Annotated in this window: 54 protein-coding genes (2 of these 54 only partly in view); 29 read left to right on the top strand and 25 right to left on the bottom strand. The window is 72.4% G+C overall.

Translation table 11 applies throughout. From position 1 onward, the window contains the following. Positions 1-263, top strand: the 3' end of a protein-coding gene (hisG, locus tag ASE15_RS13275) for an ATP phosphoribosyltransferase (RefSeq protein ID WP_056651948.1). The gene continues 592 nt to the left of window position 1, outside the view; only the last 263 of its 855 coding nucleotides appear in the window; its start codon lies off the left edge, out of view; the stop codon is at positions 261-263. Positions 264-449: 186 nt separating this feature from the next. Here the strand turns inward: hisG and ASE15_RS13280 are convergent, their stop codons facing one another. Continuing rightward, positions 450-983, bottom strand: coding sequence for a GNAT family N-acetyltransferase (locus ASE15_RS13280; RefSeq protein ID WP_056763629.1), 534 nt, complete (start codon positions 981-983; stop codon positions 450-452). Between the two features lie 112 nt (positions 984-1,095). Here ASE15_RS13280 and ASE15_RS13285 point away from each other — a divergent pair, with 112 nt between their 5' ends. After that, positions 1,096-1,575, top strand: coding sequence for a PH domain-containing protein (locus tag ASE15_RS13285; RefSeq protein ID WP_056652307.1), 480 nt, complete (start codon positions 1,096-1,098; stop codon positions 1,573-1,575). A 148-nt stretch (positions 1,576-1,723) separates the two neighbouring features. Here ASE15_RS13285 and ASE15_RS13290 read toward each other — a convergent pair whose 3' ends face one another. After that, positions 1,724-3,634 carry a DEAD/DEAH box helicase gene (locus ASE15_RS13290; RefSeq protein ID WP_056763630.1) on the bottom strand — a complete coding sequence of 637 codons (1,911 nt, stop codon included), beginning with the start codon at positions 3,632-3,634 and terminating at the stop codon, positions 1,724-1,726. Between the two features lie 472 nt (positions 3,635-4,106). On the opposite strand from ASE15_RS13290, the gene ASE15_RS13295 reads away from it, so the two are divergent. From ASE15_RS13295 to ASE15_RS20865, 11 genes are all read left to right on the top strand, one after another. Beyond that, a complete protein-coding gene (locus ASE15_RS13295) occupies positions 4,107-4,712 on the top strand; it encodes a CDP-alcohol phosphatidyltransferase family protein (protein ID WP_056651938.1) in 606 nt (201 codons plus the stop codon). Beyond that, positions 4,709-5,641 carry a DUF881 domain-containing protein gene (locus tag ASE15_RS13300; RefSeq protein ID WP_082608956.1) on the top strand — a complete coding sequence of 311 codons (933 nt, stop codon included), beginning with the start codon at positions 4,709-4,711 and terminating at the stop codon, positions 5,639-5,641. Before ASE15_RS13295 ends, ASE15_RS13300 begins: the two co-directional genes overlap by 4 nt. Next, entirely contained in the window at positions 5,638-5,970 is a 333-nt protein-coding gene (locus ASE15_RS13305; RefSeq protein WP_056651935.1) for a small basic family protein, read from the top strand. Before ASE15_RS13300 ends, ASE15_RS13305 begins: the two co-directional genes overlap by 4 nt. 8 nt (positions 5,971-5,978) lie before the next feature. After that, complete coding sequence (locus ASE15_RS13310; RefSeq protein ID WP_056763631.1) at positions 5,979-7,316, top strand: DUF881 domain-containing protein; 1,338 nt, start codon at positions 5,979-5,981, stop codon at positions 7,314-7,316. A 183-nt stretch (positions 7,317-7,499) separates the two neighbouring features. Beyond that, complete coding sequence (locus ASE15_RS13315; RefSeq protein ID WP_056651929.1) at positions 7,500-7,991, top strand: FHA domain-containing protein; 492 nt, start codon at positions 7,500-7,502, stop codon at positions 7,989-7,991. 137 nt (positions 7,992-8,128) lie between these two features. Further along, positions 8,129-8,797, top strand: a complete 669-nt coding sequence (locus ASE15_RS13320) for a MerR family transcriptional regulator (RefSeq protein WP_082608955.1) — start codon at positions 8,129-8,131, stop codon at positions 8,795-8,797. 114 nt (positions 8,798-8,911) lie between these two features. Further along, positions 8,912-9,442, top strand: coding sequence for a bifunctional nuclease family protein (locus ASE15_RS13325; RefSeq protein ID WP_369800601.1), 531 nt, complete (start codon positions 8,912-8,914; stop codon positions 9,440-9,442). A 208-nt stretch (positions 9,443-9,650) separates the two neighbouring features. Beyond that, positions 9,651-10,244 (top strand): MerR family transcriptional regulator, encoded by a 594-nt coding sequence (locus ASE15_RS13330; RefSeq protein ID WP_056651927.1) that lies wholly within the window; start codon positions 9,651-9,653, stop codon positions 10,242-10,244. A gap of 244 nt (positions 10,245-10,488) precedes the next feature. Beyond that, positions 10,489-13,887 carry a pyruvate carboxylase gene (locus tag ASE15_RS13335; protein ID WP_056763850.1) on the top strand — a complete coding sequence of 1,133 codons (3,399 nt, stop codon included), beginning with the start codon at positions 10,489-10,491 and terminating at the stop codon, positions 13,885-13,887. Between the two features lie 206 nt (positions 13,888-14,093). After that, entirely contained in the window at positions 14,094-14,774 is a 681-nt protein-coding gene (locus tag ASE15_RS13340; protein ID WP_056651924.1) for an MBL fold metallo-hydrolase, read from the top strand. After that, positions 14,771-14,923 (top strand): hypothetical protein, encoded by a 153-nt coding sequence (locus ASE15_RS20865; RefSeq protein ID WP_157257649.1) that lies wholly within the window; start codon positions 14,771-14,773, stop codon positions 14,921-14,923. Before ASE15_RS13340 ends, ASE15_RS20865 begins: the two co-directional genes overlap by 4 nt. 304 nt (positions 14,924-15,227) lie before the next feature. On the opposite strand, the gene ASE15_RS13345 is transcribed toward ASE15_RS20865, so the two are convergent. From ASE15_RS13345 to ASE15_RS13365, 5 genes are all read right to left on the bottom strand, one after another. Next, the gene (locus ASE15_RS13345) at positions 15,228-16,436 is read right to left on the bottom strand and encodes a phosphatidylserine/phosphatidylglycerophosphate/cardiolipin synthase family protein (protein ID WP_056763853.1); all 1,209 of its coding nucleotides are present in this window, start codon (positions 16,434-16,436) and stop codon (positions 15,228-15,230) included. A 127-nt stretch (positions 16,437-16,563) separates the two neighbouring features. Continuing rightward, on the bottom strand, positions 16,564-17,712 hold the full coding sequence (locus ASE15_RS13350) for a tyrosine-type recombinase/integrase (RefSeq protein ID WP_082608954.1): 1,149 nt from the start codon (positions 17,710-17,712) through the stop codon (positions 16,564-16,566). 200 nt (positions 17,713-17,912) lie between these two features. Beyond that, on the bottom strand, positions 17,913-18,122 hold the full coding sequence (locus tag ASE15_RS13355) for a hypothetical protein (protein WP_157277216.1): 210 nt from the start codon (positions 18,120-18,122) through the stop codon (positions 17,913-17,915). Positions 18,123-18,529: 407 nt separating this feature from the next. Then, positions 18,530-18,856: a hypothetical protein gene (locus ASE15_RS13360; RefSeq protein ID WP_056763633.1), complete on the bottom strand. Its 327-nt coding sequence runs from the start codon at positions 18,854-18,856 to the stop codon at positions 18,530-18,532. Between the two features lie 159 nt (positions 18,857-19,015). Next, a complete protein-coding gene (locus ASE15_RS13365; RefSeq protein ID WP_369800602.1) occupies positions 19,016-19,465 on the bottom strand; it encodes an iron chaperone in 450 nt (149 codons plus the stop codon). Between the two features lie 480 nt (positions 19,466-19,945). Here ASE15_RS13365 and ASE15_RS13370 point away from each other — a divergent pair, with 480 nt between their 5' ends. Further along, the gene (locus ASE15_RS13370) at positions 19,946-20,899 is read left to right on the top strand and encodes a patatin-like phospholipase family protein (RefSeq protein WP_056763635.1); all 954 of its coding nucleotides are present in this window, start codon (positions 19,946-19,948) and stop codon (positions 20,897-20,899) included. 91 nt (positions 20,900-20,990) lie between these two features. On the opposite strand, the gene ASE15_RS13375 is transcribed toward ASE15_RS13370, so the two are convergent. Then, the gene (locus tag ASE15_RS13375; protein WP_056651912.1) at positions 20,991-21,257 is read right to left on the bottom strand and encodes a DUF1905 domain-containing protein; all 267 of its coding nucleotides are present in this window, start codon (positions 21,255-21,257) and stop codon (positions 20,991-20,993) included. 438 nt (positions 21,258-21,695) lie between these two features. Continuing rightward, entirely contained in the window at positions 21,696-22,781 is a 1,086-nt protein-coding gene (locus ASE15_RS13380) for a tyrosine-type recombinase/integrase (RefSeq protein ID WP_056651909.1), read from the bottom strand. A 469-nt stretch (positions 22,782-23,250) separates the two neighbouring features. Here ASE15_RS13380 and ASE15_RS13385 point away from each other — a divergent pair, with 469 nt between their 5' ends. Continuing rightward, positions 23,251-23,595: an RNA polymerase-binding protein RbpA gene (locus ASE15_RS13385; protein WP_030151331.1), complete on the top strand. Its 345-nt coding sequence runs from the start codon at positions 23,251-23,253 to the stop codon at positions 23,593-23,595. A gap of 307 nt (positions 23,596-23,902) precedes the next feature. Here the strand turns inward: ASE15_RS13385 and lnt are convergent, their stop codons facing one another. The 9 genes from lnt to ASE15_RS13430 all read right to left on the bottom strand — a co-directional run bounded on the left by lnt (position 23,903) and on the right by ASE15_RS13430 (position 35,326). Continuing rightward, on the bottom strand, positions 23,903-25,501 hold the full coding sequence (lnt, locus tag ASE15_RS13390) for an apolipoprotein N-acyltransferase (protein WP_056651906.1): 1,599 nt from the start codon (positions 25,499-25,501) through the stop codon (positions 23,903-23,905). Positions 25,502-25,796: 295 nt separating this feature from the next. After that, positions 25,797-27,461, bottom strand: coding sequence for an amidohydrolase (locus ASE15_RS13395; RefSeq protein ID WP_056651902.1), 1,665 nt, complete (start codon positions 27,459-27,461; stop codon positions 25,797-25,799). A 74-nt stretch (positions 27,462-27,535) separates the two neighbouring features. Further along, entirely contained in the window at positions 27,536-30,565 is a 3,030-nt protein-coding gene (locus ASE15_RS13400) for an RNA helicase (RefSeq protein WP_056763637.1), read from the bottom strand. Positions 30,566-30,672: 107 nt separating this feature from the next. Next, positions 30,673-31,827 carry a diacylglycerol kinase family protein gene (locus ASE15_RS13405; protein WP_056763639.1) on the bottom strand — a complete coding sequence of 385 codons (1,155 nt, stop codon included), beginning with the start codon at positions 31,825-31,827 and terminating at the stop codon, positions 30,673-30,675. Further along, a complete protein-coding gene (gene tatC, locus ASE15_RS13410; RefSeq protein ID WP_056652289.1) occupies positions 31,820-32,566 on the bottom strand; it encodes a twin-arginine translocase subunit TatC in 747 nt (248 codons plus the stop codon). The genes ASE15_RS13405 and tatC overlap by 8 nt, the downstream gene beginning before the upstream one ends. Before the next feature lie 36 nt (positions 32,567-32,602). After that, entirely contained in the window at positions 32,603-32,800 is a 198-nt protein-coding gene (tatA, locus tag ASE15_RS13415; RefSeq protein ID WP_036571710.1) for a Sec-independent protein translocase subunit TatA, read from the bottom strand. 46 nt (positions 32,801-32,846) lie between these two features. Next, on the bottom strand, positions 32,847-33,173 hold the full coding sequence (locus ASE15_RS13420; protein ID WP_056651892.1) for a hypothetical protein: 327 nt from the start codon (positions 33,171-33,173) through the stop codon (positions 32,847-32,849). 10 nt (positions 33,174-33,183) lie between these two features. After that, a complete protein-coding gene (locus tag ASE15_RS13425) occupies positions 33,184-34,203 on the bottom strand; it encodes a YafY family protein (protein ID WP_056651890.1) in 1,020 nt (339 codons plus the stop codon). Continuing rightward, complete coding sequence (locus tag ASE15_RS13430; protein WP_082608953.1) at positions 34,196-35,326, bottom strand: YafY family protein; 1,131 nt, start codon at positions 35,324-35,326, stop codon at positions 34,196-34,198. The genes ASE15_RS13425 and ASE15_RS13430 overlap by 8 nt, the downstream gene beginning before the upstream one ends. 35 nt (positions 35,327-35,361) lie before the next feature. Here ASE15_RS13430 and ASE15_RS13435 point away from each other — a divergent pair, with 35 nt between their 5' ends. The 8 genes from ASE15_RS13435 (at position 35,362) to ASE15_RS13470 (ending at position 42,140) form a co-directional block, all read left to right on the top strand. Further along, complete coding sequence (locus ASE15_RS13435) at positions 35,362-36,534, top strand: DUF3866 family protein (protein ID WP_056651886.1); 1,173 nt, start codon at positions 35,362-35,364, stop codon at positions 36,532-36,534. Then, positions 36,531-37,307: a DUF4129 domain-containing protein gene (locus tag ASE15_RS13440; RefSeq protein ID WP_056763641.1), complete on the top strand. Its 777-nt coding sequence runs from the start codon at positions 36,531-36,533 to the stop codon at positions 37,305-37,307. Before ASE15_RS13435 ends, ASE15_RS13440 begins: the two co-directional genes overlap by 4 nt. Then, positions 37,304-37,906 carry a hypothetical protein gene (locus ASE15_RS13445; RefSeq protein ID WP_056651880.1) on the top strand — a complete coding sequence of 201 codons (603 nt, stop codon included), beginning with the start codon at positions 37,304-37,306 and terminating at the stop codon, positions 37,904-37,906. Before ASE15_RS13440 ends, ASE15_RS13445 begins: the two co-directional genes overlap by 4 nt. Further along, positions 37,903-38,892, top strand: a complete 990-nt coding sequence (locus ASE15_RS13450) for a MoxR family ATPase (RefSeq protein ID WP_056651877.1) — start codon at positions 37,903-37,905, stop codon at positions 38,890-38,892. Before ASE15_RS13445 ends, ASE15_RS13450 begins: the two co-directional genes overlap by 4 nt. Beyond that, the gene (locus ASE15_RS13455; RefSeq protein ID WP_056763643.1) at positions 38,889-40,253 is read left to right on the top strand and encodes a DUF58 domain-containing protein; all 1,365 of its coding nucleotides are present in this window, start codon (positions 38,889-38,891) and stop codon (positions 40,251-40,253) included. The genes ASE15_RS13450 and ASE15_RS13455 overlap by 4 nt, the downstream gene beginning before the upstream one ends. Then, positions 40,250-40,813, top strand: a complete 564-nt coding sequence (locus tag ASE15_RS13460) for a hypothetical protein (RefSeq protein WP_157277217.1) — start codon at positions 40,250-40,252, stop codon at positions 40,811-40,813. The genes ASE15_RS13455 and ASE15_RS13460 overlap by 4 nt, the downstream gene beginning before the upstream one ends. Positions 40,814-40,901: 88 nt before the next feature. Further along, entirely contained in the window at positions 40,902-41,480 is a 579-nt protein-coding gene (locus ASE15_RS13465) for a Dps family protein (protein WP_056651868.1), read from the top strand. A 204-nt stretch (positions 41,481-41,684) separates the two neighbouring features. After that, positions 41,685-42,140, top strand: coding sequence for a VOC family protein (locus tag ASE15_RS13470; protein ID WP_056651866.1), 456 nt, complete (start codon positions 41,685-41,687; stop codon positions 42,138-42,140). A 35-nt stretch (positions 42,141-42,175) separates the two neighbouring features. On the opposite strand, the gene ASE15_RS13475 is transcribed toward ASE15_RS13470, so the two are convergent. Both ASE15_RS13475 and ASE15_RS13480 read right to left on the bottom strand, forming a co-directional pair. Next, positions 42,176-42,871, bottom strand: coding sequence for a tyrosine-type recombinase/integrase (locus ASE15_RS13475; RefSeq protein WP_157277218.1), 696 nt, complete (start codon positions 42,869-42,871; stop codon positions 42,176-42,178). A 74-nt stretch (positions 42,872-42,945) separates the two neighbouring features. Further along, a complete protein-coding gene (locus tag ASE15_RS13480) occupies positions 42,946-44,160 on the bottom strand; it encodes a Fic family protein (RefSeq protein ID WP_056763647.1) in 1,215 nt (404 codons plus the stop codon). Between the two features lie 94 nt (positions 44,161-44,254). Here ASE15_RS13480 and ASE15_RS13485 point away from each other — a divergent pair, with 94 nt between their 5' ends. After that, positions 44,255-44,938 (top strand): YigZ family protein, encoded by a 684-nt coding sequence (locus tag ASE15_RS13485; RefSeq protein WP_056763649.1) that lies wholly within the window; start codon positions 44,255-44,257, stop codon positions 44,936-44,938. A 490-nt stretch (positions 44,939-45,428) separates the two neighbouring features. Here the strand turns inward: ASE15_RS13485 and ASE15_RS13490 are convergent, their stop codons facing one another. After that, on the bottom strand, positions 45,429-46,205 hold the full coding sequence (locus ASE15_RS13490; RefSeq protein WP_056652284.1) for a MerR family transcriptional regulator: 777 nt from the start codon (positions 46,203-46,205) through the stop codon (positions 45,429-45,431). Between the two features lie 143 nt (positions 46,206-46,348). On the opposite strand from ASE15_RS13490, the gene ASE15_RS13495 reads away from it, so the two are divergent. Then, the gene (locus ASE15_RS13495; protein WP_200960547.1) at positions 46,349-47,716 is read left to right on the top strand and encodes a serine hydrolase; all 1,368 of its coding nucleotides are present in this window, start codon (positions 46,349-46,351) and stop codon (positions 47,714-47,716) included. A 169-nt stretch (positions 47,717-47,885) separates the two neighbouring features. On the opposite strand, the gene ASE15_RS13500 is transcribed toward ASE15_RS13495, so the two are convergent. Then, positions 47,886-49,316: a UTP--glucose-1-phosphate uridylyltransferase gene (locus tag ASE15_RS13500; protein ID WP_056763651.1), complete on the bottom strand. Its 1,431-nt coding sequence runs from the start codon at positions 49,314-49,316 to the stop codon at positions 47,886-47,888. An 84-nt stretch (positions 49,317-49,400) separates the two neighbouring features. After that, positions 49,401-50,021, bottom strand: a complete 621-nt coding sequence (locus tag ASE15_RS13505) for an L-threonylcarbamoyladenylate synthase (protein ID WP_056651850.1) — start codon at positions 50,019-50,021, stop codon at positions 49,401-49,403. 64 nt (positions 50,022-50,085) lie between these two features. On the opposite strand from ASE15_RS13505, the gene ASE15_RS13510 reads away from it, so the two are divergent. After that, positions 50,086-50,832 carry an endonuclease/exonuclease/phosphatase family protein gene (locus tag ASE15_RS13510; RefSeq protein WP_056763653.1) on the top strand — a complete coding sequence of 249 codons (747 nt, stop codon included), beginning with the start codon at positions 50,086-50,088 and terminating at the stop codon, positions 50,830-50,832. Positions 50,833-51,006: 174 nt separating this feature from the next. On the opposite strand, the gene ASE15_RS13515 is transcribed toward ASE15_RS13510, so the two are convergent. Beyond that, the gene (locus ASE15_RS13515; RefSeq protein ID WP_056763655.1) at positions 51,007-52,821 is read right to left on the bottom strand and encodes an FAD-dependent oxidoreductase; all 1,815 of its coding nucleotides are present in this window, start codon (positions 52,819-52,821) and stop codon (positions 51,007-51,009) included. Between the two features lie 172 nt (positions 52,822-52,993). Here ASE15_RS13515 and ASE15_RS13520 point away from each other — a divergent pair, with 172 nt between their 5' ends. The 3 genes from ASE15_RS13520 (at position 52,994) to ASE15_RS13530 (ending at position 55,295) form a co-directional block, all read left to right on the top strand. Then, entirely contained in the window at positions 52,994-53,857 is an 864-nt protein-coding gene (locus ASE15_RS13520) for an SDR family oxidoreductase (RefSeq protein WP_056651844.1), read from the top strand. Between the two features lie 106 nt (positions 53,858-53,963). Further along, positions 53,964-54,386, top strand: a complete 423-nt coding sequence (locus tag ASE15_RS13525) for a cyclic nucleotide-binding/CBS domain-containing protein (protein WP_056651841.1) — start codon at positions 53,964-53,966, stop codon at positions 54,384-54,386. 141 nt (positions 54,387-54,527) lie between these two features. Continuing rightward, positions 54,528-55,295 carry a GAF and ANTAR domain-containing protein gene (locus ASE15_RS13530; protein ID WP_082608952.1) on the top strand — a complete coding sequence of 256 codons (768 nt, stop codon included), beginning with the start codon at positions 54,528-54,530 and terminating at the stop codon, positions 55,293-55,295. Positions 55,296-55,361: 66 nt separating this feature from the next. Here the strand turns inward: ASE15_RS13530 and ASE15_RS13535 are convergent, their stop codons facing one another. After that, positions 55,362-55,503, bottom strand: the 3' portion of a protein-coding gene (locus ASE15_RS13535) for a PAS and ANTAR domain-containing protein (protein WP_056651838.1). Its footprint extends 587 nt past the window's final position; only the last 142 of its 729 coding nucleotides appear in the window; the start codon falls outside the window, past its right edge — the gene reads right to left on this strand; the stop codon is at positions 55,362-55,364.

Genomic DNA, 55,503 nt, shown 5'->3' on the forward strand with positions numbered 1-55,503 from the left:
CGCTCACGCGCCGCCTGCTGGGCGTCCTCACGGCCCGTCAGTACGTCCTGATGGACTACGACGTGCCCGCACACCTCGTCGAGGCCGCGGTGGCCCTCACGCCCGGCCTGGAGTCCCCGACGGTCTCCCCGCTGCACGACCGCGACTGGGCGGCCGTGCGCGCCATGGTGCGCCGCGACCAGACGAACAAGCTCATGGACGCCCTCTACGAGGTCGGGGCGCGCGCGATCCTCGTGACCTCGATCCACGCCTGCCGCCTCTGAGGCCACGGGCCACCCTGCCCGGCGACCGTTGCCCGGTGCCTCGACGCGTCGTCCTCGCGCGGGGGTCACCGGGCATCGTCGTTCCCGGATACCCCCGCAGCCCCGGCCGGGCCTGGTGAGCGCCCGGGGCGCCCTGCGCACGAGCCGGTGAGAGCGCACGAGCGCGGGGTCCGCCCCCCGCGGCGCTCAGCGCCCCGGGCGCTCGTCGCTCGCCAGCACCTGGTACATGGCGTGGTCCTGCCAGCGGCCCGCGATCTGCAGGTAGCCCGGGGCCAGGCCGTACCGGGTGAACCCGTTGCGTTCGAGCACACGCTGCGAGGCGGTGTTGTGCACGAGGGTCTCGGCCTGCACACGGTGCAGACCCAGCGGCCCGAACGCGTGGTCGACCATCTCTCCCACGGCCGCGGTCGCCAGGCCCCGCCCGTTGTGCGCCTCGTCGACCCAGTAGCCCAGGGCGCACGAGCGCAGGGCTCCCCGCACGATCCCCGAGGCGATGATCCAGCCGACGACCCGCCCGTCCTCGGTCACCACGACCCGGGCCGCGACGCTCCCGGCACGTTCCTGCGCGAGCGCCGCGGCGACGCTCGCGTGCTGGCCCGCGAGCGTGAACCACTCCTCGGGGCGCTCGGGCTCGAACGGGGCGAGGAACTCCCGGTTGGTGCGCAGGAGGTCGGCCAGGGCCGAGGCGTCGTCGGGGTGCAGGGCACGGGTGGTGGGCACGCCCCATGGTCCCTCACCCGGCGGCCGCGTCCCGCGACGAGGTCACGGGGTGGACCGAGGCACCCGCGCGCCGGGCGTCGACCCGGCCTCGAGCACGGGGGAGGATGGAGGCGTGAGCAGCCACGTCGCACCGGCCGCCGGAGACCTGCCCGGCGACCCCTACGCCCCCTTCCGGCCCCGCTGGGGCACCGCGGTCGCCTACACGGCCGCGGTCGTGATCCTGGCCGGGTGCACGTTCGTCGCCCTGGTCGCCACCGGGCCAGGAACCGACTCGGGGTGGAACAAGGCCGCCACCATCGGCGTCGGGGCGTTCTGCGCGCTGATCCTGTGGCGCCTGGGACAGGTCCGGGCCACCGTGACCCCCGAACAGCTCACGGTCCACAACATCCTCTTCACCCGCCGCCTGGAATGGGCCGAGGTCCTCTCCGTGCGCTTCGGCCCCGGCGACCCCTGGGTGCGCCTGGACCTCTCCGACGGCAAGGCGCTCGCGGTCATGGGCATCCAGCGTGCGGACGGGGCGCGGCGCAGCGAGGAGCAGGCCGCCCGCCTCGCGGCCCTCGTCCAGGCCCTGGGCGAGGCGCCCGAGGACTGACGCGGCGCCGTCGGGCGTCCCGCAGCCCGGCCCCCGCTCCCGTGCGCACCGCCCCGGGTCCCGGGAACGCGTGAGGGCCCCCGGAACCTGACGGTTCCGGGGGCCCTCACGTCGTGCTCAGCGGCCCGAGGTCAGGCCGAGCGAGAGATCAGCGCTCACCCGTGCGGTAACGGGGAGCCTTGCGCTCGCCGCCACGCTCGGGACGCTCGTCGTAGCGACCGGCCGGGCCGTGGCCCGAGTAGCCGCCCGAACGGGGAGCGGAGCCACCGGCACGGGGGGCACGGCCACCCTGGGGCGCGCCCTGGTCGACCTGGATGCGCAGCGACTTGCCGGCGACTCGCGCCCGCGAGATGCGGTCGATCGTGGCCGAGTCGAGCGGCGTCGCGATGTCCACCAGCGAGAAGCTCGGGAAGATGTCGATCTTGCCGAGGTCCTTGCCGTTGAGGCCACCCTCGTTCGTCAGGGCCCCCACGATGCCCGACGGCTGGGCGCCGTGCGTGTGCCCGACGGCCAGGCGGTACCGGGTGCCCACGGCGTCGCGGCGGATGCCACGCTCGCCGCCACGGCCACCCTCACGCGGACCGCGGGAGTCACGGTCACCGTAGGGACGCGACTCGCGCTCACGGCGAGCGTTCTTGGCCTCGGCGCGCTGCGCCTCGAAGAGCTCCTGCTCCTCGCGGGCCTTGGGGCCGTCGTCGCCGACCGACAGGGCGACCAGCACGGCCGCCAGGTCGATGGGGTCCACGTCCGACTCGGCGACGTACGCCGCGACCAGGTCGCGGTACATCGACAGGCGACCGGCAGCCTGACGCTCGGCCACCTGACCCAGGATGCGGCGCGCCTTGTGCGCGGACACGTCCGCGGGGGAGGGCACGTCGACCTCCTCGAGCGTCGCGCGGATCGTCTTCTCGATGAACTTCAGACGGTTGCGCTCGCCCGGGGTCACGAAGCTCAGGGCCTCGCCCGTGCGCCCGGCACGGCCCGTACGACCGATGCGGTGCACGTACGCCTCGGGCTCGCCCGGCAGGTCGAAGTTCACGACCAGGCCGATGCGGTCCACGTCCAGGCCGCGCGCCGCGACGTCCGTCGCGACCAGCACGTCCAGGGCGCCCGAGCGCAGGCGCTCGACGATCTTCTCGCGGTCCTTCTGCGCCACGTCACCCGAGATCGTGGCCGCCGAGATGCCGCGCTCGACGAGAGCCGAACCGACCTCCTCGGCCGCACCACGGGTACGGGTGAAGACGATCGCCGCGTCGGCGTCCGAGGTCGCGAGCACCCGCACCAGGGCACCGGTCTTGTGACGGAACGGCACCACCGAGTACGTCTGACGCACCGACGTGACCGTCGAGGACTGACGCGTGACCGCGATCTCGACCGGGTCGTTCAGGTGCTGGGCGGCCACGCGACGGATCGGGGCCGGCATCGTCGCGGAGAACAGGGCGACCTGACGCTCACGCGGAGCCTGGCCGAAGATCTTCTCGACGTCCTCGGCGAAGCCCATGCGCAGCATCTCGTCGGCCTCGTCCAGGACCAGGTAACGGATGTCGTCCAGCACCAGGCTGCGACGCTCGAGGTGGTCCATCACGCGGCCAGGGGTCCCGACGACGATCTGGGCGCCACGCTGCAGCGCACGCTGCTGAGGCTGGTAGGGGGAGCCGCCGTAGACCGCGACGACCTCGATGCCCGGCACGTGCTTGGCGAACGACTCGATCGCCTCGGCGACCTGCATCGCGAGCTCACGCGTCGGAGCCAGGACCAGGCCCTGGACACGACCCAGGTTCGGGTCGATCGCAGCCAGCATCGGCAGACCGAACGCGGCCGTCTTGCCCGTACCGGTCTGGGCGACGCCCGTGATGTCACGCCCCGAGAGCAGTGCAGGGATCGCCCGCTCCTGGATGGCGGAAGGAATGGTGAAGCCCAGGTCCGTCACGGCCTGGAGGATGTTCGTGGGCAGACCGAGGTCCGCGAACGTGGGGCCCGACTGCTCGGCAGGAGCCGGCGCCTGGGCCGCCTCGACCTGGTCCTGGGCGTACGAGGGCGCAGAGGTGTCAAGAGACATAGAGATGTGTTCAACCGTTTCGCTGAGGGTGGGAGTTACGCGTGGTTGCCAAGTCGGCTCTCCACTGGCCGCACTCCCGAACACACACCGGTGACTCGCCCGCGCTAAGAAGCGGCGGGCCACACTCACACGAACACGCGGGAACAGCGACGAACTCCAGATTGTGCTGCCAGTCTACGCGACGCCCGTCCCCAGCAGGGGCTCGAGCCCGGTGACCTCCACCACAAGCCCCCGGAACGCCAACGGACGCAGACGAAACCAGCACACGCACAACGCCCCGCGCCCGCGCCGAGTTCCACATTGCCGTTGTCACACACACCACGTCCCACACAAAACATGCCAAACCCGGAAGAACACCCCGAGCAACACCGTAAATGCCCCACCACACCGCCCCCACGCCCCTAGGATGACCACCCGTAGGATGAAGACGGACAAGCGATGCGCAAGACGCAGTGAGCAACGGACGGTGGGCGTGGCAGCAGGGCAAGAGGTCAGCTCGCGCATCCTCACCATCCCCAACGCCATCAGCTTCCTCCGGCTCGCCCTCGTCCCCCTCTTCGCCGTCCTCATCGTCCGCGGCGACGACGCCTGGGCGCTCGCGGTCCTGGCCATCTCCGGGGCGTCGGACTGGCTCGACGGCGTCCTCGCACGCCGCCTGAACCAGGTCACCAAGCTCGGGCAGATGCTCGACCCGGCAGCCGACCGCCTCTTCATCTTCGTGACCCTCCTCGGCCTCGCCTGGCGCGACGTCGTGCCGCTGTGGCTCGTGCTCGTCATCGTGGCCAGGGACCTGACGCTGCTGGCTCTGCTGCCGGCGCTCACACGCCGCGGCTACGGCCCGCTGCCCGTGAGCTTCGTCGGCAAGGCTGCGACGTTCGCGCTGCTCTACGCCTTCCCTCTGCTCCTGCTCGCCGAGAGTCCCGGTGCCCTGGGGGCCACGGCCTCGATCATCGGCTGGGCGTTCACCTGGTGGGGAGTCGGTCTCTACTGGCTCGCCGGGTTCCAGTACGTCCGCCAGACCCGGCAGCTCCTCGCTCCCAGCCACCGCCCCGACCCTCAGGACACGGCCGCAGGATGACCCACGCACCTCGCAACGACGCGCCCGCTCCCCGCCGCCCCCCGCGGGTCGACGCCTCGATGACCTTGCTGACCGAGGTCATGGACCGCCCGCTCGACCCCGGCTACGCCGAGGCCGCCGCGCGCCGCGCGACCGGGCAGGAGCAGTCGAAGGGCCCTCGCACCTGGCTCCTGGTCGTGACGTTGGGCGTCCTGCTCGGCTTCGTCACGACGACGGCCACGGTCGACCTCAGGGCTCCCCAGGGGTCCGCGATCGCCGCCCGACAGGTCCTCGAGGACGAGATCACCGACCGCCGGGAGGCCGTCGACGACCTCGCCGCACGCGCCACGGCCCTCAGCGAGGAGACCGAGGCCCTCCAGACCCAGGCGCTCTCCGACATCGACCCCGCCCTCCTGGAGTCGCTCAAGGTCGACGGCGTGACGAACGGTTCGATCGCCGTGACGGGACCGGGGATCGTCGTGACGCTCAAGGACGCACCGGCGGGGCTCGGGGCGTCCGACGAGGACTCGTTCCAGAAGAAGGTCCAGGACATGGACCTCCAGCACGTCGTCAACGGCCTCTGGGCCTCGGGAGCAGAAGCGATCGCGATCAACGGGCAGCGTCTGACCCCGCTCAGCGCCGTGCGCAGCGCGGGCGAGGCGATCCTCGTGGACCTCCAGCCCCTGATCGGCCCGTACCGCGTCGAGGCGATCGGAGATCCCGACACCCTCGAGACCACGTTCGCCCGGTCGGCCGCGCAGGACTACCTGATGACCATCAGCCAGGCCTGGGGCATCCAGCAGAGCCGCGTCGCGCAGAGCAAGCTCTCGCTCCCCGGGAACGGGGTGCAACGCCTGTACTACGCGCACGCCGTAGACTCCACCGCAACCGGGGGCGACGAGCCCGCGGGCACCGACAGTTCACCCGCAGAGCAGGAGAGCACGGAATGATCGCAGTCGTCGGACTGGTCCTGGGCGTCGTGGCGGGGCTCGTGCTCCAGCCCACCGTGCCCGTAGCGCTCCAGCCCTACCTGCCCATCGCGGTGGTCGCCGCGCTCGACGCTCTCTTCGGCGGCCTGCGCGCCATGCTCGACGGGCTGTTCGACGACAAGGTCTTCCTCGTCTCGTTCCTGTCCAACGTCGTCGTCGCGGCGCTCATCGTCTTCCTCGGCGACCAGCTCGGCGTGGGCACGCAGCTCTCGACGGGCGTCGTGGTCGTCCTCGGCATCCGCATCTTCTCCAACGCCGCTGCCATCCGCCGGCACCTGTTCAAGGCGTAGGACCAGCGATGGCGAAGAACCCGACACCCGACGACGCGGCACTGCCCGAGGAGTCCCCGGTCGAGGAGACGACCCCGCAGGACGGCAGCGTGGCAGAGCCCGCCGAGCCCTTGCCCGCCACGGGCGAGGCCACGGACGCGGACGCCGCAGACGAGATCGAGCCCGACGTCCCCGCGGCCCCGGACGAGGTGCCCGTGCCCGTCGAGGCGTCCGAGCCGGTCGAGCCTGAGACGCCCGTCGCGGTCGTCGGCGCGTCCGACGTGCCGCAGGACGATGCTCGCGCAGACGTCGCGACCGACGACCCCGGCACGATCGGCCACCTGCCGGACCCCGCTCCGGCGACCCCGGCACCGGAGACGGCCGCCGAGGTCGTCGCGCAGGCCCCCGCAGGGCCGTCTGCCGACGCGGACCGCGGTGCCGACGAGGCGCTGGCGACCACCGGTGCCACCGAGGTGATCTCCGTCGCGCCCGGGACGACCAGCGCGCTCGCCGAGGCCGCAGCGCCGGGCGGGGGAGACGTCGTCGGGCAGGACGGCCCGGTCGAGCCGCAGCCCGCCCCGCGACCACGCCCGACGGCGCACGGTCGCCACGAGGCGGCCGCGTCGCCCTCTGCTGACGCTCCGGGAGGGTGGTCCAAGCTCGGGCACGCGATGCGTCCCCAGCTCACACGCTCCAAGCTGCTCGCAGGTCTGCTGTGCGCGCTGCTCGGGTTCGCGCTCGCCGTCCAGGTGAGTCAGACGCAGGAGCAGCAGCTCTCGTCGTTGCGGCAGAGCGACCTGGTGCGCCTCCTCGACGAGGTCACGCAGCGTGCGAACGAGCTCGAGGAGCGGGTCGCGACGCTCCAGTCGACGCGTGACGAGCTCAAGTCGGGGTCGGGGCAGCAGCAGGCGGCCCTCGAGCTGGCGCAGAAGCAGTCCGAGTCCCAGGGGATCCTCTCGGGCCGTCTGCCCGCCGAGGGCCCGGGGATCGAGCTGTCGATCGTCGAGCCCGGCCAGCCGCTCACGGCTCCCAAGATGTTCAACATCCTCGAGGAGCTGCGCAACGCGGGAGCCGAGGTCGTCGAGGTCAACGGCGTCCGCCTCGTCACGAGCAGCTACTTCGAGGACAGGGACGGCGGGATCGTCGTCGACGGCCAGAAGATCACCTCGCCCTACCGGTGGACCGTGATCGGCGACCCGTCGACGCTCGAGACGGCCCTCGAGATCCCTGGCGGGGCCATGGCCACGGTCCGGACCGCCGGCGCAGTGCCGACGATCACCCAGGAGGAGCTCGTGACGGTCTATGCGACGCGTGAGCCGCAGGCTCCGCGGTTCGCGACCCCGGTCCCCGCCGAGGACGGCAGCTGACCCTCGTCATGCCTCCTGACGTGCACGGATTCTTCTCTCGGACCCGTCGGTCGGGGTAGGTTGGTCGCGTTGGTGGGCATTCTCCGCCTCACCGCGTTCCCTGTACCCGGGGGACCGGTAGGTGTAGTAACTTCCCCCCAAGGTATTTTGCTCTGAATGCGTAAAAACTCCCGAGGAGGCGAGATGACCACTCCAGGTGAATCTGCGGAGCCGCGCCGGGGAGGCAGCGATACGACCGTCACGTTCGGACGAATCGAGCTTCCGATCGACGACGGCCTGCAGCCGGGCAGCCTCACTGCTGAGGAACAGACCGCCATCTCAGCCCTGCCGCGCCATTCTGCGCTGCTCGTCATGCAGCGGGGACCTGCCGTCGGCTCGCGCTTCCTGCTGGACGCCGACCGCGTCGTCGCAGGCCGCAGCGAGCACGCGGACATCTTCCTCGACGACGTCACGGTCTCGCGCAAGCACGCCGAGTTCGTGCGCGAGGGCGGACAGTTCGTCGTGCGTGACATCGGCTCCCTCAACGGGACCTACGTGAACCGCAACCGGGTGGACGCCGTGGGCCTGGTGACCGGTGACGAGGTCCAGATCGGCAAGTACCGCCTGACCTTCTACGCCAGCCCCGTCCTGGACGAGCCCGCGGGCCCGGTGGAAGGCGCGGCAGAGCACCCGTGAACCAACCGGCACGTTCCCCCTGGGGACACGAAGACCGGTTCGGCGGGGCCGATGCGCACGCCGCGCGGGCCCTGGCGGACCACGAGGTCGAGGACTCCACCGAGAGATGGCCTCACGGGATCTCTCGGCGCGCGACCATGCGCATCTCCGACGTGCTGCGAGCTCTTCGCGCGGAGTTCCCGGGAGTCAGCCATTCCAAGCTGCGCTTCCTCGAGGAGCAGGGACTGATCGATCCCGAGCGCACCCCGTCCGGCTACCGGCAGTACAGCCCGGCCGACGTCGAGCGTCTGCGGTACGTGCTGCTCGAGCAGCGCGACCGCTACCTCCCGCTCAAGGTCATCAAGGAGAACCTGGCCGCCCTCGACGAAGGCGAGGTCGTGGAGAATCCCGCGCCGCGTCTGGCGACGAGCGGGGGCGAGCCCGAGCGCGCGGTGACGCGGCAGAAGTACACCGTCGCGACGCTGGCCTCGACCGCAGAGGTCGACGTCTCGCTCGTCGAGGGGCTCATCTCCGCGGGAGTGCTTCGCCAGGCGCCCGGTGGGCAGCTGGACGCGTGGTCGCTCGAGGTCGTCCAGCTCGCGGCCGCGTTGTCCGAGTACGGGATCGAGCCGCGCCACCTGCGCCTCCTGCGCACGTCGGCCGATCGGCACGTCGGTCTGGTCGAGCAGGTCGTCGCACCGTGGCGCAGCCAGCAGAGCGCCTCGGCCCGCGCCCATGCGAGCACCCTGGCCGGTGAGGTCGGCGAGCTCTTCGCCAAGCTGCACACCGTCTGGGTCCGCCAGGGAGTGGGCGACCTCACGAACTGATCCACCGTTCACCAGCGCCCCCGGTACGTCCACACGTACCGGGGGCGCAGTGCGTCCGGGACGCAGCACGGTCCTGCTCCTGACGGAGCGGGCCGCGCGTCGTACGGTGGAGACGTGAGCGACAAGGTGCCGATGGTCCCCGTGGAGGTCCTCGGCGTGCGCCAGCAGCAGGGAGCAGGGCAGGAGATCGTCGTCCTCCTCCTCGACCCGGCGGCAGAGCTCGTGGTGCCGATCATCATCGGGCCGCGAGAGGCGAGCGCGATCGCGATGGCTCAGGCGCACCTCACGGCCCCGCGGCCCATGACCCACGACCTCCTGAGGAACGTCCTCGACGCGCTGCGTGTCGAGCTCACGCGCGTCGAGATCGTGGCGCTCGACGACGGGATCTTCTACGCCGAGATGGTCCTGGGGACCGGGGTGCGCGTCGACGCACGGGCGTCGGACGCGATCGCCGTCGCGGTGCGGACGGGGAGCCCCGTCCTGTGCTCGGCAGAGATCGTGGCGCTGGCCGGTGTCGAGCTCGTCGACGGCGAGCAACAGCGGGAGATGGAGCGTTTCCGCGACTTCTTGGACCACGTGACGCCGGAGGACTTCGGCCCTCCCGAGGAAGGGGAAACACCCGAAAGCCCTGAAAGGGACGCATGACTTTCAGGTACACCCTGAGACAATAGCCTCACAAACGTATATTCTGGACATTCAATCATGACGTGAGGTCGGGGGAAGCGGCCCCGGCGCGGGGGGAGTCCTCGAGGCCTCGAGGTCACCCGCGACACGCCCCTGCTTCAGGGGGTCAGTCGTTGACGGCCCACGGTCACGGGCCTAGCGTGGAGTCCACATCACCCTTGGAGGCACAGTGAACAGCAGCGGTGGAGCCAGCGCGGAGCCGGGTGCTCCCGTTCCCCATGCGGCACAGGGCCTGCTGTTCGGTGAGGACATCACCGAGCACGACACGAACACCGGGTACCGCGGGCCCACGGCCTGCCGGGTCGCCGGCATCACCTACCGACAGCTCGACTACTGGGCGCGCACCGGACTGGTCGAGCCGACCGTCCGCCCCGCCAGCGGCTCGGGGACGCACCGCCTCTACGGCTTCCGCGACATCCTCGTCCTCAAGATCGTCAAGCGACTCCTGGACACGGGTGTCTCCCTGCAGCAGATCCGCACGGCGGTCGACCACCTGCGCGAGCGCGGCGTCGAGGACCTCGCGCAGATCACGCTCATGAGCGACGGGGCGAGCGTCTACGAGTGCACGTCCCCGGACGAGGTCGTCGACCTCGTCCAAGGCGGGCAGGGCGTCTTCGGCATCGCTGTCGGCCGGGTCTGGCGCGAGGTCGAGGGCACGCTCAGCGAGATGCCCACCGAGTCGCTCGCGGACACCGACGACGCGCCCAGCGGTCCCACGCAGGACGAGCTGGCGCTGCGCCGTCGGGCACGGACCGCGGGCTGAACCCCGCTCCCGCACACCTTCCGCCGAGCCCCGCCCTGCCTCCGCAGGGCGGGGCTCGGCGCGTGTCGCAGGCCACATTCGCGGCCGCTCGCGGGGTTCTGTTGCCCGAACCGTGAAGAACCCGTGCGAAGATCGCCTGTGGGCGTCCCGGCTCGTGCCGGAGCGACGCCCGTGACGAGCGGGTGCGTGGACCTCTTCTCGCGACGGTCCCGGACCCGACCCACGATGACGGATGGGGTACTTGGTGTTCTCGAAAGTTCTGGTCGCCAACCGCGCGGAGATCGCGGTCCGGGCGTTTCGCGCAGCGTACGAGCTCGGCTCCCGGACGGTGGCCGTCTTCCCCTACGAGGACCGGAACTCCGAGCACCGGCTGAAGGCCGACGAGGCGTACCGGATCGGGGAGGAGGGCCACCCCGTCCGGGCCTACCTCGACATCGAGGAGATCGTGCGCGTCGCCAAGGACGCGGGCGCCGACGCGATCTACCCGGGCTACGGGTTCCTCTCGGAGAACCCCGACCTGGCACGCGCCTGCAAGGACGCGGGCATCGCGTTCGTGGGACCGCCCGCCGAGGTCCTCGAGCTCGCGGGCAACAAGGTCCGCGCGCTCAAGGCTGCCCGTGAGGCCGGGATCCCGGTCCTGGCGTCGAGCGAGCCCTCGTCGGACATCGACGAGCTCATCGCGGCCGCCGACGAGATCGGCTTCCCCATCTTCGCCAAGGCCGTCGCGGGTGGCGGCGGGCGCGGCATGCGCCGCGTCGACCGCCGCGAGGACCTGCCCGAGGCGCTGGCCGCCGCGATGCGTGAGGCGGACGGCGCGTTCGGTGACCCGACCATGTTCCTCGAGCAGGCAGTCCTGCGCCCGCGTCACATCGAGGTGCAGATCCTGGCCGACGGCCAGGGCAACGTCGTGCACCTCTACGAGCGTGACTGCTCGGTCCAGCGGCGCCACCAGAAGGTCATCGAGATCGCGCCCGCACCCAACCTGGACCCTGCGGTCCGCGAGGCGCTCTGCGCCGACGCCGTGAAGTTCGCGCGGTCGATCGGGTACCAGAACGCCGGGACGGTCGAGTTCCTGCTCGACACCGTGGGGGAGCGTGCGGGGCAGCACGTCTTCATCGAGATGAACCCCCGCATCCAGGTCGAGCACACCGTGACCGAGGAGGTCACGGACATCGACCTGGTCTCCTCGCAGATGCGCATCGCCGCGGGGGAGTCGCTCGAGGACCTCGGCATCCGCCAGGAGGACGTCCACGTCAACGGCGCGGCCCTCCAGTCGCGCATCACGACCGAGGACCCCGCGAACGGGTTCCGTCCCGACACGGGCCGGATCGTGGCCTACCGCTCGCCGGGCGGCGCCGGCGTACGGCTCGACGGCGCGACGGCGACCGCGGGGTCGGAGATCTCGGGCCACTTCGACTCGATGCTGGTCAAGCTCACGTGCCGCGGGAGGGACTACCCGACGGCCGTCCGGCGCGCACGACGCGCCCTCGCGGAGTTCCGCATCCGCGGCATCCGCACCAACATCCCGTTCCTGCAGGCCGTCCTGTCGGACGCCGAGTTCATCGCGGGCAACCTGTCGACGTCGTTCATCGACGAGCGCCCCGAGCTGCTCGCGGCGCGCGAGAGCGCGGACCGCGGGACCAAGCTCCTGAGCTACCTGGGTGACGTGACCGTCAACCGTCCGCACGGGACGGGCCCCGGCGGGATCGACCCCGCCGCCAAGCTCCCCGAGATCGACCTGTCGATCGCTCCCGTGCCGGGAAGCCGTCAGCAGCTCCTGGAGCTGGGCCCCGAGGGCTTCGCCCGTGCGCTGCGCGCCGAGACCGCGGTCAAGGTCACCGACACGACGTTCCGTGACGCGCACCAGTCGCTGCTCGCGACGCGCGTCCGCACGCACGACCTGGTCACGGTCGCCCCCTTCGTGGCCCGCATGACGCCGCAGCTCCTGTCGGTCGAGGCGTGGGGCGGGGCGACGTACGACGTCGCGCTGCGCTTCCTCGGCGAGGACCCGTGGGCCCGGCTCGCGGCGCTGCGCGAGGCCATGCCCAACGTCGCGCTGCAGATGCTCCTGCGTGGCCGCAACACGGTGGGCTACACGCCGTACCCCACCGAGGTGACCGAGGCGTTCGTCCGCGAGGCCGCGGCCACGGGCGTCGACATCTTCCGCATCTTCGACGCGCTCAACGACGTCGAGCAGATGCGGCCCGCTATCGACGCGGTGCGGGCGACGGGGACCGCGGTCGCCGAGGTCGCCCTGTGCTACACGGGCAACCTGCTCGACCCGGCCGAGTCCCTGTACACGCTGGACTACTACCTCGAGCTCGCCGACCGCATCGTCGACGCCGGGGCGCACGTCCTGGCGATCAAGGACATGGCCGGCCTGCTGCGTCCTGCGGCCGCGGCCCGGCTCGTGACGGCCCTGCGCGAGCGCTTCGACCTGCCCGTGCACCTGCACACGCACGACACCTCGGGCGGACAGATGGCGACCCTCATGGCCGCGGTCGCCGCGGGGGTCGACGCGGTCGACGTCGCGAGCGCCGCGATGGCCGGCACCACGAGCCAGCCGTCGATGTCCGCCCTGGTCGCAGGGCTCGAGCACACCGATCGCGACACGGGCCTCTCGCTGCGCGCGGTGTGCGACCTCGAGCCGTACTGGGAGGCCGTGCGCCGCCTCTACGCGCCGTTCGAGTCGGGGCTGTCGAGCCCGACCGGGCGCGTGTACGAGCACGAGATCCCGGGCGGGCAGCTCTCGAACCTGCGCCAGCAGGCCATCGCGCTCGGCCTGGGGGACCGGTTCGAGCAGATCGAGGCGACCTACGCCGCGGCCGACCGCATCCTCGGCCGGCTCGTCAAGGTGACGCCGTCCTCGAAGGTCGTGGGTGACCTGGCGCTGCAGCTCGTGGCGCGCGGCGCCGACCCGGTCGACTTCGCCGAGAACCCGCAGGACTTCGACATCCCGGACTCGGTCATCGCGTTCCTGGGCGGCGAGCTGGGCGACCCGCCCGGTGGGTGGCCCGAGCCGTTCCGCTCCAAGGCCCTCGCGGGCCGGGTCGTGCGCAACGCCGTCACGCCTCTGACCGTCGAGGACCAGGCGGACCTCGACGGCGACTCGGACGCGCGCCGCAACCGGCTCAACCACCTGCTCTTCGCTGGCCCGACCAAGGAGTACGAGGCGTCGCGTGCCGCGTTCGGTGACGTGTCGGTGCTGGGCACGCAGGCGTACCTGTACGGCCTGACGCCCGGCGAGGAGGTCGAGGTCTCTCTCGGCCGTGGCGTCAAGCTCCTGGTGGGGCTCGAGGCCGTCGGTGAGCCCGACGAGCGCGGGCGCCGGACGGTCATGTTCACCCTCAACGGCCAGCTGCGTCCGCTCCAGGTGCGCGACCGGTCGATCGAGGTCGACTCGTCGCTCGCCGAGAAGGCCGACCCCGGAGCGCCGGGGCAGATCGCGGCGCCGTTCGCGGGGGCGGTGACTCCCGTGGTCCACGAGGGCGAGGTGGTCGAGGCAGGCCAGACCGTCGCGACGGTCGAGGCCATGAAGATGGAGGCCGCGATCACGACGCCCGTCGGGGGCACGGTGCAGCGCGTCGCGATCGGCGCGGTCCAGCAGCTCGAGGGCGGGGACCTGGTCCTGGTCGTCGTCTGACACCGGTGATCCACTGCCCGCGGGCCGGGTCGGCAGCGACAGGCTGCTGACCCGGCCCGCGTCGTCGTCGGGGAGAGGCGCATGCCCGACGACGGAGCTCCCGCGGGTGCGGGGGCGCGGCCGGACACGTCGGAGCCACCTCGCGACGACCGCGGCCGCTCACGGCACACTGGAAGCAGGAAGACACCCCGGCCCAAGGAAGGCTCATGCACCTCACGTTCCACGGACACTCCTGCGTCGCACTCGATCACGACGGGACCACGCTCACGGTCGACCCCGGGACCTTCGCCGACACGTCATCCGCGCTGGCGGATCCCGGGACGCTCCTCGTGACGCACGCGCACCCGGACCACCTCGACGTCGCGGCGGTCCGCAAAGCGCTCGACGAGCGTCCGGGGCTGGCGATGATCGGCCCGCAGGCGGCGTTCGACCTGCTGGGCGAGGCTCCCGACGGCGAGACGTACCGCGTCGTCGAGCCGGGCGACGTGCTCGAGCTGGGGCCGTTCGCCGTGCTGGTCGGAGGCGGTCAGCACGCGGTGATCCATCCCGACATCCCCCGGGTCGCGAACGTCACCTACCTGTTCTCGGCGGACGGCGCGAGCGTCTATCACCCGGGCGACTCGCTCAGCCCGCCCCTGACGGACCGGCGTCTGGACGTGCTGCTCGCTCCGGTGGCGGCGCCGTGGATGAAGGTCGCGGAGGGCATCGACTTCGTCCGCGCCCTGGACCCGTGGGCCGTGGTGCCGATCCACGACGCGATCCTCTCGACCGCGGGCCTCGGCCTCGTCCATCGCTTGTTCGGGGTGGGCCGCACCGGCGGGACCTACGACTACCGTCCGCTCGAGGTGGGCCAGCGCCTCGACATCACCCCGAGGAGCCGACCATGACCGAGCAGCAGTCGCACCGTGATCCTGAGGCGGTCGCGCAGGAGCTCCTGCGCGAGCACCCGGAGTTCGACGAGGTGCCCGTCATCGAGATCGACGAGACCGTCCCGCCGCGCCCGGAGGAGGAGATCGCAGACGCGGTGAGGGAGTAGGCGTTTCGCTGATCGGTAGTCTGGCGCGATGGAAGCACCCGAAGCCGACCCAAGGGGAGTCTCTCGGTCAGAGAGGCGCTCACGCCGCCGAGCCCTGAAGCGATCGTGCGAGGCGTGCGACCACCCGTGGAGCGAGCACCCAGAGGTGGTCGACGACCCGGTCGCCGCGTGCGGTGAGTGTGAGTTCGAGCTGGAGCACGGCTTCAGCGACCGAGCTGCCTGTCGACTACGCGTCCCGACGGTCCTGCTGGACCTACCCTGACCCCTTGGTCGCTCGCTGGTGCCGATGCCCGGCACCCCGACGCTACAGCAGCGGGCGCAGCGGGGTCAGCGCGACCTCGCCGAGCTTGGCGGCGATCGACCTGCTCGACCACTCCGTCAGCGTGAGCTCGCGGCAGTTGCTGAGGTCGACCTCGAAGACCTTCTCCATCTGGCTGGCGATGCCGGCGTCGACGATCTCGAGGTTGACCTCGTAGTTGCCGGTCAGGCTGAGGCGGTCGATGTTCGCGGTGCCGATCGTGGTCCAGCGCCCGTCGATCGTCGCGGTCTTGGCGTGGACCATGGCGTCCTTGTAGAGCCAGATCGTGACGCCGCCCCGCAGGAGCGTGGTGTAGAGGCCGCGGGAGAGCCAGTCGGCGACGACGTGGTTGGAACGCTCGGGCACGAGGACCCGGACGTCCACCCCTCGTTGTGCTGCCATGAGGAGGGCGTCGAGGATCTCGCGGTCGGGGATGAAGTAGGCCTGCGTGATGTAGATGTGGTCCGAGGCCCGGTCGATCGCGTCGAGGTAGATGCCGCGGATCGGGAAGACGAGGTGCGCAGGCGCGTTGCGTGCCGCGCGGAGCTCAGGGAGCCACAGACGTGAACCGGGGTCCTCGAGGGGAGGCTGGTCCGACTTCCGGTTCGAGTTCCAGAAGTCCACGAAGGCGTTGCGCAGCTCCCAGGCGGACGGCCCTTCGAGCCGGATGTGGGTATCGCGCCACTGGGTCGCGTACATCGAGCCGATGTTGTACCCGCCCACGAACCCGATCTCGTCGTCGACCACGAGGATCTTGCGGTGGTCACGCCCGGACTTGCGGACGTTGAGCACCAGGACGCCGGGGCGGAAGACGGGGTACCGGATGACGTGGATGGGGGAGGGGAACGTCAGGAACTCGCGGTGCACCACGAGGTTCGCGAAGCCGTCGTAGATCACGAAGACCTCGACGCCGCGTTCGCTGGCCTCGATCAGGGCGTCCTTGAACTCCTGCCCGAGCTCGTCCCCCTTCCAGATGTACGTCTCGAGCATGATGCGACGCCGGGCCCCGCGGATGGCGGCGAGCATCTCGCGGTAGAGGTCGTCGCCGTACGTGAAGATCGTGGTCTCCGTCTCGCCGATCCTCCCCTCGGCCGGGGCCGAGCGGGGGAAGCGGCTGGGGTCCGTGACGCGCCGCTTGCGGATGGCGTCGGCGATCACGAGACCCGTGGCCACGGTCATGGGGACGGCGACCGCGAGAACCGCTGCGCGGGCCATCACCGTTCGGGCGAGCTGGACGGGAGACGTCTTCGAGGGGCGCACCTGCTCACCGTAGCCGCAGGACGCCGAGAGCACCCGGAGAAAACTGGTGACGTTGGTCGGACCGACCGCGACCGCTGCGATATCAGGGACGCGCCGTGTCGATTTCACCCGTTCTGTCATGCTCCGGCAGGGGCTCGCTCCCCATCTCCGCGGGAAGGCCGGCCGAGAGCGGGTGGGACCGGATCGCCGCGGCGAGCTCGCCCTCGATCCGGTCGAGGTAGACGCCCGTGGTCGCGATCGAGGCGTGACCCAGCAGCTCGGCGATGACCTTGACGTCCCATCCCTGGGCGACGAGGAGAGTCGCGGTCGTGTGCCGCAGGGCGTGGGGCGTCGCGGCGCGCCGGTACTCGTCGGGCATGCGGGCGATGCACCGGTTGAGCAGCGCGCGGATCGCCTGGGCGTCGATGCGGCGACCGCGCCAGGTGAGCAGGAGGGCGCGGGACGCGTCGGGGTCGCCGGGTCGCCGGGCGAGCAGCTGGGGACGCAGGCCGGCGAGGTACTCCTCGAGGGCTCGCGACAACGGTTCTGACAGGCTGACGGTGCGGACGGTGCCTCCCTTGCCCTTGATGCGCCAGCGGGTCTGGTCGGGCTCGCGCACGAAGTCGTCGACGTCCGCGCGCGCGACCTCAGAGACACGCGGACCGAGGATGAGCAGGAGCGCGATGATGAGGCGGTCGCGCAGCGCGAGGTCGTGGTCGGCGCGCGGCGGAGGAGATGCGGCCGCCGGGCCCTGAACCGCCGAGGGAGCCGTCCCGCGGGGCTTGGTGCTCGCGGTGACCAGGAGCGCCTGGGCTGCCGTCGCCGAGAGCGCCGTCCGCGCGACGCGCAGGCCGCCGCGGAGCCTGGCCGGGGGAGAGGCCCACTGCATGGGGTCGGCCTGGACCCACCCGTCGCGCGCGGCGTGCGTGAAGAAGCGGGAGATCGACTGCCGGAAGCGGTTCACGGTCGCGGCCGACCGCCCGGGCCCGTCGGGCTTGGTCCGGGGGTCTGCGTACCGGCCGTCAGGGGTGATCTGGTAGCGCAGGAGGAAGTCGTCGATGTCGTCGCCCGTGATGTCGTCGAGGATCGTCTCGGGCCCGGCGAGGGAGGCGAGCTCACGCAGGTCGCGCTCGTAGTTGCGTTGGGTCGTGGGGGAGAGGACCCCTCTGACCGTCTCGGCAGACACCGACGAGAGGTACGTGGCGACGGCCTCGGCGACGGTGACGCGACGTAGGCGGGGAGGTGCGACCACCGTGCGGCTCCTGGGAACGGGATGACATCGGACATCCGGAGCATAGGGGGCGCCACTGACAGCCTCGAGGGGACCTGTGCTCACGTTCGACCCTCAGAGCATGGTGTTGTGACAAACACAATGGTTTGTCTTGTATGTCCCAATCGAAGAAGGCTACCGCAGGTGGCGTCGTCGCGAAAGAGGCGCGGGCGGTCTCGTCCTCAGATGCCCGACGGCGCAGCGACGGCCGCGCCGTCGTCTCGCCTGGGTCGGGCTCCCAGCAGGACGCCCGCGCCTGAGGGGGACCGGTGGCGTGCGGGGCTGAGCCACAACCGATAGATCCACCAGGGGGCGGCGAGGATCGCGACGATCGCGCTGAGCGCGGCCGTCAGGGCCGCCACGGCGAGCGTCGCCACCAGAAGCATCGCCACGAGCAACGTGCGCACGCACTGGACCGCGACCCGTCGGCCGATCGGCGCCAGCGGGGTTCTGGACGAGGTCGACAGCTCAGTGATGCTCGGCCCATCGTGTTGCGTCGCCACGAACGGTCCTGAGCTCATCGTCGACTCCAGAGGCTGCTGGCGCCGCTGCTCGACGCCCTTGCGAAGGAGGGAGTCAGTGGTGCACGCTCCTGATGCACCCGACGCGGCCGGCGGGCTCGATCGGCCGAACCGGACGCGCGTTCTGGGGCGCACAGGGGCCCTCGATGCCCGCCCGTGCGCCCGAGAGGGGTGGTCTCGTTCGACCATAATGACATAATGTACATTATCGGCGTTGCGTGGTGGCAGTCGAGAGGGGGTAGAAGGGGCGTCGTTCCAACGATCTGCGGACCGGACCGTTAGTCACCGATCACGTGTAGTTCCGTGGTCGCGTCGACGGCGCACCGCTCGGCCAGGCCGACGGCCTCGTCGACGATGCGTGCAGCGGCCCCGGATGCCGCGCCGTCGACGGATCGCAGCTCGGCGACGAGCTGATCCACCTCCGACGACGTCAGCACGAGATCTCCGTACGGGTCGATCTTCGCCAGCAACGGCCGCCCGCTCGCTGCGGCAAGCCGGACGAGCTCGCCCTCGGTGTCGCAGGTGGCCGCCAAGGTCCTCAGTGTGCGACGACGAGAGCTCGTGCCTCGCTGCGAGACGGCGACCAGCAGGATGTCGAGGGGCATGGTGAGCATCCTGCCAGACGGCTCCGGGGGCTGCGGCCAGGAGATCCCCGCCCCGCCACTCCCCCGGGTTTCACGCCGTGAACCGGCATCCTCGCAGGTCAGAGGCCATTTATGAGACTCTGACCTGCGAGGTGACGACGTGGCTTCTCCTGGCCTCGGTCAGCCGGCCGCCCGCTTCACGAGCTCGACGATCGTCGCCTCGTTCTCCTTCGTCAGCTCCGTGAGGGCGTACGCGACGGGCCACAGCGTGCCGTCGTCGAGCTGGGCCACGTCGTTGAAGCCGAAGGTCGGGTAGCGTGCGCCGAACTTCTCCGCAGGCTGGAAGAAGCACAGGATCTTGCCGTCCTTGGCCCACCCGGGCATCCCGTACCAGGTCTTCGGTGCGAGCGAGGGCGCATGCTCCGCGACGAGCTCGTGGAGCCGAGAAGCCATGGAGCGATCCGGTTCGGACAGCTCCGCGATCTTCTCGAGCTGGGCCTTCTCCGCCTCGGCCCGGTTCGCGGACGCCTTGAGCTCCTTGGCGCGCTCCTTCATCGCCGCACGTTCCTCGGCCGAGAACCCCTCGTAGGCCTTGCTGCTCTTGGCGGTCTTCGCGGTGCCGGTCATCATGGTTCCCCTTCTCGGTGGGCCTGTCGTCAGGAACGACGTTACTGAGGGCGTGCGCGAGACGCTTCTCCAGAACTGCTCGATCCCGACAGCCGGCGAGCCTGATCAACTCTCAGGGAATGGCACCGGGTCGTCGGACTCGTCCGACGATCCTCAATTCGAGGATCTCTCGGAGAATTCCATCGGATGCGGTACTAAAACCCCCGACAATGTCGACTGCTGTTCCCACCGGGAATTATCGGTACCCCCGTCGGACCATGCCGGGTGTCTCGGCTCCCTGTGTCGCACAGCAGTCCGCGACACATTGCCGTGGTCAATCGCGTATTCGACGTGCTAGCGTCACGGTGATCGTGATCCGTCGGAAGGAGGTGAGACCCGTGAACGCAGTATCCGTACCGGGCGCTCCCCCGCAGTCCACGATCGCGCGACTGAGCTAGTCGCCATCGGGAGCGCTCGCCAGGCACTTCGCGAAAGGCGACTCCCATGAACATCTCCCCTGATTCCTCCCCAGCACCCGACTCCTCGAACAGTGATCAGAGCGTGCCGCCGTTCCCTGTCGGCGAACGGGCACTCGTCCTCGGGGGCGGCGGGTCCACAGGTAACGCCTGGCTGATCGGCGTCGTCGCCGGTTTGTTCGATGCCGGGCTCGACGTGACCGCAGCGGACCTCACTGTCGGGACGTCGGCCGGCTCGACCGCCGCCGCCCAGCTGGCCGGCGCGTCCCCGACCGAGCTGCTCGCCGCGATCCTTGCGGCTGCTCCCCCGCGTCCGAACGGCGCCCCCGGTGGAGACCGAGGACGTGCCGCGAACGGCGCGGTCGTGGACCACCTGGAGCGGATGAACGCTCTCATCGCCTCCGCCGGCGACGCTGCTGACCTGCGAAGAAAGGTGGGCACGGCAGCCCTCGACCGGGAAGCCGCGTCGGACGGCTCCTGGCGCGCTCAGTGGCGCGCCACCGTCGCTTCTCGGCTCCCGAGTCAGCACTGGCCGCAACGAAAGGTGCTCCTCACGGCCGTCGACGCCGAGTCCGGTGAGCCGGTCGTGTTCGACCACCTCAGCGAGGTCGACCTGGTGGACGCCGTGGCCGCGAGCTGTTCGAGCGGTCTGCCCTACAGGATCGGCGACCGTCGCTACATCGACGGCGGCTACCGGCGCAACGAGAACGCCGACCTTGCCGCCGGGTGCAAGCGGGTGCTGGTGCTCTCACCGTTCGGCGGCCGGTCGTTCACGCCGCCGGCTTGGGGTCTGCAGCTCGCCGCGCAGGTGGACGAGCTCCGAGCGCTGGGCAGCGAGGTAGAGACGATCTTCCCGGACAGCGCTTCCGAGCACCTGTTCGGCGCGAACGCGATGGACCTGTCTCTGCGCCCCCTGGCCGCTCGAGCCGGACATGCCCAAGGAATGGCCCTGGCCGACGCGCTGATCGCCTTCTGGCGCTGAATCCACGGAGGGCTCTTTCCCCTTTCCCGTCGGCCGCGCGGCACGCAACCGCGACGCGCGGCCGACGGGAAAGGGAGAAACACTCTGAGGCTCACGTCAATCGTTCGGTCAGGTGAACGGTGACGGTATCTCCGATGTCTTTCCCGAGCTTCTTGCGCAGCTTGGCGCTGATCGAGAGCATGTGGCCGCCGGACCCGGTCGGCATCAGCCCGGCCGTCACGTCATGGCCGTCCACCGTCGCGACCACTCGCACGGCCTTGCCGGTTCCCAAGAGCTCGACCGAGTCGGGGACCTCGACGCACGACCACACGTCGCCGCGCACGGTCACTCCGATCGGAGCAGAGAACGAGACGTCCATCGGACCTGGAGAGCTGCTCACCGGGTGACTCCTTCGTCGATCGTCAGCACCGCTCCTCCAGCAGCGCCCTGATGCTCGACACTATCGAGCGGCAAGGACGGGCCGCTCGGCACGCGCCGCAGGTCGGCGCGGACCGCACCGCCTGCACGCCGGCCAGCCCGACCCGCGTGCTGCTGCATCGAAGAACCACCGAGATATCTTGATGTCGACAGACTTCGTCAGGAAGCCCTGAGAGCGTCGGTGCTAGATCCGCCGCCGGTGCGATCTGCGCAGTTCGCCGTTCGAGGAACGATGCCCGTTTTGCCCTCGGATGCGCCTACCCCGTGAGTTCTATACCCACGGGGCGCAGGGCTCTCCCCCCGGCAGAATCGTTGATATTCCGCCCTTTCTGCGGGCCAATCGCAGGGCGTCGCGCGCCCCGTGGGCACACCACGGGCACTAGCCAGGCGAGACTGCGCGCAGTCTCGCGGACTCCAGGGCGACCGCGACGCCGTCGAGATCGTTGTCGAAGAGGTCCGCATAGACGTCCAGCGTCATGCTCGCGGAGGCGTGTCCCAGCATGCGCTGGACCGCCTTGACGTTCGCCCCGGCCGACACGGCGAGGCTCGCCGCAGTGTGTCTCAGGTCGTGCGGGGTCAGGTGGTCGTCGATGCCCGCGTCGCGAGCCGCGCGCCAGAACCATCCGGTGCCGGACTTCGAGCGCTTGAGGTAGTCGCCGCGGTCGCCGTGGAAGACGACGTCGTCGCGCCCCTTGCCCTCGCACGCCGCGGCGAGGCGCATGGACAGGAACGCCGGGAACGGGACCGAGCGTCGCTCGTGCGTCTTGGGGGTGCCGATCACGATGTCCGAGCCGACCTCGACCGCGTTCTGGTTGACGCGCAGCCGGTGCCGGAGCATGTCGAGGTCCCTGACGCGCAGGCCCGCGGCCTCGCCCCAGCGCAGCCCGCAGTACGCGAAGACGAGGACCAGGGTCTCGTGCCGTCCGGCGGCCGCGGCCAGCGCCGCGACCTGCTGGTGGTCGAGGTAGGTGTGCTCGCGCCGGACCTTGCGCGGCAGGTTCACGCCGCGGGCGGGGTTCGTCAGGATCCTGCGGTCGTCGACCGCGTCGTCGAGCAAGGACGCCAGGGCGCCGTGGGCGCGCGCGACCGTCGTGGGGCTGTAGGCAGCGCTCAGCTCGGAGACCCACGCCTGGACAGCGGTGCGCCGGATCTCGGCGACCGGGACGCTCCCCCACCGGGGCGTGACGTGCAGGCGCCACGAGCTCTCGATCGCTCGGGCGGTCGACGGCTTGAGGTGCGTCTGGCGCTGGAGCCACGCTCCCCCGAGCTCGAGGACCGTCGACCGGGCCGCCGCGGGGTCGATGAACTCGCCGCGCAGCATCGAGACCTCGAGCGAGGACGCGAAGGCCTCGGCGCTCCGCTTGGTCTTGAAGCCCCGCTTCTTGGTCTGCTTGCGTTCGGGGGTGCGGTAGCGAACCATGTACCGCCGTCCGGCGGTCGTCTCGTAGGCCTCAACGGTCGCCATGATCGACCGCCCGCCGCTCGCCGTCTCCCTGGTGCCTCACACGACGAACCGTACCGCGATCGTGGCATTGACGACTATCCGGACAGGCCAGCCGTGATCCCCGGGTGGCGCGCCTGCATCACCTCGGCGCACCGGTCAGGGCCTGGCGTCGAGGAGGATTCCTCGCCCATCTCTCAGCCGGGGCAAGGTGTCGCGCACCTGGGAGCCGCCCTGGCGTGGCCTCGCCGGAGCAACGTCACACCCCGATTCGGCGCTTGAAGTTGCGCCCGCCCTCGAAAACCGGAAACCTGGTCGGTGGTCTCGCGGGAGTGCGTGTCCCACCCGATGCGCACGGTCTGCTGGGCAGCCTCGACGGGTGGGTTCGGCGCGCCTCCTGCTTCACCGGACCTTCACGTCCGACCGGAACACTCGCAGCCGGCCGGACGTTGACCCCCATAGACAACCCTGCCGCTACCCCTTGGAGGACACCATGGCCGACCGGTCCCTACGTGGAATGAGCATCGGCGCGAAGAGCATGGAGTCCGACGCGGGCGTCGACTTCGCCCCCCGCTTCCAGGCTCACTACGACTGCCCCAACGGGCACACGATCATCCTGCCGTTCTCGACCGAGGCCGAGGTGCCGGCGGTCTGGGAGTGTCGTTGTGGCGAGGAGGCCCTCCTGCGTGACGCAGAGCGCCCCGAGCCCAAGGCCGGCAAGCCTGCCCGCACCCACTGGGACATGCTGCTGGAGCGTCGCACCATCAAGGAGCTCGAAGAGCTGCTCGACGAGCGCCTCGGCCTCCTGCGTGCCGGCAAGCTGCGTCGCAGCGCCTGATCGACTGCCTCGAAGGGCCCGGAACTCCTCGGAGTTCCGGGCCCTTCGTCGTTCCATCGTCCGGCGTGCGCCGTGTTGTCAGAGGTGGCCCGGGCCCGAGCCCGGGCCACCTCTGACAACGGAGCGTTTCGGACGCTGTGTTCGTCACGGTCACCTTCGCGTGCGCTCCTGGCGCTCCACCGCACCTCGTGCACGCGCTGCCGGCCCGACGACGTCACCGCCCCGGGCGAGCGTCCCGCCCCGGGCGCGTGCCGCCGTCGGGCACGAGCTTCCTCCCGCGGAGCAGCCCGACCGACCCGACGCGCACCTACCGGCGCGCGGTCTTCTTCGCCGCCGGTCGCTTGGTGCCGCCCTTGACGCTCGCTGCCGGCGCGCGCCGGACGTGGGCCGCGACTCCGGCGACCACGAGCAGGACCGTCAGTCCCCCGGCGATCCACCCGGGCCAGTAGCCCGCGCGCACGGCCGGGGTCAGCGAGTCACGCAGGGGAAGCGTGGCGATCAGCTGGTCGGGCGTGAAGAGCTCGGTGCTCTGCAGCAGGGCCCCGTTGGGGGCGATGATGCCGCTGACGCCGACCGTCGAGATCTGCACGGTCGCGCGACCGGTCTCGATCGCTCGCAGGCGCGACATGGCCAGCTGCTGGGTCGACTCGGCGCTGTACCCGAACGACGCGTTGTTGGTCGGGACGACGAGGAGCTCGGCACCGGCGTTCACGGCGTCGCGGATCAGCTCCTCGTACGCCACCTCGAAGCAGATGACGTTGCCGAGCCGCACGGTACGCCCGAGCCGCTCCGAGGGCAGGTCGATCACGGCGACCTCGTCGCCCGCGATCATGTCGGTGCTCACCCGGTCGACCTGGTCGGAGAAGATCCGCACGAAGCTGCGCATCGGGATGTACTCGCCGAACGGGGCGGGGTGCTGCTTGGCGTACCGGTCGACGACCCCCTCGCCGGGAACCCAAAGCAGCGACACGTTGTACCGCCCGCCGGTCTCGGGGAACTCCTGGGCGCCCACGAGGATCGGTGCGCCGACGGCGCTCGCGGCCTCGTCGATGTCGGCGGCGACGTCGGGCGTGGTCTGGGGGTCCAGGTCGGAGCCGTTCTCGGGCCACAGGACCACGTCCAGCTCGCCGGGCTCGACCTCGTCGAGCAGCGCGAGGGTCCCGTCGACGTGGTTCTGCAGCACCACTCCACGGTTGGCGAAGGACCCGAGCCCTGGTTCGTCGACGTTGCCCTGGACGGCGCCGATCGCGAGCGTCCCGGTCTCGGCGCGCACGTCGAGCGGGACGACGAGCCCGACCCCCAGCAGCACGGCCGCGGTCGCGAGCGAGCACAGGGCGGGGAAGACCTTGAGGCGGCGCGACTCGAGCAGGAACACGGCCAGCAGGACACCGATCGCGGCCGTGAGCAGCGAGACGAGCAGTCCCCCTCCGAGCCAGGCCGTGCGCCCCAGCAGGGAGTCGACCTGGGAGAACGCGAGCCGGCCCCAGGGGAACCCGCCGAAGGGGAACTCCGAGCGCCACTGCTCGACCGCGACCCACAGGACCGAGAACGTCACGACCTGCCAGGCCAGGTTGCGGCCGACGAACCCGATGCGTCGCACCCACGTCCACATCGCGCCCAGCAGCGCCAGGAACACCGACTCCAGGACGCTCAGGGCGAGCCACGGGACGGTGTCGGTCGCGATCTGCGCCCACTGGATGTGCGGGAGGAAGAAGGCCAGGCCCCAGACGAACCCGACCAGGGCGTTCCACCAGGCGCCGTCGCGGCGCAGGGCCAGGAAGAAGGCGGCGACGCCCACGAAGGCGAGGGGCCACCACCCGCGGTCCGGGAAGGCGGCGTTGGTCAGGAGGCCGCCACCGGCGGCGAGAAGGATCAGCAGCCAGCGGCTCGGCTCACGGGTCGACACCCGTGCAGACTACGCCACGCACCTGCAGGTCAGGCGGTGGATGTGGGCCGACCCGCGCGTCCTTCGGACCACGTCGCACCGCCACCGGTGAGGCCGTGTTGTCTACTGAACGCGCGGGTCGAGCCGATGCGCATCAGGGCGCACGGGGAGAACGGTGAGATGGTGGCTCGCTCCCCCGCGGCGCTGAAGGCCGGAACACGTCAACGAACTTACCGGTCCTCACGGTGGTGTCAATCCGAGCGGGCGCCTGCGGGACGGCGGACCGCCCCGCAGGCCCGCGAGGGCGTCGGAGGGCTCAGTCGAACGTGTCGAACAGCACGACGCCGTCGCGCACGGTCTGCAGGCACGTCGGGTCGGGGGCGCCGTCGGTCAGGTCCGGCAGCAGGGGGGTGCCGGAGCGCGCGTCGGTGCTCCACGAGGAGACCGTGGTGCCCGTGCCCTGGACCGCGAGGTGCTCGGCACGCCACACCGCGAGGTGGGCCGGGGACCCTACGCGCAGCTGACCCGCACCCGTGTGGTCCAGGCCGGCGATGCGCCAGCCGCCGCGGGTGTGCGCCCGGAACGCCGCCCGGGCGGAGATGCGCTGGTCGGGGTCCGCGTGGGACATGGCGGCACGGACGGCCGACCACGGGTCCAGGGGCGTCACCGGCGAGTCGGACCCGAACGCGAGAGGCACCCCGGCCCCCGCGAGGTCGGCGAACGGGGACAGGCCCGCGACGCGCGTGGGACCCAGCCGTGAGGAGTACATGCCGTCCGGGCCGCCCCACGCGGAGTCGAACACCGGCTGGATGCTCAACGACACCCCGAACAGCAGGAGCGTGGACAGCGCGTTGGTGTCGACGAACAGGGCGTGCTCGACACGGTGCGCGGCCCGGCGGTGCGCCGCGGCCCCGTCCGCGTCGGCCGCCGCACGCAGCCCCACCAGGAACGCGTCCATGGCCCGGTCGCCGATGACGTGGAACCCGCCCTGGGTGCCGGCCGCGGCGACCGCGGACAGGTGCGCCGCGATCTGCTCGGCGCTCAGGTACTGGTTGCCGCGCCCGTCGGGACCGGCCTCCCCCGGTGCCCCCGTCAGGTCGGAGTACCGGTGCCGCAGGGCAGCGGTGCGCGAGCCGAGCGACCCGTCGACGTTCAGGTCGCCCGCGATGCCCGCGAGCCCGGGCAGGTCCGCGAGCAGCGCACGGGCGTCGTCGGGCGTGGTGCACAGTTCGCCGCGGTAGGCGACCAGGTGCGGCAGGGCGCCCGCCGGGTCGGCGGTGAGCGCCATGAGCTCGCGCAGCCCCTCACGCGTGTCGATCGAGGGGGCGCTGTTCTCGTGCAGGGACACGATGCCCCGGCGCGCGGCCGCGTCCAGGGCCGTGCGGTACAGGGCCGTGCGACGCTCGGGGCTCAGGTCGCGCGCGGCGTCCCGGGCGCTGTGGTGCGCGTCCTCGGTGACCCACCCGGTCTCGGTCCACCCGCGCTGCCCCTCGAGCCCGGCCGCGCGGGCGAGGGACGTCGAGACGACCGCGGAGTGCACGTCGACCCGGGCCGCGTACACGAGCGCTCCCCCGCAGGCCGCGTCGAGCTCCTCGCGCGTGGGCGCCCGGTGCTCGGGCCACTCCTGCTCGTCCCACCCGAACGCGAGGAGCACCTCGTCGGCCTGGGCCGCCGGGCGCGCGGCGACCGCGGCGTGCAGGGCCTCGAGCGCGCCCGCCAGGGACGTGACACCGGCGCTCGCGGACAGGTCCACCCCGGCCAGGGCCAGGCCCGTCTCCAGGACGTGGACGTGGGAGTCGACGAACCCGGGCGCCACGAGGGCCCCGTCGAGGTCGATGACCCGGTCGGCGCGGGCGGCGAGCCCGGCGGCCGTGTCGTTCGCGCCGATCCAGGTGATCACCCCGCCGTCGACGAGCATCGCCTCGGCGAAGGGGTCGGTCGAGGAATGAATGACACCGTTGCGGTACAGGGTGGAGGCCACGAAACCACACGATAGGCCACCCGGCGCCCCTCGCGCCTCGTCGAGGGGCGCTCGCGGCCCGCGTGACGCCAAGGTCACACGCTCGAGTAGGCCACGACCCCTCGCCGGACGGCCTCGATCGCCCGGATCGCGGTCTTGCGCATCGCGGGCGTGGGGGCAGCGGTCGCGAGCTGGTCGAGCACGTCGATGATCTGCTTGCACCAGCGCACGAAGTCGCCCGCGGCGAGCTCGGACCCGCGCAGGACGGCGTCGAGGCTGCGGCCGTTGGCCCACCGGTGGACCGCCGCGACGAGCCCCAGGTCGAGCGTGCCGCTCGCGTCGATGTGGTGCGCCTCCTCGAGGTCGTCGACCTCGGACCACACCACGACCGTGCCGTCGAGGGCGCGGGCGAGCTTGCCGTCGGGCCCGCCGGGGACGTAGGGCTCTCCCGGTTCCTCGCGGCGGGCGGAGAACACCAGGGTCGAGACGACCGCGGCGAGCCCGGCGGGGTCCAGCTCGTCCCAGACGCCGCGGCGCAGGCACTCGGCCAGGAGGAGGTCGTTCTCGGCGTAGAGCCGGCGCAGCCAGTTGCCCGCGTCGGTGACCTTGACCTCGGGGGCGGGCCGGCGCCCGGTCCCGGGGCGGGTCGCGACGGCCTGGTCCTGGCCGACGGCCCCGGTGTCCACCGTGCCGCCGGGGGCATCGCGGTCGAGGGGGCCCCCGCCCGCCGGGTGCGTGTCGACCTCGAGGTACCCGAGCCGGGTCAGGATGTCGCAGATGCGGTCGAAGACCCGGGCGATCGACCCGGTGCGCCCCTCGACGCGGCGGACCAGGGCGTCGTGCTCCTTCTTGAGCTTGGCCCACCGTTCGGCCCAGCGGGCGTGGTCCTCCCGCTCGGGGCAGTCGTGGCACGGGTGTGCGCGCAGGGCGGCCCGCAGGCGCGTGAGCTCCTTGTCGTCGGCCGCGGCGGACCGTACCCGCGGACCGCCGCCGCGCGCCGGGGCACCGGGGACGTCGACGAACGCGCCGAGCGCGTTGCGCAGCGACGACGCGAGGTCGCGGCGGGCCGCGGGCACGCGCGGGTTGAACGTCTTGGGGATGCGGACCTTGCCGACCGTGCGGATGCCCGAGGGGGCGTCGGCGACCGTGAGCTTCTTGACCTGCTTGTCCTCGGTCAGGACCGTGGGGCGCGGGCCGTCGAACCCGCCGTCCTTGCCGGGGTCGAGGACCACGACGTAGCCGGCGCGGCGCCCCGAGGGCAGCTCGACGACGTCCCCGACGCGCAGGTTCTCGAAGTCCGCGACCACCTGGGCGCGGCGGGCCCGCTGCGCGGACTTCGACAGGTCCGCCTCGCGGGTCGCGATCGCGCGCCGGAGCCGGGCGTACTCGGAGAAGTCCCCGCGGTCGCACGTCATGGCCTGGGCGTAGCCCTCGAGGGCCTCGGCGTGAGCCTGGGCCTGCTTGGCCAGGCCCACCACGCCGCGGTCGGCCTGGAACTGGGCGAACGACGTCTCCAGGACGTCGCGGGCGCGCTCGCGCCCGACCTGCGCCACGAGGTTGACGGCCATGTTGTAGGTGGGCCGGAACGAGGACTTGAGCGGGTACAGGCGCTTGGACGCCAGGCCAGCGAGGGCCACGGGGTCCAGCCCTGGATGGTCGACGACGACGGCGTGCCCCTCGACGTCGATGCCCCGGCGCCCGGCACGCCCCGTGAGCTGGGTGTACTCCCCGGGGGTCATGTCGACGTGGGAGGTGCCGTCCCACTTGACGAGCTTCTCGAGCACGACCGAGCGGGCGGGCATGTTGATGCCCAGGGCCAGGGTCTCGGTCGCGAACACGACCTTGACCAGGCCGCGGCTGAACAGGTCCTCGACGATCTCCTTGAAGATGGGCAGCATCCCGGCGTGGTGGGCCGCGATGCCGCGCGCGAGCGACTCGCTCCAGGTCCAGTACCCCAGGACGTCGAGGTCCTCGGCGGGCAGTGTCGCGCTGCGCTCCTCGACCACGGCACGGATCTGCGCCTCCTGGGCGGGTGTGGTCAGGCGCAGGCCCGCGGCCAGGCACTGGGTCACCGCGGCCTCGCACCCGGCCCGCGAGAAGATGAAGAAGATCGCGGGCAGCAGCCCGTCGGCGTCCAGGGCGTCGACGACCGCGAACCGTGGCGGCGTCCGGCGCCCCGACCCCTCCCGGTTCCCGTAGCCGCCCGACCCGCCAGGCCGCCCGCCCCGGCCACGGTATCCGCGGTCGCCGCGTCCCCCGCCCCGACCCGGGTACCCGCCGTCGCGCGCCCCGCTGCGGAACGCCGCGAGCAGGTCCGGGTTGATGGGCGGGTTGACCCCGGGGTCCGTCGGGTCCACGTGCCCTGCGTACAGGTCGATCAGCTCGGCCCCCGTGCCCGGGCGCAGCGCCTCTCCCGGGGTGCGCGACCGGTCGCGCGAGCCCACCAGGACGTGCTGCCACAACGGGACCGGTCGGCGCTCGCTGACGATCACGGCGGTGTCGCCGCGGACCATCTCGAGCCAGTCGCCGAACTCCTCGGCGTTGGACACGGTCGCGGAGAGCGACACGAGCTGGACGTCGTCGGAGAGGTGGATGATGACCTCTTCCCAGACGGGTCCGCGGAACCGGTCGGCGAGGTAGTGGACCTCGTCCATGACGACGAACGCGAGCCCGTCGAGGGCGCGCGAGCCCGCGTAGAGCATGTTGCGCAGGACCTCGGTCGTCATGACGACGATCGGGGCGTCTCCGTTGATCGACGTGTCGCCTGTCAGGAGCCCGACCTGGTCGGCGCCGTGGCGGCGCGCGAGGTCGGCGTACTTCTGGTTGGACAGGGCCTTGATGGGCGTGGTGTAGAAGGCCTTGCGTCCCCCCGCCAGGGCCAGGTGCACCGCGAACTCCCCCACGACGGTCTTGCCCGCCCCCGTGGGTGCTGCCACGAGCACGCCGCGCCCCTCCTCGAGGGCCTGGCAGGCGCGGACCTGGAAGTCGTCGAACGGGAAGCCGACGACCTCACGGAAGGCGGCGAGCTGGGTGCGGGAGGCCGCCTGGAGCGCGCGCGATGCCGCGTAGCGTTCCGCGGGGCTCTGGGTCTCGTCGGTCCCGGCGGAGCGGGGTGCTGCGGTCATGCCTCCACCCTACGGTCCGCCGGTGACGGGGCCGCGTCAGGCGCCGCCGACGACGCTCGAGCGACGGCGGCGTCCCCGAGCCCGGAGGCCCCGGCCTGGCGCCTCGGTCAGCCCTGCGTGATGGTGTGGCCGCGGGGGTCGAGGACCAGGAGCGCGCCGGGGACGACCGTGACGCGCACGGGCAGGCGAGAGATCCGTTCCCCGTCCGCGAACGCGGGCGGGGGCGGGCCGCCGGCGTCGGTGGCCTCCAGGACGACCGAGCGTGCCTGGTAGAGGTCGACGGCCGGGTGGTGCACGTGCTTGCCGCGGTACATGCCCGGGAAGACGCGGGCCACGCCGAGGCGCGTCAGGGGGCCGGCGGTCACGAGGTCGAGCAGGCCGTCGTCGATCGAGGCGTCCGGGGCGACCCGGACGCCGCCGCCGAAGCGCGGCCCGTTGGCCACGGCGACCACGGTCCCGGGCGACTCCCACACGAAGGGGTGCGTGGCGTCGTCGGGCGTCCGGGGTGCGCGCTCCCCCGGGGTCGCCGGGCCCGACGGCGAGGGGCGCGCGGTCGAGGCGGCCGTGCTCCCGGCGGGGTCGCCGGCGCCCGCGGTGTCCGAGGCGCCCGGCGCGCCGACGAGCTCTGCCGTGATGCGGTACCCGTAGGGGCGGAAGCGGGCGAGCTCGCTCGCGACGGCGCGCACGTACTTGGCGCTGCCGCGCGGCCAGGTCAGGGCGTTGGCGCGCGCGTTGACCGCGGCGTCGAGGCCCGCGGACAGGACGCCGCAGAACCAGCGCTCGCGCCCAGGCCGGGGGTCCAGGTGGGCGTCGAGAGGCTCGGCACGGGCCGCGTCCACCCGGCGCGTCCCGCCCGTGCCGGCCGCGCGGGCTCCCAGGGCGTCGAGGAGCAGGGTGACCGCCGCGTCGACGGCGTGCACGGGCAGCTCGAGGGCCGAGGCGAAGTCGTTGCCCGTCCCGGCCGCGACGATCCCGAGCGGGACCCCGGTCCCGGCGACCGCGTTGACGCCGAGGTGGACCATGCCGTCCCCGCCCACGACGACGAGCGCGTCGAGCGGGCCGCCCGTGCCGCGGCCCGCGACCGCGTCGCGGGCGTTCTCGAGTGCGAGGGGTGCGTTGGGGGCGCTGAGGTCCAGGACGTCGTGCCCGGCCTGGCGCAGGAGCTCGATCGTGCGGGCGCCGTCGCCCCGGCCGCGCCCACGGTCGGCCGTCGGGTTGACGACGACTCCGAGGCGGGCCGGGCGCGGTGGTGCCTCAGGCACCGGCGAGTGCTGCGGCGTTGCGCTTGTCCGTGCTGCGGTCGCGCAGGAACGCGATCCCGACGGCACCGAAGTACAGCAGGCAGATCGGCAGGGCCACGAGGATCATCGTGAGCGCGTCCGGGGTGGGGGTCATGACGGCCGCGAACACGAACGCGATGAGCACCGCCCAGCGCCATCCGGCGAACAGGGCCGTGGCCCGCACGAGCCCCGCGAAGTTCAGGGCGACCAGGACCACGGGCAGCACGAACGCGAGCCCGAAGGCCAGGACGAGTCGCATCACGAAGCTCAGGTAGCCCTGGGCGTCGGTGAGGTTGGTCGCGCCCTCGGGGACGAAGCCCGCCAGGATGTCGACCGCGTGCGGCAGGACCCACCACGCGAGGAACGCCCCGCCGAGGAACAGGGGCACCGATGCCCCCAGGAAGCCCATGGCGTAGCGGCGTTCCTTCGACGTGAGCCCCGGGGTGATGAACGCCCACAGCTGGTACAGCCACCACGGGCAGGACACGATGACCCCGAGGAACAGGGAGACCTTGATCTTCATGTCGAGCGCGGTCGCCATGCCCGAGAAGTTCAGGTTGATGACCTTGCCCTGCTCCGCGGCAGCCTTCTCGAGCGGGGCCTGCAACGCGTCCAGGAGCGGCTGGTACAGGAACCACCCCAGGATCGCGCCCGCGACCAGTCCGCACGAGACCAGGAAGAGTCGCTTGCGGATCTCGAGCAGGTGCTCGCGCAGCGGCATGCGTCCTTCGGACGTCTTGGTCGAGCTGGACACGGGTCAGGCCTTGGGGGCGTCGTCATCCTTGACGGCAGGCTCCGCGGGCTTGTCGTCGTCGCGCAGGTCCTTGACCTCGCTCTTGAAGATCTTGAGCGACTGGCCGACGCTGCGGGCCAGGTCGGGAAGTCGCTTCGCCCCGAACAGGAGCAGGACGACGACGACAAGAACGATGATGTGCCAGGGCTTCAGCATGCCCATGAGATGGCTCCCTTGGAGTCGGACGCGAGTCTTGTTGTCGCAGATCCTACGCGTTGAATCGGCGCCAGCGGTCCCACGTCACTTTGTTGCGGGTCCTGCGCTGGGACCGGCGCTCGGCCCGCTCGGCGCGCAGCTCCTCCACGCGCTCGTGCAGCAGCACCGGGTCGTCGAACAGGGTGGGCGCGGTGCTGGGCTGCGCGGCCGCCACCGCCGCGGTCAGCTCGTCGGTGCGCCGGGCGAAGCGGTCCATGACCTGCGACGACTCCGACATCTGCCGCAGGAGCGCCTTGGCCTTGCGCCACAGGTCGCGCCCCAGGAAGAACGCGCCGACGAGCGTGCCGACGACCAGGACCGACCAGATGGTGAACCACATACCGACCAGCCTAGTTCGCGGACGGCACGCTCGGGGCCGGGTCGGGCCCCTCGTCGACCGCACCGCCGCCGACCGCGGACTCCCCGTACGCGGCCAGGGCGGCGCTCGCGGCCTGCGCGACGTCGTCGGCAACGGCCTGGGGCGTGACGGCCAGGACGTGGCGGGCGTGCTCGAGCAGCAGCCGGCGCAGCCACACGGGGTTCGTCACCCGCAACGACACCTCGAACGCGCCGCCGGGCAGGTTGCGGACCTTCTCCACCGGGACCTGCTCGGCGACCCAGCGTGCGGGGCTCGCGAACGTGATCGTGGCCAGGGGCGCGTCGCCCGTGGGCGTGAAGTCGACCTCGGTCGGCAGGTCGTGCTCGGCGGCGGGCACGTCGAGCTCGGTCGCGGCCAGGAGCCGGTCGAGGCGGAACGTGCGCTGACCCTGCGCGCGGTAGCACCACGCGAGGAGGTACGACCAGGCGTCCTGGGTGTGCAGGGCCACGGGGTCGATCTCCCGCTCGGAGACCACGTCGGCGCTCGTCACGTACCGCACGCGCAACCGGTGCCGGTTCGCCAGGGCCGAGGACACGGCCGCCACGACCGCGGGGTCGCCGTCGGTGGGCAGGCGCACGTCCAGCGCCGCCGCGGCCTCGCCCGTCGCGCCGGTCAGCTTGTCCAGGACCGAGGCGACGACGTCGGAGCGCGCCCGGTCCGAGCGGACCGCGCCCGTCTCCCCCATCGCGCGCAGCGCCGCGATGAGCGCGACCGCCTCACGCGTGCCCAGGCGCAGGGGCCGCGTCATGCCGCGCGCCTCGGTCAGGCGCACCACGCCGCGCTCGAGCGAGTCGGCGTCGAAGTCGATCAGGTCGTCGGGCCAGTACCCGGGGGTGCCGGACACCCACAGGGCGTCGACGTCCTCCACGATCTGACGGGTCGTGACCCCGAACCGGGACGCGAGCTCCTCGACGGGCACACCGCCCGCCCCGTCCAGATAGCTGACGATGCCCAGCAGGCGCACCAGCCGGTCGTCCGCGCGCTCAGCCACGCTGCTCCTCGGTCGTCGTCGTGCTCGTCCCGTCCCGGTCGGTGGACCGGTCGGTCGGGGAAGGGGTCGGCTCGCCCGCCGCGGCTCCGGCACCCAGGTGCACAGCGGCACCCAGGTGCACAGCGGACCCCAGGCGCGCGGCGGCGCGCAACCGGCGCACGACGGCGTCGCGCAGCTCGGGCGGGCTCAGCACCACGACCGCGTCACCGTACCCCGCGATCTCGTCCGCGAACGTGTGCGCGTTCGTGTAGGCCACGTGCACGACGTCGCGCCCGTCCTGCCGGGGCCCCGCACCCTCGCCCGTGCCGTCCCCGTCGCTGCGCCCCCGCGCACGCAGCGCCTCGGCCCGCTCCGGCCCGATCGCCAGACGAGCCTCGTGCTCGCTGCCCGCCCTCGCGCCCAGCAGCGCGTCGACGTCCACCCCCTCGGGGATGGTGAACGCCCCACCACGCCCCAGCAGGCGCACCCTGCCCTCGATCCGGCTCAACCGGTACGCCCGCGGCGCACGGCGCTCGCGGTCGAAGCCCAGCAGGTACCAACCGCCCCGGCGGGCCGCGATGCGCCACGGCTCGACCGTGCGCGTGAGCACCTCGCCCGTGGACGCCGCCCGGTACGTGAACGACACCGCGCGCAGCGCCTCGATCGCGTCGAGCAGCGGGCCGTACGCGTCGCCCACGGCCCGCACCCGAGGGGCCAGGCCCGCGACCGCGTCGTTCGCGATCTCCCCCGCCCCCGCCGCCCGCAGCTTCGTCAGCGCCCGGGAGATGTCGGTCCGCAGCGTCTTGTCCTGCCAGAACTGGGCCGCCAGCGACAGGACACCGAACTCGGCCGGGGTCAGGTCCACCGCGGGCAGCGCGTACGCGTCCTGGTCGATCCGGTACCCCACGTCGTCGCTGTGGCCCCCGGCGTCGACCGTCACGATGGGGATCCCCAGGTCTCGCAAGGAGTCCTTGTCGCGCTCGAACATGCGCTCGAACGCCTCGGGCGAGGGCGCGTCGGCATACCCCGCCACGCTCGTGCGGATCTGCTGCTTCGTCATCGACACGCTCGTGTTCACGAGGGCGATCACGAGGTTCAACAGCCTCGTCGCAGGGTTGACTGGTTGGCTCGTCTGATCAGGCATCGGCACCCACGCTAACGAACGGTAGCCTCACCCGTGTGATGACGTGGCGATCTGCAAGGGTGATGTCGCGCGGCCGAGGCTGGCAGGGCGCGCAGGAACTGACCGTCGAGCTCGACGAACCGCTGCCCGCGACCGCGGGACCGGGCGACCAGGAACGCCCCCGGACCGTGCGCGCGCTCGCCTACCCGCAGCTCGTGGGCGACCCCCAGGTCGGCGACCGCGTGCTCCTCAACGTCAGCGCCCTCGCCCGAGGGCTCGGCACCGGCGGGTACGCGCTCGTCGTCGCCCTGCCCGACGCGCTCCCCGCCGACCCGCCCGCAGGCCCCGGCCACCTCGTCAAGGCCCGCTACACCCCCCTGCAGGCCCTCGTCCTGGGCGTCGACGAGCAGGAGTCCCCCCACCACGACACCCTGCGCGACGCCGACGACCTCGCCGGCATGCCCGTCGTCGTGGCCGACCTGCACTCCGCGCTGCCCGCGATCGTCGCCGGAGCACGCCTCGCCGCAACCCAGGACGGACGCCCCGCCCCCCGCATCGCCTACGTCATGACCGACGGCGGCGCCCTGCCCGCCGCGTTCTCCCGCACCGTCTCCGGACTCCGCGACGCCGGCTGGATCCACACCTGCCTCACCGTCGGACAGGCCTACGGAGGCGACCACGAAGCCGTCACCGTCCACACCGGCCTGCTCGCCGCCCGCCACGTCACCGGAGCCGACCTCACCATCGTCGCCCAAGGACCCGGCAACCTCGGCACCGGCACCCGCTGGGGCTTCTCCGGCGTCGCCGCCGGCGAAGCCCTCAACGCCGCCGCCACCCTCGGCGCCCTGCCCGTCGCCTCCCTGCGCGTCTCCGGCGCCGACCCCCGCGACCGCCACCTCGGCATCTCCCACCACTCCCTGACCGCCTACGGACGCGTGGCGCTCGCGGCCGCCGACGTCGTCGTGCCCCGCCCCGCCGCGGAGATCGAAGCCCTCCCCGGGTGGGGACCCGCGCTCACCGCACGCATCACCGAGCAGGCCGCCCGGCTCGCCGCCCCCCACGGGCCGCACCGACTCACCCACGCCGACGTCGACACCGCGCTCCTCGACGCGCTCCGCGCCGCCCCCGTCGGCCTCTCCACCATGGGTCGAGGACTCGACGACGACCCCGCAGCCTTCCTCACCGCCGCAGCAGCCGGCCTCCACGCCGAGAGGAACCGACCCGCATGAGCAACCGGACACGACTGGGGGGTGTCGTCGTCCTGATCGCTCTCGTCCTGGTCGGCGCCGCCGCCGGGTCCCGCTGGAGCTACGAACGCCCGGCGTGGTTCCTGCCCCCCGACGACTCCGACGCCCCACCCCCCGAAGCCCCCGCCCCGGTCGACGGCCCCACCTACGTCGAGACCCTCCCGCCGGGCCTCGACGACCGAGCCGCCGGGATGACCATCGGCGACTACATGACCTACCTCGGCCTCGCCGTCGCCGCCGTCCTGATCGTCGTCACGATCCTCTACCTGCGCCGCCGCAGCCGCGAACCCGCCGAACCCGGCGAGGCCCACCACGACCACGTCGCCACCGGGGAGGCCGTGACCGCCGACCACACCCCCGAGGTCCAGCTCCCCGCCCTCCGACGCGGCGTCACCCACGCACGCCACCTCCTCGACACCGCCCGCACCCCGCGCGACGCCGTCACCGCCGCCTGGATCGCCCTCGAGGACGCGACCGCCGACACCGGACACCGCAGGCACCCCGCCCAGACCCCCACCGAGTTCACCACCACCGTCCTCGACGCCACCCCCGCCGACCCGGACGCCGTCACGACCCTCCTCCGCCTCTACCAGCGGGCCCGCTTCACCGACCACCCCCTCACCGACCACGACGTCGAGACCGCACGCGACTGCCTCGAACGGCTCACCATCGCCTTCGCGCCACCACCGGAACCCGCCGACGCCGCGCACCCCGGCCCCGCACCGCACGGCACCGGACAGGCCACGACCCCATGAGCCGACGACCCACCACCACCCGACGCCTCCTCCTCGAAGCAGCACTCGTCCTCACCGCAGGCACAGCCCTCGCCGTCGTCGGGCTCGACATCCCCCACGCCCTGGTCCTCACCGCCGGCGCCCTCGTCCTCCTCGCCCTCCACCGACGCGCACGACCCGGCACCGACCCCGAGCACCACGCCCTGCCCGACCGCAACCGCCACGGCGCCCGACGCGACCTCTCCGAGCTCACCTGGGCCATGCACGGCAACGACGGACGAGTCAGCGAACGCGCACACAAACGCGTCCTGGCGCTCGCGGCCACGGCTCTGGCCGACCGGGGGATCGACCTGCGCAGCACGGACCCGGCACAGCAGCGCGCGGCCGCGGACCTGCTCGGCCCCAAGGTCCACCAGCAGATGACGACCGACCCACGCCCGCCGACCATGCCCGTCCTGCGGGCCTGGGTCACTGCGGTCGAAGGCGTGAGCGGCATCTCCGCGGGCCCCGGACGCGCGTCGGCCGAGCAGCGCCGCACGGCGGGTGGCCGAACGACCGACGGCTCGGACCACAGCACCAGCACCACCTCCATCACCACCACCGAGAGGCGAACCCGATGACGGACTCCCCTGCCCCCGCGCTCAGCGTCCCCGAGGTGGCCGCGCTCGGCCGTCGCATCCTCGACGAGGTCGGCACGGCCGTCGTCGGGATGCGGGACCCGCTCGAGCTCGCGCTCGCCACGATCCTCGCAGGCGGCCACGTGCTGTTCGAGGACGTGCCCGGGCTCGGCAAGACCCTCGCGGCCCGCAGCCTCGCCACGGCGCTCGGGCTCGACTTCGCCCGTCTCCAGTGCACGCCCGACCTCCTGCCCGCGGACATCACGGGGTCCTCGGTCTACGACCCGGCCACGACCGACTTCGTGTTCCGTCCCGGGCCGGTCTTCACGGGCCTCTTCCTGGCCGACGAGATCAACCGCACCGCGCCCAAGACGCAGTCCGCGCTGCTCGAGGCCATGGCCGAGCGCCAGGTGTCGATCGAGGGCAGCACCTACCCGCTGCAGCGTCCGTTCCACGTCCTCGCGACGTCCAACCCCGTCGAGTACGAGGGCACCTACCCGCTGCCCGAGGCGCAGCTCGACCGCTTCATGGTGCGGCTCGCGGTCGGGTACCCGGACCGCGACGAGGAGCGCGAGGTCCTGCGCCGCAGGCTCGACCGCCGGCAGGAGCAGGCCGAGGTCCGCCAGGTGGTCGACGCCGCCACGGTCCTCGCGATGCAGGCCGGGGTCGAGGCGACGGACGTCGACCCGGACGTGGTCACGTACTGCGTCGACCTCGTGGCCGCGACGCGCGCCGACACCCAGCTCGAGGTCGGCGCCTCGCCGCGCGGGTCGCAGACCCTCGTCCTGCTCGCGCGCGCCGTCGCGGCGCTCGACGGCCGCGACTACGTGCTCCCCGAGGACGTCAAGCGCGTGGCGGTCCCCGTGCTCGCGCACCGGCTCACGCTGACCCCCACGGCCTGGGCGTCGAACGCCCAGCCTCAGACCATCGTCCGGGCCATCCTCGACCGTGTCCCGGGCCCCGCGACGGTCGCCAGCGCAGCGCGATGACGGCACCCGCAGGGGGCGGAGAGCCGACGGGCTGGCTGCAGACGACGAGTCTCGCGGCCGGGGTCGTGCTCGGTCTCGCCCTGCTGATCACCGGTCTCGTCGCTGGCCGCGCCGACATCGCGGTCCTCGGGGCGCCCGCGCTGCTCAGCGCGGCATGGGCCTGGACCGCTCGTCCGCGAGGCGGGGCGGTCAGTGCGACGTTCGTCCCGGCGGAGGCGGGCGGGACCGGTCCGGGAGAGCTGCGCGCGCGGCTGCGCCTCGACGTGCCCGACGGCGCCGCTCCCGTCCGCCTGCGGGTCACCAGCCCGGGGAACGACGACGCAGACGTCACGGTCCTCGTGGACGGGACCAGGACGCTCGACCTCACGACGCACTCGGCCCGCACCGGCCCGCACCGGACGTTCCGCGTCGACCACGTCGCGGCAGGCGTCGAGGGCGGCTTCGAGTCGCGGCCCGACGACGTGCAGGCCCCCGGGATCCTCGTGCTGCCGACGGCCCAGCCGCTCGGTCGCCTCCCGTTGCCGCACCAGCTCGTCGGGCTCACCGGACCGCACACGACCCGGCGGCTCGGCGACGGCACCGAGCTGCGGGACGTCCACCCCTTCGCGCCGGGCGACCGGCTCCGGCGCATCGACTGGCGCGCGACGGCCCGGCGGTCCCCGGGCCTCGAGACCCTCTACGTGCGGCGTACCCAGGCGACCGCGGAGGCGACGGTCGTGCTCGTGCTCGACTCGCGCGACGAGGTCGGGCCGGACGTCACGACCTGGCGCGGGAACGGTCCGCTGCCCATGGACCGTGCGACGTCCCTCGACGTCGCACGCAACGCCGCGGCCTCGGTCGCGCAGGCCGCGCTCGACGGCGGAGACCGGGTCGGCTTCGAGGACCTCGGGTGGGTCCGACGCCCCCTGCCTCCCGCGGCCGGCAAGCGTCAGCTCCGCCGGATCGTCCACGCGCTCGCGCTCGCCCACCCCGTCGGAGACCCGGGCCGCCGCATGCGTCCCCCGCAGATCCCGGCGGGGGCGCTCGTGTACATGTTCTCGACGTTCCTCGACGACGAGAGCGCCTCGATCGCCCAGACCTGGCGCGGCACCGGTCATCCGGTGGTGGCGGTCGACATCCTGCCCACGGTCGAGGTCCCGCGGGGTGACCCCGGCGTCGCTCTCGCCTGGCGCATCACGCACATCGAGCGTGAGCAGCGCCTCGAGAGCTTGCGCCGCGAAGGGATCCTCGTGGTCAGATGGCTGCCACCGATCGGGGGCGACGACCCAGGAATGCCTGGCCGCTCGGCCCGATCGGCGCGGACCGCGCTCGAGCTCGCAGCCCGGCAGCAACGACACGCCACGCAAGGGACGTCCCGATGAGCGCACTCCGTACGGTTCGCCCGGCTCCTGCAGACGCCCTGCCCTCGACGGAGGTGGACACCGGACCGACCGTCCCGGGGCCCGCGTTCCGTGCCGCGCTGTTCGGCGCCACGATCGTGTTCGGCACGCTGACCGCGCACAGCCTGCTCCCGTCGATGGCCGGCAGCGTGGCGATCGGTCTTGCGCTCGCGGCGGTGGTCACCCGGTTCCCCCGGCCCCCTGTCCCCCACGCGATCGTCCTCGCGGGAGGTGCCGCGCTCCTCGGCGCCTCGGCGGCGTTCGACCCGGTGGTGTTCGCCCTCCTCCCGCTGGTGCACCTGATGCTCCGGGCGTCCTGGTGGGTGGCTCGGGTCCCCTGGGCGGGCGCCGTCGAACGGACCGTGCTCGTGCTCGACCTGCGTCGCGCCGCCGCAATCCAGATGGTCTGCCAGGGGCTCGCGCTCGTCGCGCTCGCCGCCTCGGGCATCGAGGGTGAGGGGTTCCTGACCGTCGTGGCAGCGCTGGCGCTGTGTGCTCTCGCCGTCCTCGTGGTCCCGAGGACCTGGTGGCGTCGAGGGTGATCGCTGGACCTGCGAGCACACGGGTACCGGGCCAGGATGGGACGAGGCGCACGTCGCCCACCCTGCACCCCGACTCGAGGAGGACCACATGGCTGCCCACAAGGACCTGCCGGACTACACCGTCCCGTCGCTCACGCTCCAGGAGGGGAAGGACGTCGCGGCAATCCTGCAGGAGCGCCTGCACTCGCTGAACGACCTCGCCCTCACGCTCAAGCACATCCACTGGAACGTGGTGGGTCCGCACTTCATCGCGGTCCACGAGATGATCGACCCGCAGGTGGATGCCGTCCGTGCCATGGTCGACGCGACGGCCGAGCGCATCGCGACCTTGGGGGTACCGCCGCGTGGCACGCCGGGCGCGATCGTCGCCGAGCGCACCTGGGAGGACTACCACCTGGGTCGAGCCTCGACGATTGCCCACCTGGGCGCCCTCGACGAGGTCTACCAGGGAGTGATCGCCTCGCACCGCAAGGCTGCGGCCGACACCGAGACGGTCGACACCGTGAGCAACGACCTCCTCGTGGGGCACCTGCACGAGCTCGAGCTGTTCCACTGGTTCGTCCGCGCGCACCTGGAGTCCTCGGGCGGCGAGCTCTCGACCTCGGGGGCGTCGACCGAACGTGGTGCAGCCCGCAAGGCCGAGTCCGCAGCCAAGAACGAGGCCTGACTCCCCCGACCGCGTACCGGTCGGCTCGACAGACGAAGTGCCCCTGGTCCTCGGCCGGGGGCACTTCGTCTGCCGGCGCCCGCCCTGCCTGTCCGGGCTCGGTGGTGAGTCGGAGATCTTGGGTGGGTCGATGCGTTCTCTACGCTTGGCACACTATTTTGCTTCGAACAAGCGATGGGGCAGCGTGCGGCATAGCGTGGCCGCATGACCGATCGACCCGATGCCCCGCCCGTGCGCCAGCTCCGCCTCGTCGTCGAGGCCGAGGACTACGACGTCGCTCTCGCCTTCTACCGCGACCTGCTCGGACTCCCCCAGGAGGCCGCCTTCACGGGCGAAGGGGACGCGCGCGTAGCGATCCTCGACGCGGGGCACGCCACCCTGGAGATCGCCAACCCCGCGCAGAAGCGCATGATCGACGACGTCGAGGTGGGACGGCAGGTCGCTCCCCCGCTGCGCGTCGCGTTCGAGGTGTCCGACGCCGCCGCCGTCACGACGGCCCTCGTCGACGGCGGAGCACACCTCGTCGCTCCGCCCGTCCGTACGCCCTGGAACTCGCTCAACGCGCGGCTCGAGGCGCCCGCCGGCCTGCAGATCACGGTCTTCCAGGAGCTCGGCGCCGAGGCGCCCCGCTCCCCCGCGGACGACGACCGCACGACCTGAGCCCCGCCGTCGGGCCCCTGGAGCCTGGCGACGGCCTACTCCCCCGCTGCTCCCACGGGCTCGCCCAGGACCTCCGAGTCCGCGTGCCAGGCCCGACGGACCTGCTCGAAGCGCGTCGGGAGCGGCGGGCGCACACCGCCGTACCGCGCGTTGGTCCGCTGCACGAACCTGCGCCACGACAGCACCAGGCCCTGCTTGGTGATGGGCAGCCCGCTGGCGACCGTGACGCCGTTGTCGTGCGTGTGGTGCACGGTCAGGAGCAGCGCTCGCGGGATCGACCCCTCGAGCTCGGAGCAGAGGTCCTCCCGGACGTCCATCCAGCGGCGCAGGACCAGGACGACACCCGGTTCCAGGCGGTGCTCGCGCACCGTGCGGTGCTTGCCGTGCTGCACCACGACGCGCCCCTCCCCCGCCTGCGCGCCCGTCGGACCGAGGTCGAGCGAGTCGACCGTGCAGCGCAGCAGGTCCGAGTACCGGGCGCCCGTGGCACGCGTCAGCCCGACGATGACGGCCAGACGCACCATCTCCGGCTTGGTCGAGGCGTACATCGCGGCGACCGAGAGCTCGCGCCACACCCACTCCGCCTCGTCGCGCGTCACGGGCGGCCGCGGGTAGCGCGGGGCGAGCGCCTGCGCGGCCTCACCACCCGACGGGCCGGGGTCGGGCGCACGCTCCTGCCCGACCGGGTCCGTCGGGGCGTCGTGGGGTGAGTCGGCGGCGTCGGTGACCATGAAACCACCCTATCCGCTTGGCACACTATTTTCTGCCATGGCGCTCAGCGTGTCACGGGCCGCCGCCCGTCGGGTCACACCTCGCGCAGCCGCCGCGTGAGGTCGTCGATCTCGCCCAGCACCTCCGTGGCCGCCCAGACCCCGTGCCGCTGCGACGTCGAGATCCGCGAGAGGACGCCCGCCTCCGTGAGACGCCCCAGCGCCTCGTAGGCCGCCGCTCCGGACGTCCCTGCGACCTGCCGCGCGAGATCCCCGTCCAGCACGGGGTGGTCCAGGAGCGCGTCGAGGATCGACGCCGCGGCCGAGCCCGCCCGCGGGCGCACCTCGGCCCGCCACAGCCCCGGCAGCTCCGCGAGGTTGTCGGCGGAGACGCGCGCCTCCTGCGCAGCCCTCGACGCGCTCACGGCGAGGTAGCGCACGAACTGCGCGGCCTGCCCCTCCCGGTAGGCGTTGACCCGCGCGAAGTACTCCCCCGTGTCGGCGAGCATGGCCGAGGCGACCGGGACAACGAGCGTCGGCGCAAGCCCCCGTCGACGCCACACCGCGCCGATCAGGGCGCGTCCGATGCGGCCGTTGCCGTCCGTGAACGGGTGGACCGACTCGAACTGGGCGTGCGCGATCGCGGCCTGGGCCACGGCAGGGAGGTCGTCGCGCCCCAGGAATGCGACCAGGTCGTCCATGTACGCGGGCACGAGCTCGGGTGGCGGCGGGACGTGCACGGCTCCACGGGGCGAGTAGTCGGACCCGCCGATCCAGTTCTGCACGGTGCGGAGAGCCCCCGCCGCAGGTCCGTCCAAGGGGTCGTCCTTGAGCAGCGTCCGGTGGGCCGCGAGGACGTCGTCGAGCCCGATCGCCCCCGAGCTGCCGGCCGCGTCGACCAGCCGCGACACGGCCCGGGCCGCCGCGACCGTGACCTGCGCGTCCTTGCTCGCGCGCACACCGATCGTGGCCTTGGCCAGGTCGGCGAGGCTCGCGTCGTGCCGCTCGATCCGCGACGAGGCCACAGCCTCGGTGCGCAGCAGGAACGTGGCGAAGGACGACAGGACCGGACCGTGGACCGCGTCGAGCCGCGTGATGTCCACGGCTGCGCGCTCGATGTGCGCGGCGTCCTCGGCGGTCGGCACGTAGGCGACCTCGGCGATCAGGGGCGGCAGCGAGACCGTGACCTCGCGCAGCATCCGGTCCTCGCGCGGACCTCGGGTCATCGAACGCCAGGGACGCGCCTCGCTCGTGTGGCGCGGCCAGTCCGGCTCGTCCGTCGTGCTGCTCGCTGTGGCCGCGTCCGTCATCGACAACCTTTCCGTGGACATCCTTGAATCAAGGTTATGCCCTCTAACCTTGACGCGCTCAGCGGGAAGTCCAGGTTGGCTACGCTGGTCGACGATGACCTCCCCAGCCCGCTCCCCCGGCTCCGCCGGCGGCGACCCATCGCTCCCCTCGACCGTCGCCCGCCCCGTCGAGCACGAGCTCGTGGTCAAGAAGTCCCGGTTCATCACGCTCCTGCACCCCGTCACGACGGTCGCGGCCGCCGAGACCGTCATCGCGCGCGTCCGCAAGGAGCACTGGGACGCCCGGCACCACTGCACGGCGCTCGTCGTGGGGACGCACGCCGACCAGCAGCGCTCGAGCGACGACGGCGAGCCCTCGGGCACGGCAGGCATCCCCATGCTCGAGGTCCTGCGGCACCGCCGCGTGACCGACGTCGTCGCGGTCGTCACGCGCTACTTCGGCGGCGTCCTGCTCGGAGCCGGAGGCCTCGTCCGCGCCTACTCGAACGCCGTGAGCGAGACGCTCGACCTCGCCCCGATCCTGCGTCGCGAGGTCATGGTCGAGGTCACCGTCGAGGTCCCGCACGCGGAGGCAGGCAGGATCGGCAACGTCCTGCACGAGTGGTGCGCTACCCACGGCGCGGTGCTCGAGGGCGCCGACTACGCCACCCGCGCCGTCTTCCGCCTGCTCGTCCCGCCCGCACAGCTCGTGCCGCTCGAGGCCGACCTCGCGTCGGCGTCCAGCGGGACGCTGTCACCGGCCGTGGGAGACCGCCGGGTCGTCGACGTCCCGGCCTGAGCCACGACGAGGGCGAGGGGCTCTCCCCCGGCCGCGTGGCGCCGTCGGGCACGAGGAACCCGCCCGACGGCGCCACGCGCCTCTCAGGGGGCCTCAGCGCCCTCGTGGGGCCCGTCCCAGGATGCCCGTGGCCCGCGCTCGCCGCGTACGGAACGCGTCGACTCGAGACCGCGCCACCACGCGGTCCCGACCGATGACCGCGATCAGGTCGAGGGTGTCAGGGTCGGGAACACCGACAGTCCACACCTACGGGATCGGAGTGGGCCCGCCGAGCGCTCGGCGGGCCCGCCCGCTCGCGTCCGTCGCTGACGACGAGATCGGCGAGACCCTGGAGCTGCGGTGGGACAGCTCTGCGGAGAACACCGGGGACGACGGGTCGACGCTGGCTGCCTGGGCGAAGCGGCTCACCCCACCCGACTCCGAGACTCCGGCCCGCTGGCGGCGGCACGAGGCGGCGCCTCGCAGCAGTGCCCGGTCTGCCGGGCGACCGTCACTGACGCGGAACGGTGATGCCGGCCGCGCGCAGCTTCGCCTCGACCAGCGTGTTCAACCGGGCGATGGAGGGTGCCTGGTCTTCCCGGTGGTGGTTGACCACCGCGTAGCGGGAGGCGGCGTCGGACTGGTCCTGAAACCCGGTCGGCATCGCCAGCAGCGCCCGTTGGGTCAGCAGCTTGTCGGCGAGCGTGGACGCCAGCTCCTCGATCCGCAGGTCGTCCGGATCCCACGACCTCGCATCCCAACAGCGCTTGGTCAGCTCGACGAACTCGGGGTCGCCCAGGGAGTGTTCGAGCCGGTCCAGGAAGCCGTCGAAGATCTCCGGGACCACTACCCGGGCCAGCACCAGGGCCTCCCGTTGACCGGCGATGTAGCCGGGACCGAAGCCGAGCTCGGCGAGCCGCTCCAGGACCGCGCAGGCCCGGTCGGGCAGCAGGGCGCGGTCACCGTGGTCGAGACGGTGCAGCCTGTCGCGTCGGGCGACGAGGTCTTCGATCCGTTCGGTGAGTCGGTGGTGGACGTCGTCCAGGGTGGCGGCGAACGTCGCGGGATCGGCGTCGAGCAGGGCACCGATCTCGACCAGTGGCACGCCTGCCGCGGCCAGGGTCCGAACCTGGACCAGCCGGTACAGGTCGTCCGACCGGTAGCGGCGGTAGCCGGAGCCGTCGCGTTCCGGCTCGGCGACCAGGCCGAGCCGGTGATAGTGCCGCACGGTCTTGATCGTGACATCGACGAACGCCGCCGCCTGACCGATCGTGAGCCCGTCTGTCATCGGCTCAGTGCACCTCCGGATCGCGGCGGCGGCGGCCTTGCGCACCGTGCCGGTTCGACGGCCCGGAAGCCCGGACGATCACCGTCGAGGATAGCGCGCACCCGTTCCATGCCCCCGCTGGCACGAGGGACAGGGCCCTCGCGATGGGCGCCTCCCCCTTGATCGGCACAGGGGGGTTGACCTTGACCTTGGGTCAAGGCTGCAGGCTCTGCGCATGGCCGTTCGAAGGGCCAGGCAGCCACCAGGGCCGCCGTGAGAACCACACCGTCAAGGGGAGATCCATCATGGGAACGAGCAACAGCGGCTTCTCCGACGCAGGGCTGCGTCGGCTGCGCGAGGTGCTGGCACAGCACGTCGAGTCCACGAAGATTCCCGGCCTTGTCGCCCTCGTCAGCCGTGGCGGCCAGACGCACGTCGAAGCGATCGGGACGATGCGTCATGACGGTGGCGCGCCGATGCGCCGGGACACGATCTTCCGGATGGCGTCCACGTCCAAGCCGGTCACGATGGCGGCGGCGATGATCCTGCTCGACGAGTGCCGGCTGCGGCTGGACGACCCCGTGGACCAGTGGCTGCCCGAGCTCGCCGACCGGCAGGTGCTGACGCGGCCCGACGGGCCCCTGGACGACACCGTGCCGGCGCACCGGCCGATCACCGTACGGGACCTTCTGACGTCCACGTTCGGGCTCGGGGTGGACTTCGAGTCGATGGCTTCCCCGATCAGGGCCGCGACCTTCGAGCGTCTCGACTACAGCGTGGCATCCGGTCCGGCCCCGGAGCCGGACGAGTGGATGCGTCGCCTCGGCGAGCTGCCGCTGCAGTACCAGCCCGGAGTGCGGTGGCAGTACGACCTCAGCAACGAGGTGGTCGGCGTGCTCGTCTCCCGGGTCACGGGACAGTCGTTGGAGACGTTCCTGCGGACACGCATCCTCGATCCGCTGGGGATGAAGGACACCGCCTTCCACGTGCCCGCCGACAAGATCGACCGACTGCCGCCGCTGCTCGGGCCCGACCCGCAGACCGGCGAGTTCCTCGTGTGGGACGAGGCGGCAGGAGGAAGGTCCAGCGCGCCTCCCGCGTTCCAGGGCGCCGGCGGCGGGCTGGTCTCGACCGCCGACGACTACCACGCGTACTTCCAGATGCTGCTCGACCACGGGATGCACGGAAGTGAACAGATCTTGTCCCGGGCCGCCGTCGAGCTGATGACCACCAACCGTCTCTCGCCCGAGCAGCTTGCCGCCAGGGAGACGATGTTCAGCAACGTCGCCCACCTGTCGTCCGGCCAAGGGGCGAACGGCGGCTGGGGCTTCGGGATGGCGGTGCGCACCTATCGCGGCGACTACGCGCCCATCGGCCAGTTCGGCTGGTTCGGCGGCACCGGCACCACCGCCTACGCAGACAGGACCAACCAGCTCACCGGAGTCCTGCTCACCCAGGTCGGACTGTCCACCCCGGATTCGCCGCGTGCCATGAGCGACTTCTGGACCACGCTCTACCAGGCCATCGACTGACGACGAGCTCGAACGGTACCTTGCGGCACCTCCGCACGCGGCTCGGTCTCGGTCGAGAGCAGTCTCGCCATCTGTTCACGGTGCCATGAACCGTGCAGATGTCATGGCGCCGTGACTTCTGCAGAAGTCACGGCGCCATGACGTTCGCCCGCGAGCACGGTGCAGTGATTCAGGAGCCCGCGACGATCCCTGCAGGGCCCACGTGCGCACCGTCCGGGACGCTCGACGGTGCGCCCGCGTCCTCCAGGACCGCGTCACCCTCGGCCACGACGTCCCGGCCGAACGTCCAGTCGCCCCGCACCGCGAGCCCGGTCGCTCCCCGCAGCGACGGCACACCCTGCGCGAACCGCGTGTCGAAGTCGCCCACGAGCTTGTAGTACGCGCTGTCGAGGTCGATCAGCGGCGCCTCGACCCGGGCCCGGAGCGTGAAGTCCTCGGCGAGCTCGTAGACGTCCGAGCGGAGCAGGAGCAGGTCGCTCGTCGCCTTGACGGGCAGGAAGCGGCTGCGGTCGACCTCGATCACGGTCGAGCCCTCGAAGACCTCGATCGCGGCGCCCATGGCCGACTCCATCTGGATCACGGGCGTCGACGACGGGTCGGTCGGGTCGACGGTCTTGGGGTTGACGATGAGCGGCAGCTCGAGGACTCCCCCGGTCCGCTCGAGCTCGGTCGCCAGCGCCCGCAGGTCGAGCCACAGGTTGTTGGTGTTGAAGAACCTGTGACGCTCGATGTCCCCCGCGGCCGCCAGGTCCTCCTCGGGGGTCTGCGCGGTCTCACGCAGCACGAGCCGACCGTCCGAGCGCCGCACGACGAGATGGCCGCCCTTGCGGTCCGCGGGCGTCCTCCGGGCCACCTCGGCCGCGAACGGAGCGCCCGACGCCGCGAACCAGCCGGCCATCGCCGCGTCCGGAGCAGCCCCGAGGTTGTCCGAGTTGGACACGCTCGCGTACAGGTAGCCGGCGTCCAGCAGGGCCTGGAGCGCCCCCGACGCCACGAGGGCCGTGTACAGGTCGCCGTGCCCCGGCGGGCACCACTCGAGGTCCGGGTCCGCAGGCCACTCGACGGGCTCGAGGTCGTCTGCGCGCAGCTTGGGCTCACGGTTCTGCAGGAAGTCCAGGGGTAGCCCGTCGACCGCGAGGTCGGGGTAGGCCGCGAGCGCCGCGAGGGTGTCGTCGCGGGTGCGGAAGCTGTTCATGAAGAGCAGGGGGAGCTGGGCGCCGGTGGTGGCGCGGGCGGCGCGGACCTGGCGGGCGATGATGTCGAGGAAGGTCAGGGGGGTGGCGTCGGAGCCGTCGGTGCTGCCCGTGTCGCGCACGGTGAGGAGCGACTTGGCGCGGTCCATGCCCATGGAGGTGCCGAGGCCTCCGTTGAGCTTGATGAGGACGGTGCGGGAGAGCGCGTCGGCGGCGTCCTGGGGGGTGACGTCGAGGTCGTCGCGGTGGGTGACGTCGGTGAGGGGTTCGATGTCGGCCTCGGGGACGGTGCCGGTGGCGCCGTCCTGGAGGAGTGCGTAGAAGCGGCTGAAGACGTCGATCGCGGTGGGGTGGACGCCGGCGTCGGTCATCTTGTGCTGGGAGTGGGTGAGGCCCTGGCTGCTCATGGTGTCGATGCTAGGGCTGGTGGGCGGGATCGCGCTGGGTGGTTCGTGGTGTGCCGGTCACACGCGGCGCGCGGGGGGCCGGTGCTACTCGAAGCGGGAGGGGTCTCCTGCGCCGACGCGTACGACCTCGGCCGTGCCGGAGGAGAAGTCGACGACGGTGGTGGGTTCGGTGCCGCAGTCGCCGGAGTCGACGACGGCGTCGACCTGGTGGTCGAGGGCTTCCTTGATCTCCCACCCCTGGGTCATGGGTTCGTCCTCGCCGGGGAGCAGGAGGGTGCTGGACAGCAGGGGTTCGCCGAGGGCGCGCAGGATGGCCTGGGTCACGGCGTGGTCGGGGATGCGGACGCCGACGGTCTTCTTCTTGGGGTGCGCGAGGCGCCGGGGCACCTCGGAGGTCGCGGGCAGGATGAAGGTGTAGCTGCCGGGCGTGGAGGCCTTGATGGCGCGGAAGGCGGCGTTGTCGATCTTGACGAGCTGTCCGAGCTGTGCGAAGTCGGCGCACACGAGCGTGAAGTGGTGCTTGTCGCCGAGGTGGCGGATGTCGCGGATGCGTTGGGTGGCGCTGTGGGAGTCGAGCCGCGCGCCGAGGGCGTAGCAGGAGTCGGTGGGGTAGGCGATGAGGGCGTCGTCGCGCAGGAGCGTGACGATCTGGTCGATCGCGCGGGGCTGGGGGTCGACGGGGTGCACGTCGAAGTACTTCGCCATGGACCGAGCCTAGGTCAGCGCGGCTCGGCGTGCCGCGCGCCGGGGTGGGAGGACAATCGGTGGGATGCGACTGGCGACCTTCAACATCCTGCACGGGCGGTCCACGGTCGACGACCTGGTGGACGTCGACCGGTTCTCGCGTGCGGTGGCGGACCTGGGTGCGGACGTGCTGGCGTTGCAGGAGGTGGATCGCAACCAGCGGCGCTCGGGGCACGTGGATCTCGCCCGGGTGGCGGCCGAGGCCATGGGTGCGGTCGACCACCGGTTCGCGGCGACGATCGATCGGCGGGGTGCTGGGGGGCGTGCGCAGTACGGTGTGGCGCTGCTCTCACGCTTCCCGGTCCACGAGTGGCGGGTCCTGCCCCTTCCTCGTCGCCCGTGGTGGCGCCCGCTCCCGCGGGGGAACGACGTGCGTCGTCCGCGGTGGCGCCTGGACGAGCCGCGCACGGCTCTCGCCGCCGTCGTCCTGGCTCCGCAGGGCCCGTTGACCGTGGTCGCGACGCACCTGAGCTTCCTGGACGGCTGGGGCGAGCACCAGCTCGACCACCTGGCGGCGGGTCTTGCGGACGCCCCGCGCCCCTTGGTGGTCCTGGGGGACATGAACCTGCGGTCGGAGATCCCGGCGGCGGTCACGGGCTGGAGCCCGTTGGTGGTGGCCCGGTCATACCCGGTCGCGCACCCGACGTTGCAGATCGATCACGTCCTGGCCGACGGGTCGGTGCGCCCGACGTCGCCGGGACGGTCGGTCGACACGGGGCTCTCGGACCATCGGGCGCTCGTGGTGGACGTGGAGATCGAGCCTCTCGGCTGAGTCGCGGCCGCTGGCCCACCGGCACTGTTCGAACAGGAGTTCGACGTCGTCGTCCCGCATCGCACCCACGGATAGAACACTTGTTCGACCCCCGCTTCGAAAGCGCCCCGATTCCTTCGAACAGGTGTTCTATCTCTTCGCCCGCCCGTGGGGCAGGGGCACTTCTCCCCCGGTTCAGGCCGACGTGCCGTGCGTGATGCGCACGACGGGCAGGCGCAGCGCACCGGGCGCCCCGGCAGGCACGGCGGGGCGCAGCGGCTCGACCGGGGCCACGCGCCGGTAGGCGCTGCCGAGCGGGGGACGCGGGTCCTCCTCACCGCGTCGGGGCCACATCGCGACGGCCCGCTCGGCCTGGGCCGTGATCGTCAGCGACGGGTTGACGCCCAGGTTCGCGCTCACCGCGGCCCCGTCCAGGACGTGCAGCCCCGGGTGCCCGAACACGCGCTGGTACGCGTCGAGCACCCCGGACTCGGGTGAGGCGCCGATCGCGCAACCGCCCAGGAAGTGGGCTGTGAGGGGCATCCCGAACGGTTCGCCGATGCTCCCGCCGGGCGCTCCGCCCATGACCCGGGCCAGGCGCCTGGCCGCCTCGTGCGCGGCGGGGATCCACCCGGGGTTCGGGGCGCCGTGCCCCTGGCGCGAGGTCATCCGGCGCCGCCCCGTCCACGTGCGCCGCGTGTACGTCGTCAGCGAGTTGTCGTGGCTCTGCATGACCAGGGCGATCACGGTGCGCTCGGACCAGCCGCGCAGGTCGAGCATGGCGGGCAGCCGGCGGCGCTGGGCCCACAGCTCGCGCACCCACTCCCCCGGCGAGGGCGCGCTCCCGGGGCGGGCTCCGTCGTCGGGCGCGGTCCCCTCGCCCTGAGTGCGCGGGCCGCGAGCGCCGCGGGGCGTGACGAGGACGGTCTGCAGGAGGGCCATGGCGTTCGAGCCGCGGCCGTAGCGCACGGGTTCGACGTGCGTGTGGGCGTCGGGGTGGAACGAGGAGGTGATCGCGACGCCGCGCGTGTAGTCGGGCGCGGTTCCCCCCGGGGGGCGCCGGTCGGCCGTGGCGCCCAGCAGGGCCTCGGAGTTGGTGCGGGTGAGCATGCCGAGGCGCTCGGAGAGGTGGGGCAGGGTGCCCGCGTCGCGCTGGGCGTGCAGGAGCTGCTGGGTCCCGTGGGCGCCGGCCGCGAGGACGACGTGCCGGGCGGTCCAGCGGGTGCGCCGGGCGAACGGTCGGTCGGTGCGCCGCGAGGTGACCTCGTAGCCCCCGTCCGGGAGCGGGGCGATGCGGGTCACGGTCGTCAGGGGGTGGATCCGCGCCCCGGCGGCCTCGGCGAGGTGCAGGTAGTTCTTGACGAGCGTGTTCTTGGCGCCGTGGCGGCACCCGGTCATGCACTGGCCGCACTCGAGGCACCCGCGTCGTGCGGGGCCCGCGCCGCCGAAGAACGGGTCGGGCACGGGCACCCCGGGGGCGCCGAACAGCACGCCCACGGGGGCGGGCGTGAACGTGCCCTCGACGCCCATCTCGCGCGCGACCTGGTGCATGGCCTCGTCCGCGGGCGTGCTGCCCGCGTAGGTGACGACGCCGAGCATGCGCCGCGCCTGGTCGTAGTAGGGCGCGAGCTCGGCCTTCCAGTCGGTCAGGTGGCCCCACGAGGGGTCGGTGTAGAACGCGTCGAGCGGCTCGTAGAGGGTGTTGGCGTAGACGAGGGACCCGCCGCCGACCCCGGCGCCGGCCAGGACGAGCACGTCCCGCAGTCGGTGCACCCGCTGGATGCCGAGGCAGCCGAGGCGCGGCGCCCACAGGAAGTCGCGCAGGTGCCAGGAGGTCGCGGCGAAGTCCTCGTCGGCGAAGCGACGACCGGCCTCGAGGACCGCGACCCGGTACCCCTTCTCGGTCAGCCGCAGGGCCGCGACGGACCCGCCGAAGCCCGAGCCGACCACCAGCACGTCGACGTCGGGGGTCGGTGCGCGGTCCTGGTCCGCAGAGACGTCGTCGGTCATGGTCCTGGTCACCTCGTCGCGTGGGCGGGCGCCCCGTCGCGCCCGGCAGGTGCTCATCCTGCCACCAGCTCCGGGGCGGGGCGTGCGCACCTCCTGCGAGCCCGCGAGCGCCGACCTAGCGTGGGGAGGGACCGGTTCGACGCGTCCCTCGACACCCCGACGGAGGAACACCATGCCCGACGACGCCCCCGCCTTCCCCGCCCAGCAGCAGGAGCCCCCGGGGCTCACCGCACCGATGGACCCGGCTCCCGACCACGGGGAGACCTCCTACCGCGGTTCGGGCCGTCTCGCGGGCCTGCGCGCCCTGATCACGGGCGGTGACTCGGGCATCGGCCGGGCCGTCGCGATCGCGTTCGCGCGGGAGGGCGCCGACGTCGCGATCGGCTACCTGCCCGAGGAGCAGCAGGACGCCGAGGAGACCGCGCGCTGGGTGCGTCAGGCGGGCCGCGAGGTCGTCCTGCTGCCCGGGGACCTGCGCGAGGAGCAGGTGGCGCGCGACACGGTCGCCGACGCGGTCGCCCGCCTGGGCGGTCTGGACGTGCTCGTCAACAACGCGGGCTTCCAGATGGCGCGCAGGTCGTCGATCGCGGACGTCACCACGGACGACCTCGACCGCGTGCTCAAGACCAACCTCTACGCGCTGTTCTGGGTCACGCAGGCCGCGCTCGAGCACCTGGGCGAGGGGGGCTCGATCGTCAACGTCTCGTCGATCCAGGCCTACCAGCCGTCCACGTCGTTGCTCGACTACGCCTCGACCAAGGCCGCGATCAACAACTTCACGGTCAACCTCGCCGCGGAGGTCGGCGCGCGGGGGATCCGCGTCAACGCCGTGGCCCCCGGACCGATCTGGACGCCGTTGCAGCCCGCGACCCAGCCGCCCGAGAAGATCGAGGCGTTCGGTGCGGACACCCCGCTCGGTCGTGCGGGGCAGCCCGCCGAGGTCGCCCCGGCCTTCGTGTTCCTGGCCTCGCCCACCGACGCGGGCTACGTCTCGGGGACCGTGCTGGGGGTCACGGGCGGCAAGCCCGTCTTCTGAGGTCGCCCCGCCGCCCCGCCCGGCCGGGGCGGCGGTCTCGGGCTAGCCTGGACGCGGGTCGAGAAGTGGCCCGCACGCACCGCAAAGGGTCCCTCGGAGGCCGACGATGCCCACGACCATCGCCCAGCTCATGTCCACGACGTTCTGCACGGTCGAGCAGAGCGCGACGGTCGCGAGCGTCGCGCGCGCGATGATCGACGAGGACGCCGGCGACGCGGTCGTGCTCGACGACGGGGACGTCGTGGGCATCCTCACCGACCGCAGCATCGTGCGCGCCCTGGCGGCCGACGCCTCGCCCGACCATCCCGTGGGCGGGCTGTGCACCGAGGACCTCGTGGTCCTCAGCCCCCAGGACCCCGCCCGGGAGGCCGTGCGGATCATGGAGCGCCACGCCCTGCTGCGCCTGCCCGTGATGGTCGGGGCCGAGCTCGTGGGGATCGTGCGGCTCTCCGACCTCGTGACCGCGATCGAGCGCGGGCTCGTCACCGTGACCGAGACCCAGGGCGCCGGGAGCCTGGAGGGCGCCTGAGCCGAGCCCGTGTGGGGTGCCCCGGGGCGACCCAGGCCCGGACTTTCGCGTGCGGGCGCGTAGCGTAGTCCCCGAGAGGTGGAGGACCGGCGCGCTGTGCACCGGACACCGGACACCCCCGAGCACGAACGGGTACGCAGGATGACGCAGGAGCTGCAGCAGACCACCACCACCGCCCCCTCGACGGTCGAGTACGGCACCGGGGTGAGCCCGGCCTCGGCCGTCGAGTCCTCCGTCGCGGCGGCTGCCCGCGCCCTGGCCGAGGAGCCGAGCCTCCAGGAGACTCTCGACCGGATCGTCGAGCTCGCGGTCGCCATGGTCGACGGCTGCGACGCGGCCGGGATCTCGCTCGTGACCCGCAAGGGGCAGATCGAGACCCCGGCGGCGTCCCACGCGCTCGCCCGACGCGGCGACGAGCTCCAGTACGCCCTCAACGAGGGGCCGTGCCTGGACGCGATCCGCGAGACCGACCTGGTGCGCACCGACGACCTGGCCACCGAGCCCCGCTGGCAGCGCTGGGCCGACCAGGTCCAGGACGAGCTGGGCGTGCGCTCGATGCTGTGCGTCCAGCTCTTCACGAGCGAGACCTCGCACGGCGCCCTCAACCTCTACTCGCGGTCCGTGGCCGCGTTCCCCGCCACGACGCTCTCGATGGTCTCGACGTTCGCCGCGGTCGCCGCGGCGGCCCTGACCGCGGCCCGCACCGAGGAGCAGCTCACGAGCGCGGTGCAGACGCGCACCGTGATCGGGCAGGCCCAGGGGATCCTCATGGAGCGCTACCAGCTCTCCGCGCAGCGCGCGTTCGGGGTCCTGAGCCGTGTCTCGCAGGACTCCAACGTCAAGCTCTACGACCTCGCGCGCCAGGTCGTCGAGACCCGGGTCCTGCCCCAGCGCCCCAGCGCCGACTAGGGGCCCGGGCGCCGCGGGACCTTCGGTCCACCACAGCACCACGCAGCGGCGCGGCGCGGGCCCGGCTCAGCCCGCGGCCGCGCCCTTGCGCCGGAAGAGCTGCGCCCCGCCCACGCGGCTCACGCTGCCGGGCTCGAGCGCCGCGAGGCACGCGTCGGCGCGGTCCTTCGCGTCCTCGCCCAGCCCGCCCGCGACGGACAGCGCGTCG

Source organism: Oerskovia sp. Root22 (assembly GCF_001429135.1).
Taxonomy (GTDB): Bacteria; Actinomycetota; Actinomycetes; order Actinomycetales; family Cellulomonadaceae; genus Oerskovia; species Oerskovia enterophila.

What these genes read in the sequence shown, in the direction of transcription:
- ASE15_RS13315 (WP_056651929.1), top strand. Translation starts at nt 7,500, where the DNA reads ATGACCACTCCAGGTGAATCTGCGGAGCCGCGCCGGGGAGGCAGCGAT.
- ASE15_RS13470 (WP_056651866.1), top strand. Translation starts at nt 41,685, where the DNA reads ATGACCGATCGACCCGATGCCCCGCCCGTGCGCCAGCTCCGCCTCGTC.
- ASE15_RS13455 (WP_056763643.1), top strand. Translation starts at nt 38,889, where the DNA reads ATGACGGCACCCGCAGGGGGCGGAGAGCCGACGGGCTGGCTGCAGACG.
- ASE15_RS13340 (WP_056651924.1), top strand. Translation starts at nt 14,094, where the DNA reads ATGCACCTCACGTTCCACGGACACTCCTGCGTCGCACTCGATCACGAC.
- ASE15_RS13305 (WP_056651935.1), top strand. Translation starts at nt 5,638, where the DNA reads ATGATCGCAGTCGTCGGACTGGTCCTGGGCGTCGTGGCGGGGCTCGTG.
- ASE15_RS13450 (WP_056651877.1), top strand. Translation starts at nt 37,903, where the DNA reads ATGACGGACTCCCCTGCCCCCGCGCTCAGCGTCCCCGAGGTGGCCGCG.
- ASE15_RS13485 (WP_056763649.1), top strand. Translation starts at nt 44,255, where the DNA reads ATGACCTCCCCAGCCCGCTCCCCCGGCTCCGCCGGCGGCGACCCATCG.
- ASE15_RS13345 (WP_056763853.1), bottom strand. Translation starts at nt 16,436, where the DNA reads ATGGCCCGCGCAGCGGTTCTCGCGGTCGCCGTCCCCATGACCGTGGCC.
- ASE15_RS13310 (WP_056763631.1), top strand. Translation starts at nt 5,979, where the DNA reads ATGGCGAAGAACCCGACACCCGACGACGCGGCACTGCCCGAGGAGTCC.
- ASE15_RS13365 (WP_369800602.1), bottom strand. Translation starts at nt 19,465, where the DNA reads ATGATGACCGGCACCGCGAAGACCGCCAAGAGCAGCAAGGCCTACGAG.
- ASE15_RS13460 (WP_157277217.1), top strand. Translation starts at nt 40,250, where the DNA reads ATGAGCGCACTCCGTACGGTTCGCCCGGCTCCTGCAGACGCCCTGCCC.
- ASE15_RS13380 (WP_056651909.1), bottom strand. Translation starts at nt 22,781, where the DNA reads ATGGCGACCGTTGAGGCCTACGAGACGACCGCCGGACGGCGGTACATG.
- ASE15_RS13525 (WP_056651841.1), top strand. Translation starts at nt 53,964, where the DNA reads ATGCCCACGACCATCGCCCAGCTCATGTCCACGACGTTCTGCACGGTC.
- ASE15_RS13510 (WP_056763653.1), top strand. Translation starts at nt 50,086, where the DNA reads ATGCGACTGGCGACCTTCAACATCCTGCACGGGCGGTCCACGGTCGAC.
- ASE15_RS13320 (WP_082608955.1), top strand. Translation starts at nt 8,129, where the DNA reads ATGCGCATCTCCGACGTGCTGCGAGCTCTTCGCGCGGAGTTCCCGGGA.
- ASE15_RS13490 (WP_056652284.1), bottom strand. Translation starts at nt 46,205, where the DNA reads ATGACAGACGGGCTCACGATCGGTCAGGCGGCGGCGTTCGTCGATGTC.
- ASE15_RS13360 (WP_056763633.1), bottom strand. Translation starts at nt 18,856, where the DNA reads ATGCCCCTCGACATCCTGCTGGTCGCCGTCTCGCAGCGAGGCACGAGC.
- ASE15_RS13465 (WP_056651868.1), top strand. Translation starts at nt 40,902, where the DNA reads ATGGCTGCCCACAAGGACCTGCCGGACTACACCGTCCCGTCGCTCACG.
- ASE15_RS13385 (WP_030151331.1), top strand. Translation starts at nt 23,251, where the DNA reads ATGGCCGACCGGTCCCTACGTGGAATGAGCATCGGCGCGAAGAGCATG.
- ASE15_RS20865 (WP_157257649.1), top strand. Translation starts at nt 14,771, where the DNA reads ATGACCGAGCAGCAGTCGCACCGTGATCCTGAGGCGGTCGCGCAGGAG.
- ASE15_RS13290 (WP_056763630.1), bottom strand. Translation starts at nt 3,634, where the DNA reads ATGTCTCTTGACACCTCTGCGCCCTCGTACGCCCAGGACCAGGTCGAG.
- tatC (WP_056652289.1), bottom strand. Translation starts at nt 32,566, where the DNA reads ATGCCGCTGCGCGAGCACCTGCTCGAGATCCGCAAGCGACTCTTCCTG.
- ASE15_RS13420 (WP_056651892.1), bottom strand. Translation starts at nt 33,173, where the DNA reads ATGTGGTTCACCATCTGGTCGGTCCTGGTCGTCGGCACGCTCGTCGGC.
- ASE15_RS13475 (WP_157277218.1), bottom strand. Translation starts at nt 42,871, where the DNA reads ATGGTCACCGACGCCGCCGACTCACCCCACGACGCCCCGACGGACCCG.
- tatA (WP_036571710.1), bottom strand. Translation starts at nt 32,800, where the DNA reads ATGGGCATGCTGAAGCCCTGGCACATCATCGTTCTTGTCGTCGTCGTC.
- ASE15_RS13440 (WP_056763641.1), top strand. Translation starts at nt 36,531, where the DNA reads ATGAGCAACCGGACACGACTGGGGGGTGTCGTCGTCCTGATCGCTCTC.
- ASE15_RS13400 (WP_056763637.1), bottom strand. Translation starts at nt 30,565, where the DNA reads ATGACCGCAGCACCCCGCTCCGCCGGGACCGACGAGACCCAGAGCCCC.
- ASE15_RS13495 (WP_200960547.1), top strand. Translation starts at nt 46,349, where the DNA reads ATGGGCGCCTCCCCCTTGATCGGCACAGGGGGGTTGACCTTGACCTTG.
- ASE15_RS13500 (WP_056763651.1), bottom strand. Translation starts at nt 49,316, where the DNA reads ATGAGCAGCCAGGGCCTCACCCACTCCCAGCACAAGATGACCGACGCC.
- ASE15_RS13505 (WP_056651850.1), bottom strand. Translation starts at nt 50,021, where the DNA reads ATGGCGAAGTACTTCGACGTGCACCCCGTCGACCCCCAGCCCCGCGCG.
- ASE15_RS13430 (WP_082608953.1), bottom strand. Translation starts at nt 35,326, where the DNA reads ATGCCTGATCAGACGAGCCAACCAGTCAACCCTGCGACGAGGCTGTTG.
- ASE15_RS13480 (WP_056763647.1), bottom strand. Translation starts at nt 44,160, where the DNA reads ATGACGGACGCGGCCACAGCGAGCAGCACGACGGACGAGCCGGACTGG.
- ASE15_RS13515 (WP_056763655.1), bottom strand. Translation starts at nt 52,821, where the DNA reads ATGACCGACGACGTCTCTGCGGACCAGGACCGCGCACCGACCCCCGAC.
- ASE15_RS13445 (WP_056651880.1), top strand. Translation starts at nt 37,304, where the DNA reads ATGAGCCGACGACCCACCACCACCCGACGCCTCCTCCTCGAAGCAGCA.
- ASE15_RS13370 (WP_056763635.1), top strand. Translation starts at nt 19,946, where the DNA reads ATGAACATCTCCCCTGATTCCTCCCCAGCACCCGACTCCTCGAACAGT.
- ASE15_RS13375 (WP_056651912.1), bottom strand. Translation starts at nt 21,257, where the DNA reads ATGGACGTCTCGTTCTCTGCTCCGATCGGAGTGACCGTGCGCGGCGAC.
- ASE15_RS13530 (WP_082608952.1), top strand. Translation starts at nt 54,528, where the DNA reads ATGACGCAGGAGCTGCAGCAGACCACCACCACCGCCCCCTCGACGGTC.
- ASE15_RS13300 (WP_082608956.1), top strand. Translation starts at nt 4,709, where the DNA reads ATGACCCACGCACCTCGCAACGACGCGCCCGCTCCCCGCCGCCCCCCG.
- ASE15_RS13520 (WP_056651844.1), top strand. Translation starts at nt 52,994, where the DNA reads ATGCCCGACGACGCCCCCGCCTTCCCCGCCCAGCAGCAGGAGCCCCCG.